Annotated in this window: 47 protein-coding genes, 1 tRNA gene and 2 pseudogenes (1 of these 50 cut by a window edge); 33 read left to right on the top strand and 17 right to left on the bottom strand. The window is 71.2% G+C overall.

Translation table 11 applies throughout. The features are described 5' to 3' along the window. On the top strand, positions 1-695 hold the end of the coding sequence (locus NT132_RS01285) for a GMC family oxidoreductase N-terminal domain-containing protein (protein WP_297783631.1). The gene continues 823 nt to the left of window position 1, outside the view; the window shows 695 of its 1,518 coding nt (coding positions 824-1,518); the start codon falls outside the window, past its left edge; the stop codon is at positions 693-695. On the opposite strand, the gene NT132_RS01280 is transcribed toward NT132_RS01285, so the two are convergent. Continuing rightward, positions 684-1,817, bottom strand: coding sequence for an epoxide hydrolase family protein (locus tag NT132_RS01280; protein WP_297783629.1), 1,134 nt, complete (start codon positions 1,815-1,817; stop codon positions 684-686). The genes NT132_RS01285 and NT132_RS01280 overlap by 12 nt on opposite strands. A 109-nt stretch (positions 1,818-1,926) precedes the next feature. Between NT132_RS01280 and NT132_RS01275 the strand changes: the two genes are divergently transcribed. From NT132_RS01275 to NT132_RS01265, 3 genes are all read left to right on the top strand, one after another. Then, positions 1,927-2,697 (top strand): protein phosphatase 2C domain-containing protein, encoded by a 771-nt coding sequence (locus NT132_RS01275; protein WP_297783626.1) that lies wholly within the window; start codon positions 1,927-1,929, stop codon positions 2,695-2,697. Between the two features lie 94 nt (positions 2,698-2,791). Then, positions 2,792-5,500 (top strand): FtsK/SpoIIIE domain-containing protein, encoded by a 2,709-nt coding sequence (locus NT132_RS01270; RefSeq protein WP_297783623.1) that lies wholly within the window; start codon positions 2,792-2,794, stop codon positions 5,498-5,500. 62 nt (positions 5,501-5,562) lie between these two features. After that, complete coding sequence (locus NT132_RS01265) at positions 5,563-7,260, top strand: long-chain-fatty-acid--CoA ligase (RefSeq protein ID WP_297783620.1); 1,698 nt, start codon at positions 5,563-5,565, stop codon at positions 7,258-7,260. A 12-nt stretch (positions 7,261-7,272) separates the two neighbouring features. Here the strand turns inward: NT132_RS01265 and NT132_RS01260 are convergent, their stop codons facing one another. Then, on the bottom strand, positions 7,273-8,262 hold the full coding sequence (locus NT132_RS01260; RefSeq protein ID WP_297783617.1) for an asparaginase: 990 nt from the start codon (positions 8,260-8,262) through the stop codon (positions 7,273-7,275). Positions 8,263-8,301: 39 nt separating this feature from the next. Here NT132_RS01260 and NT132_RS01255 point away from each other — a divergent pair, with 39 nt between their 5' ends. Next, the gene (locus NT132_RS01255; protein WP_297783614.1) at positions 8,302-8,775 is read left to right on the top strand and encodes an OsmC family protein; all 474 of its coding nucleotides are present in this window, start codon (positions 8,302-8,304) and stop codon (positions 8,773-8,775) included. A 9-nt stretch (positions 8,776-8,784) separates the two neighbouring features. Here NT132_RS01255 and NT132_RS01250 read toward each other — a convergent pair whose 3' ends face one another. Beyond that, entirely contained in the window at positions 8,785-9,612 is an 828-nt protein-coding gene (locus NT132_RS01250; RefSeq protein WP_297783609.1) for a 1-acyl-sn-glycerol-3-phosphate acyltransferase, read from the bottom strand. Positions 9,613-9,686: 74 nt separating this feature from the next. Between NT132_RS01250 and NT132_RS01245 the strand changes: the two genes are divergently transcribed. Both NT132_RS01245 and dxr read left to right on the top strand, forming a co-directional pair. After that, entirely contained in the window at positions 9,687-10,616 is a 930-nt protein-coding gene (locus tag NT132_RS01245) for an FKBP-type peptidyl-prolyl cis-trans isomerase (protein WP_297783606.1), read from the top strand. A gap of 16 nt (positions 10,617-10,632) precedes the next feature. Then, a complete protein-coding gene (gene dxr, locus NT132_RS01240) occupies positions 10,633-11,718 on the top strand; it encodes a 1-deoxy-D-xylulose-5-phosphate reductoisomerase (RefSeq protein WP_297783603.1) in 1,086 nt (361 codons plus the stop codon). A gap of 4 nt (positions 11,719-11,722) precedes the next feature. Here the strand turns inward: dxr and pflA are convergent, their stop codons facing one another. From pflA to NT132_RS01215, 5 genes are all read right to left on the bottom strand, one after another. Further along, positions 11,723-12,625, bottom strand: a complete 903-nt coding sequence (gene pflA, locus NT132_RS01235) for a pyruvate formate-lyase-activating protein (RefSeq protein ID WP_297783600.1) — start codon at positions 12,623-12,625, stop codon at positions 11,723-11,725. A gap of 1 nt (position 12,626) precedes the next feature. Beyond that, positions 12,627-14,906, bottom strand: a complete 2,280-nt coding sequence (pflB, locus tag NT132_RS01230; RefSeq protein WP_297783596.1) for a formate C-acetyltransferase — start codon at positions 14,904-14,906, stop codon at positions 12,627-12,629. 233 nt (positions 14,907-15,139) lie between these two features. Continuing rightward, entirely contained in the window at positions 15,140-16,795 is a 1,656-nt protein-coding gene (locus NT132_RS01225; protein ID WP_297783593.1) for a UDP-N-acetylmuramoyl-L-alanyl-D-glutamate--2,6-diaminopimelate ligase, read from the bottom strand. 84 nt (positions 16,796-16,879) lie between these two features. Then, positions 16,880-17,566 carry a DUF1775 domain-containing protein gene (locus NT132_RS01220; RefSeq protein ID WP_297783590.1) on the bottom strand — a complete coding sequence of 229 codons (687 nt, stop codon included), beginning with the start codon at positions 17,564-17,566 and terminating at the stop codon, positions 16,880-16,882. A gap of 116 nt (positions 17,567-17,682) precedes the next feature. After that, positions 17,683-18,279 carry a hypothetical protein gene (locus NT132_RS01215; protein ID WP_297783588.1) on the bottom strand — a complete coding sequence of 199 codons (597 nt, stop codon included), beginning with the start codon at positions 18,277-18,279 and terminating at the stop codon, positions 17,683-17,685. 56 nt (positions 18,280-18,335) lie between these two features. Between NT132_RS01215 and NT132_RS01210 the strand changes: the two genes are divergently transcribed. After that, positions 18,336-19,745: an RIP metalloprotease gene (locus NT132_RS01210; protein ID WP_297783584.1), complete on the top strand. Its 1,410-nt coding sequence runs from the start codon at positions 18,336-18,338 to the stop codon at positions 19,743-19,745. Between the two features lie 123 nt (positions 19,746-19,868). Here NT132_RS01210 and NT132_RS01205 read toward each other — a convergent pair whose 3' ends face one another. Further along, entirely contained in the window at positions 19,869-21,776 is a 1,908-nt protein-coding gene (locus NT132_RS01205) for a chorismate-binding protein (RefSeq protein WP_297783581.1), read from the bottom strand. 195 nt (positions 21,777-21,971) lie between these two features. Between NT132_RS01205 and ispG the strand changes: the two are divergent. The 4 genes and pseudogenes from ispG (at position 21,972) to NT132_RS01185 (ending at position 27,042) form a co-directional block, all read left to right on the top strand. Beyond that, positions 21,972-23,085: pseudogene (gene ispG / locus NT132_RS01200) on the top strand (flavodoxin-dependent (E)-4-hydroxy-3-methylbut-2-enyl-diphosphate synthase). An 83-nt stretch (positions 23,086-23,168) separates the two neighbouring features. Then, positions 23,169-24,002, top strand: a complete 834-nt coding sequence (locus NT132_RS01195) for an SDR family oxidoreductase (protein WP_297783578.1) — start codon at positions 23,169-23,171, stop codon at positions 24,000-24,002. 54 nt (positions 24,003-24,056) lie between these two features. After that, positions 24,057-25,235 (top strand): benzoate/H(+) symporter BenE family transporter, encoded by a 1,179-nt coding sequence (locus NT132_RS01190; RefSeq protein ID WP_297783575.1) that lies wholly within the window; start codon positions 24,057-24,059, stop codon positions 25,233-25,235. A gap of 52 nt (positions 25,236-25,287) precedes the next feature. Beyond that, positions 25,288-27,042: a proline--tRNA ligase gene (locus NT132_RS01185; protein WP_297783572.1), complete on the top strand. Its 1,755-nt coding sequence runs from the start codon at positions 25,288-25,290 to the stop codon at positions 27,040-27,042. 68 nt (positions 27,043-27,110) lie between these two features. On the opposite strand, the gene NT132_RS01180 is transcribed toward NT132_RS01185, so the two are convergent. Beyond that, complete coding sequence (locus tag NT132_RS01180; protein ID WP_297783569.1) at positions 27,111-27,941, bottom strand: DUF1206 domain-containing protein; 831 nt, start codon at positions 27,939-27,941, stop codon at positions 27,111-27,113. Between the two features lie 93 nt (positions 27,942-28,034). Between NT132_RS01180 and NT132_RS01175 the strand changes: the two genes are divergently transcribed. From NT132_RS01175 to rbfA, 5 genes are all read left to right on the top strand, one after another. Continuing rightward, positions 28,035-29,903, top strand: a complete 1,869-nt coding sequence (locus tag NT132_RS01175) for a lipase family protein (RefSeq protein WP_297783566.1) — start codon at positions 28,035-28,037, stop codon at positions 29,901-29,903. Positions 29,904-30,018: 115 nt separating this feature from the next. Further along, positions 30,019-31,005, top strand: a complete 987-nt coding sequence (nusA, locus tag NT132_RS01170) for a transcription termination factor NusA (RefSeq protein WP_297783543.1) — start codon at positions 30,019-30,021, stop codon at positions 31,003-31,005. A gap of 29 nt (positions 31,006-31,034) precedes the next feature. Beyond that, the gene (locus tag NT132_RS01165) at positions 31,035-31,307 is read left to right on the top strand and encodes a YlxR family protein (RefSeq protein WP_297783540.1); all 273 of its coding nucleotides are present in this window, start codon (positions 31,035-31,037) and stop codon (positions 31,305-31,307) included. Positions 31,308-31,364: 57 nt separating this feature from the next. After that, positions 31,365-34,160 (top strand): translation initiation factor IF-2, encoded by a 2,796-nt coding sequence (infB, locus tag NT132_RS01160; protein WP_297783538.1) that lies wholly within the window; start codon positions 31,365-31,367, stop codon positions 34,158-34,160. A 66-nt stretch (positions 34,161-34,226) separates the two neighbouring features. Further along, positions 34,227-34,661 carry a 30S ribosome-binding factor RbfA gene (gene rbfA / locus NT132_RS01155; RefSeq protein WP_297783535.1) on the top strand — a complete coding sequence of 145 codons (435 nt, stop codon included), beginning with the start codon at positions 34,227-34,229 and terminating at the stop codon, positions 34,659-34,661. A 255-nt stretch (positions 34,662-34,916) separates the two neighbouring features. Here the strand turns inward: rbfA and NT132_RS01150 are convergent, their stop codons facing one another. After that, positions 34,917-36,374, bottom strand: coding sequence for a sugar porter family MFS transporter (locus NT132_RS01150; RefSeq protein ID WP_297783532.1), 1,458 nt, complete (start codon positions 36,372-36,374; stop codon positions 34,917-34,919). Between the two features lie 70 nt (positions 36,375-36,444). Here NT132_RS01150 and rsmA point away from each other — a divergent pair, with 70 nt between their 5' ends. Both rsmA and NT132_RS01140 read left to right on the top strand, forming a co-directional pair. Further along, on the top strand, positions 36,445-37,284 hold the full coding sequence (gene rsmA / locus NT132_RS01145; protein ID WP_297783529.1) for a 16S rRNA (adenine(1518)-N(6)/adenine(1519)-N(6))-dimethyltransferase RsmA: 840 nt from the start codon (positions 36,445-36,447) through the stop codon (positions 37,282-37,284). A 140-nt stretch (positions 37,285-37,424) separates the two neighbouring features. Beyond that, positions 37,425-38,354 (top strand): phosphodiesterase, encoded by a 930-nt coding sequence (locus tag NT132_RS01140; RefSeq protein WP_297783526.1) that lies wholly within the window; start codon positions 37,425-37,427, stop codon positions 38,352-38,354. Here NT132_RS01140 and NT132_RS01135 read toward each other — a convergent pair. Beyond that, on the bottom strand, positions 38,299-39,891 hold the full coding sequence (locus NT132_RS01135) for a stealth conserved region 3 domain-containing protein (protein WP_297783523.1): 1,593 nt from the start codon (positions 39,889-39,891) through the stop codon (positions 38,299-38,301). The two genes, NT132_RS01140 and NT132_RS01135, sit on opposite strands and share 56 nt — an antisense overlap. 109 nt (positions 39,892-40,000) lie before the next feature. On the opposite strand from NT132_RS01135, the gene NT132_RS01130 reads away from it, so the two are divergent. From NT132_RS01130 to NT132_RS01095, 8 genes are all read left to right on the top strand, one after another. Beyond that, positions 40,001-41,068 carry an aldo/keto reductase gene (locus NT132_RS01130; protein ID WP_297783521.1) on the top strand — a complete coding sequence of 356 codons (1,068 nt, stop codon included), beginning with the start codon at positions 40,001-40,003 and terminating at the stop codon, positions 41,066-41,068. Next, a complete protein-coding gene (locus tag NT132_RS01125) occupies positions 41,065-41,997 on the top strand; it encodes a 4-(cytidine 5'-diphospho)-2-C-methyl-D-erythritol kinase (protein ID WP_297783518.1) in 933 nt (310 codons plus the stop codon). The genes NT132_RS01130 and NT132_RS01125 overlap by 4 nt, the downstream gene beginning before the upstream one ends. Before the next feature lie 17 nt (positions 41,998-42,014). Further along, on the top strand, positions 42,015-43,328 hold the full coding sequence (locus NT132_RS01120; RefSeq protein ID WP_297783515.1) for a GNAT family N-acetyltransferase: 1,314 nt from the start codon (positions 42,015-42,017) through the stop codon (positions 43,326-43,328). 74 nt (positions 43,329-43,402) lie between these two features. Further along, positions 43,403-43,705, top strand: a complete 303-nt coding sequence (locus NT132_RS01115; protein ID WP_297783512.1) for a DUF427 domain-containing protein — start codon at positions 43,403-43,405, stop codon at positions 43,703-43,705. 19 nt (positions 43,706-43,724) lie between these two features. Further along, complete coding sequence (locus NT132_RS01110) at positions 43,725-44,546, top strand: ATP-binding cassette domain-containing protein (protein WP_297783509.1); 822 nt, start codon at positions 43,725-43,727, stop codon at positions 44,544-44,546. Position 44,547: 1 nt separating this feature from the next. Continuing rightward, the gene (locus NT132_RS01105; RefSeq protein WP_297783506.1) at positions 44,548-45,231 is read left to right on the top strand and encodes an ABC transporter permease; all 684 of its coding nucleotides are present in this window, start codon (positions 44,548-44,550) and stop codon (positions 45,229-45,231) included. After that, the gene (locus tag NT132_RS01100) at positions 45,228-45,947 is read left to right on the top strand and encodes an ABC transporter permease (protein ID WP_297783503.1); all 720 of its coding nucleotides are present in this window, start codon (positions 45,228-45,230) and stop codon (positions 45,945-45,947) included. The genes NT132_RS01105 and NT132_RS01100 overlap by 4 nt, the downstream gene beginning before the upstream one ends. A gap of 52 nt (positions 45,948-45,999) precedes the next feature. After that, on the top strand, positions 46,000-46,908 hold the full coding sequence (locus NT132_RS01095) for an ABC transporter substrate-binding protein (RefSeq protein WP_297783500.1): 909 nt from the start codon (positions 46,000-46,002) through the stop codon (positions 46,906-46,908). Between the two features lie 30 nt (positions 46,909-46,938). Here NT132_RS01095 and NT132_RS01090 read toward each other — a convergent pair. The 3 genes and pseudogenes from NT132_RS01090 to NT132_RS01080 form a co-directional block, all read right to left on the bottom strand. Next, positions 46,939-48,677 (bottom strand): annotated as a pseudogene (locus NT132_RS01090) (ABC-F family ATP-binding cassette domain-containing protein). A 49-nt stretch (positions 48,678-48,726) separates the two neighbouring features. Further along, the gene (locus tag NT132_RS01085; RefSeq protein ID WP_297783497.1) at positions 48,727-49,248 is read right to left on the bottom strand and encodes a hypothetical protein; all 522 of its coding nucleotides are present in this window, start codon (positions 49,246-49,248) and stop codon (positions 48,727-48,729) included. Further along, on the bottom strand, positions 49,245-49,742 hold the full coding sequence (locus NT132_RS01080; protein WP_297783495.1) for a MarR family transcriptional regulator: 498 nt from the start codon (positions 49,740-49,742) through the stop codon (positions 49,245-49,247). The genes NT132_RS01085 and NT132_RS01080 overlap by 4 nt, the downstream gene beginning before the upstream one ends. 68 nt (positions 49,743-49,810) lie before the next feature. Here NT132_RS01080 and NT132_RS01075 point away from each other — a divergent pair. From NT132_RS01075 to NT132_RS01050, 6 genes are all read left to right on the top strand, one after another. Beyond that, a tRNA-Gln gene (locus NT132_RS01075) sits at positions 49,811-49,882 on the top strand. Position 49,883: 1 nt separating this feature from the next. Then, entirely contained in the window at positions 49,884-51,344 is a 1,461-nt protein-coding gene (gene glmU, locus NT132_RS01070) for a bifunctional UDP-N-acetylglucosamine diphosphorylase/glucosamine-1-phosphate N-acetyltransferase GlmU (protein WP_297783492.1), read from the top strand. After that, on the top strand, positions 51,328-52,362 hold the full coding sequence (locus NT132_RS01065; protein WP_297783488.1) for a ribose-phosphate diphosphokinase: 1,035 nt from the start codon (positions 51,328-51,330) through the stop codon (positions 52,360-52,362). Before glmU ends, NT132_RS01065 begins: the two co-directional genes overlap by 17 nt. Before the next feature lie 134 nt (positions 52,363-52,496). Then, a complete protein-coding gene (locus NT132_RS01060) occupies positions 52,497-52,982 on the top strand; it encodes an FMN-binding protein (protein ID WP_297783485.1) in 486 nt (161 codons plus the stop codon). Beyond that, the gene (locus tag NT132_RS01055) at positions 52,979-53,839 is read left to right on the top strand and encodes an FAD:protein FMN transferase (protein ID WP_297783482.1); all 861 of its coding nucleotides are present in this window, start codon (positions 52,979-52,981) and stop codon (positions 53,837-53,839) included. The genes NT132_RS01060 and NT132_RS01055 overlap by 4 nt, the downstream gene beginning before the upstream one ends. Beyond that, positions 53,836-55,404, top strand: a complete 1,569-nt coding sequence (locus tag NT132_RS01050; protein ID WP_297783478.1) for an FAD-dependent oxidoreductase — start codon at positions 53,836-53,838, stop codon at positions 55,402-55,404. The genes NT132_RS01055 and NT132_RS01050 overlap by 4 nt, the downstream gene beginning before the upstream one ends. Positions 55,405-55,632: 228 nt before the next feature. Here NT132_RS01050 and pgi read toward each other — a convergent pair whose 3' ends face one another. Together pgi and NT132_RS01040 are read right to left on the bottom strand one after the other, a co-directional pair. Further along, positions 55,633-57,312, bottom strand: coding sequence for a glucose-6-phosphate isomerase (gene pgi, locus NT132_RS01045; RefSeq protein WP_297783475.1), 1,680 nt, complete (start codon positions 57,310-57,312; stop codon positions 55,633-55,635). A gap of 69 nt (positions 57,313-57,381) precedes the next feature. Beyond that, the coding region (locus tag NT132_RS01040) for a sensor histidine kinase (protein ID WP_297783472.1) at positions 57,382-57,671 on the bottom strand (290 nt) is incomplete at its 5' end.

Below are 57,671 nucleotides of genomic sequence, written 5' to 3'. Positions count from 1 at the left end.
CCCTCCGCTCCCGCGGCGTTCCCGTGCATGCGGCCGCGCCGCACGTGGGGGCGGGGCTCGCCGACCACCCCGCTGTCGACATCGGCTGGCGCGCACGCCCCGGCATGGTCGCCGCCGATCCTGTCGCCGCGTGGACCGCGGCCTGGAACGCCATGCTGCCCGGGGGCGAGGCCGTGGAACTCCTCCTCGCCATCGCACCGACCACCTCGATCGTCGGAGCGCCGGCGTCCGCGGGCGACGCGCTGGACCTCCGGGTGACCCTGGCGACACCGCGCTCCCGCGGAGCGGTCGAGCTCGGCGGCCGGCCGGCGCTGCGCTACCGCTACCTCGACGATGCCGCGGATGCGGCGGCGCTCGCCGCCGGGGTCGATCTCGCGGCGCGGCTGCTGCGAGGTCCCGCGTTCCGGGGGATCGTGGCCGACGTCGACGACCCGCCCGCCGCACCGGGGGCCCGGGAGGACTGGGTGCGGGAACGGCTCGGGACGTCGCTCCACTCCTGCGGCACTGCGCGCATGGGGCCGCCCGGCCGCGGCGTGGTGGATCCGCACGGCCGCGTCCACGGCGTGGCGGGGCTCCGTGTCGCCGACGCATCGATCCTGCCCACCGTCCCGTCACGGGGCACCGCGCTGACCGCCGTGATGATCGGGGAACGGATGGCGGAGCTCATCGCGGCAGAGGCGGACTCAGCGGGCTGAGGCGGAACCGGTCGGGGCGTCGGTGTCGCTACCCAGGACGGCGTCGACGAAGGCGCGGAGGTCGTCGGCGAACAGCCGCGGTTCCTCCCACGGTCCGAAATGACCGCCCCGCGGCATCACGGCGTAGTGCCGCACGTCGAAGAACCGCTCCGCGTAGACGCGGGGCGCGAGCGCGATGTCGCGCGGGAACAGGGTGAACCCGGTGGGGACCGTCACCCGGTCGGTGTGCGTCGATGGGTGCAGCGCCGCATCCCGGTAGTGCCGGACCGAGGAGGGGCCGGTGCCGGTCGCCCAGGCGATCGTCAGCAGGTCCAGCACCTCGTCACGGGTGAACCCGCCCCAGGGGCCGTCGCCGTCGCTCCAGCTGCGCAGCTTCTCCACGAACCATGCCGCGAGCGCGACGGGCGAGTCCGCCAGGGCATAGGCGAGGGTCTGCGGCTTGGTGCGATGAAGCATGGCGTACGCCCCTTCCGCCGCGAACCAGGTCGCCATCTGATCGGCGTACGCCTTCTCGTCGGGGGCCAGCTCGGCACCGGCGAGCTGATACCGGTGCCACGCCGGCACATCCCCCAGGTGCAGGGCGAGCACCCGGTCCGGGTGCCGGGCGGCGAGGGACTCGGCGATCGTCGAGCCGACGTCCGCGCCGTGCACCACGAACGACGCCATCCCCAGTTCGTCCGCCACGCCGGCGAGGGCGTCCGCGATCCGATCGGGCCCCCACCCGGGGTTCGCCGGGCCGGGGGAGAACCCGAACCCCGGGAGCGACGGGACGACCAGGTCGAACCGGTCCCCGAGCAGCGGCAGCACCTTCTCGAACCGGATGAACGCGTCCGGCCAGCCGTGCAGCAGGAAGAGCGGCGTGGTGCCGGGGGTCCCGGCGCGCAGCACGTGCAGCCGCTCCCCGTCGACGTCGACGAGGATCTGCGGGTGGGCGTTGAGCCGACGCTGCGTGGCGGACCAGTCGTACCCGGTGCGCCAGTGATCGGCGAGCTCCCGGAGTGCGCCCGGCGGCGTGCCCCACGACCAGTCCGTCGTGACGGCATCCGGCCAGCGCGTACGTGCCACTCGGTCATGAAGATCGGCGATCAGGGCGTCATCGACATCGATGAAGAATCGTTCCACGCCGTCAGCGTAGGGGCAGCGGGCGAGGCACCGCTGCCCTCGCACTAGGATGTGAGGACGTCGCGCCGGTCGCGACGGCGACGTTGCAGCCCATCTGGAAGGACACTCAGTGCCCGACACGACGACGCGCGCCCACGATGTGGCCCTGCCGTCCGGTGCACTCGAACTGCGCTGGGCCGCCGCCACGGATGTGGGTCGGCGCCGCGAGGTGAACCAGGATGCGGTTCTGGCCGCCTACCCGCTCTTCGTCGTCGCGGACGGCATGGGCGGTCACATCGGCGGCGAGATCGCCAGCGCCAGCACGGTGACGCGGCTCGAGGCCGTGGTTGACGGCGGCTCCGTCACCCCCAAGACCATCGAGAAGGCGCTGTCCCGCGCCGTCAAAGACATCGCCGCGCATCCCGAGGCGACCGACGACGGCACCGGAACCACGGTCACCGGGGTCTTCCTCGACCTCACCGGGCCCGAGCCGCACTGGGTCACGCTGAACATCGGCGACTCCCGTGTCTATCTGCTTCGCGATGACACGCTCGTGCAGATCACGACCGATCACTCCGTGGTTCAGGAACTCGTCGCCGCCGGCCGGCTCAGCCCGGAAGAGGCCGAGAATCACCCGTACGGCAACGTCATCACCCGCGCGGTCGGGCCCAGCGAGAGCGTCCGCCCGGACTACGTGCGACTTGACGTCGTCGACGGCGACCGGTTCGTGGTGTGCTCCGACGGGCTCACCAAGGAACTCACCGACTACGGCATTCAGCACTTCCTGCGCGAGCACGCCGACCCGGCGGAGGCCGTCGAGGCGATGCTGGATGCGGCCCTCGAGAACGGCGGCCGCGACAACGTCACGGTCATCGTGCTCGACGTCGCGCTCGCGCACTGACACCGTTCCTCCCCAGGCGCTGATCCGCGCGCGGTCGTCCACGCGTTGTGCGGGAGGCCGCCGCCGCCCGCGATGACGGGCTGGGCTGGGACGCATGGGCCCCGCACCGACGTTCTCGCTTCCGCCGTCCGCCCCGTCTCCGATCCGGAACGGGCTCCCGATCCTCGCGCTCCTCGTGCCGGCCGTCGGCGCCGTGATGATGTGGATGCTGACCGGCTCCGCGTTCGCGCTGTGGTTCGCCGCGCTCGGACCGGTCATGGCCGGGGCGTCCCTGCTCGACACGCGGCGCGCAGCGCACCGCGCACACCGCCGGGGTGCGGCGGAGCGGTCGCGGGCGCAGGTCGCCGTGCGGGACGACGTACGCCGCGCACACGACGTGGAGCGGGAAGAGCTCCGCGCCCGCCACCCCGATCTCGCCGGCTTCGCCCTGGCGCCCGGTGAGATCTGGCGGCCGGTCCCCGGCCGGGCAGGGGCGCTCGTGGTGGGACGCGGCGCCGCGACCAGCGCGGTCAGGATCAGCGGCGACGACCCGGACGCCGCGGCCCTCCGAGACCTCGCGGCGACGCTGCCGGATGCGCCGATCGTGGTCCCCGCATCCGCCGGCATCGCCGTCGTCGGACCCTCGCCGTTGGCAGACGGCGTCGCGCGTGGCCTCGTGCTGCAGGCGCTGTGCCAGCATCCCGTCGGAACGCTCACGCTCACCCCGCCGCCCGGGAGCTGGGCGGCCGACGTGCCGCACCGGGCGCCCGCGCCCCGGCGGCTCGTGACCGCTGCACCGATCGAGCCCGACGCGCTCGCCGTCGTGGTCGTCCCGCCCGGGGTGCTGCCGCCGCCCGAATGCGCCGCGGTGCTCACGGTCGCGGGCCTCGACGAGGCGCTGCTCGACCACGACGGCCGCATCAGCGCCGTGCGGGTCGAGGCGGTGTCGGTCTCGCAGGCGCGGGCGATGGCCCTCCTGCTCTCCGATCGCGCGGCGGCCGCCTCCGTGGGCAGGCTGCTGCCCGAGCGCGTTGCGTTCGCCGACCTGCCACGACCGCCGCGACAGGGGCTGGCGGTGACCCTGGGCGCGACGACCGGCGGCCCGTTCCTGCTCGATCTCGTCTCCGACGGACCGCACGCGGTGGTCGCCGGCATCACCGGTGCGGGCAAGAGCGAACTGCTCACCACCTGGGTGACGGCGATGGCCGCCGGCCGCAGCACCGACGAGGTCACGTTCCTCCTCGCCGACTTCAAAGGGGGGACGGCGTTCGACCGGCTGGCGGGACTGCCGCACGTCACCGGCGTCGTCACCGACCTGGACGACCGGGGAGCGCGGCGGGCGATCGAGTCGTTGCGCGCCGAGATCAGGTACCGCGAGGCGACGCTCGCCGCCCGCGGCGCACGGGACGTCTCCGATCCGGCGGCTGGGCTGCCCCGGCTCGTCATCGTCGTCGACGAGTTCGCGGCCCTGCTGCAGCATGCCCCCGAGCTGGCCGCCGTGTTCACGGATGTCGCCGCGCGAGGGCGGGCGCTGGGGATGCACCTGATCCTCGGCACGCAGCGGGCGACCGGCGTCGTGCGGGAGGCGCTGCTCACGAACTGTCCGCTGCGGCTCAGCCTGCGGGTCACGGACGCGGCCGACAGTCGCTTCCTGCTCGGTGGGGACGAGGCGGCGACCGAGCCGGAACGCGGCGTCGCCCACATCCGCACGGCGGATGCGATGCGCGCGACGCGGGTGCGGGTGGCGCTGACGTCGGACGCCGACATCGCCGCGATCCGCGCGGACGCCGTGGGCCACCCGGCACGCTCGCCGTGGCTGCCGCCGCTACCCGACCACCTGCCGGTGGCGGCGCTCGCCGGGCAGGCAGAGGAGCTCGTCCTGGGGCTCGCCGACGAGCCCGCCGCGCAGCGGCAGTCGCCGGTGCTCCTCCCCGCGCGTGACGGCGGTCTCGCGGTCATCGGGGGTCCCGGATCGGGACGGTCCGGCCTGCTGCGGGCACTCGCCGCGCAGGACCCCGGGGCGATGCTCCTGCCGAGCGAACCGGAGCCCGCATGGGATCTGCTGGCGGCCGCCGAGCAGCGTCCCCCCGCCGACGGCGCGCTGCTGGTGTGCGACGACCTGGATGTGCTGCTGACGCGGTACCCGCCGGACTACGCCGCCGCCCTCGTCGAGCGGCTCACCCACCTGGTACGTGCCGGCGGCCTCCGCCCCGTAGTCAGCGTCGGGCGGGTCGCGGGGGCGGCGGCGCGCATCGTGGACCTGTGCGGGCGGCGCGCCCTGTTGCGGCTGCCGACCCGGCTCGACCATGTCGCCGCCGGTGGCGACGCCGCGGCGCACGATCCGCATGCTCCCCGTGGGCGCGGCAGCATCGACGGGGTCACGGTGCAGTTCCTCGACGCGCCGCCCGTCCCGAGCCCGACGGCGCTGCCGGTCGCCGGGTGGCGCCCGGTGCCGGGCGTGAGCGCACTCGTGCTCGCCGGGGCGTCCCGCGCGGCGGCCGTGCGAGCGGCCCTCGCGGCGCAGGGCGTATCGGTCGCGGCCCCGCACGAATCCGACGCAGCACCGGGCGAGACGCGGGTGATCCTGGGGGATGCGGACCAGTGGCAGCGGGCCTGGCAGGTGCTCGCCACCGTCCGCCTGCGCGGTGAACTCGTCATAGACGCGGGCTGCGGGCCGGACTACCGGCTCCTCACCGGTGACCGGACGCTGCCGCCGTACTGTGAGCCCGGGCGCGGCCGGGCCTGGCTGCTCGACGGGGTCGGGCAGGTGCGCCGGGTGCTGCTGCCCGGCGCCGAGGTGCGCGGCGAGCGGCGGCGCGGGTGAGGCGGCGATACCAGAGATCCCGCGCTCATCCCGTGCGCAGGCGGAACGGGCAGGATGGAAGCATGTCGGATCACCCGTATGCGTCCCGTCCGTGGCTCTCGTCCTACGCGCCGGGCGTCGCTCATGAGATCGAGGAACCGTCGCAGACCCTCACCGACATGCTGGAGGCGAGCGTCGCGCGGTACGGCAGGCTCACCGCGCTCGAGTTCTTCGGCGCGACGACGACCTACCGTGAGCTGGGGGAGCAGATCGCCCGCGCGGCCGAGGGGCTGCGACGGCTCGGCGTCCGCCACGGCGACCGGGTCGCGCTCGTGCTGCCCAACTGCCCGCAGCACGTGGTCGCGTTCTACGCCATCCTCCGTCTCGGTGCGATCGTCGTCGAGCACAACCCGCTCTACACCGCCCGGGAGCTGCGCCACCAGTTCGAGGACCACGGTGCCCGCTTCGCCGTGGTCTGGGACAAGATCGCCGACACCGTCGCCGACTTCCCCTCGGACCTGCTGCCTGCGGCCATCGTCAGCGTCGACATGACCGAAGCGATGCCGTTCGGCACCCGAGTGGCGCTGCGGCTGCCGGTGGCCAAGGCGCGCGAGTCGCGGGCAAAGCTCACCGCCACCCCGACGGCGCGCGGCCTGCACACGTGGAAGAGCCTCCTCGATCATCGCCGCATCTCCCGCCGGTCCCCGCGTCCCTCGCTCGATGACATCGCGCTGCTGCAGTACACGAGCGGCACCACCGGCGACCCGAAGGGCGCCATCCTCACCCACGCGAACCTTCGGGCGAACGCGATGCAGGGCCGTGCCTGGGTGCCCGGTCTCGCCGACGGGAAGGAGACGTTCTACGGTGTGCTACCGCTCTTCCACGCCTACGGCATGACGCTCTGCCTCACGTTCGCGATGAGTATCGGCGCGCGGCTCGTGCTGTTCCCCACCTTCGAGCTCGACCTCGTGACCGCCGCCGCCCGTACCAGCCCGCCCACCTTCCTGCCCGCGGTGCCGCCGATCTACGAGGCCCTTGCCCGCGCCGCCTCCCGCGGCACCATCGACCTCTCGACCGTCCGGTTCGCCATCTCCGGGGCGATGAGCCTGCCGGTGGCGACCGTCACGCGCTGGGAGGAGGCGACCGGTGGGCTCCTCGTCGAGGGTTACGGCATGACCGAGACGTCTCCGGTGGCGCTTGGCAACCCCATGGGCCCCACCCGCCGGCCCGGCACCGTCGGCGTCCCCTTCCCCAGCACGGAGATCCGCATCGTCGACCCGGAGAATCCGACGGTCGACCGGGCTCCCGGCGAAGAGGGCGAGCTCCTCATCCGTGGCCCGCAGGTGTTCCGGGGCTACTGGAACCGTTCCGCAGAGACCTCGGCCGCGCTCCTCGAGGGCGGCTGGCTCCGCTCCGGCGACATCGCGACGGTGTCGCCGGACGGCTTCGTGACGATCGTGGACCGGCTGAAGGAGCTCATCATCACCGGCGGGTACAACGTCTCGCCGAGCGAGGTGGAGGGCGTGCTGGAAACGCATCCGGATGTCGCCGCCGCCGCCGTCGTGGCATTGCCCCGGCCGGACGGCAGCGAGACGGTCGCGGCCGCGGTCGTCCTGCGCGAGGGCGCGGGCGTGGATGCGGACGCGCTGCGCGACTACTGCCGGTCACGGCTCGCGGCCTACAAGGTGCCGCGTCGCGTGGTCATCGTCGACGACCTGCCTCGTTCGCTCATCGGCAAGGTGCAGCGTCGCGAGGTGCGTGAGCGGATCCTCCGCGGCTGACGCCCGAGCGGCTCAGATCGTGGCGCGGATGCTGCCCACGGGGGCGCCGCCGCCGAGCACCGTCAGGTGCAGGTCGCCGAGGGTGCGCTCCACGTCGGCCGGGGGGAGGGCACCCGCCTGCTCCAGCAGGCGCAGGGCGATGACGGACACCGCGCGCGTGCTGCCGTCGAGCACCTTCAGGGCCGCGGTCGTTCCGTCCGGGGCGACCATGACCATCACGCCCTCGGCGCCGGTCTTCGCGAAGGCGCCGGTGCGCTCGGTGACGATCGTGTCGGGGCGGCCCGGGCCGGCGACGGTCCACGGCTCCCCGCGCACCGCGGCGAGAAGGGTCGCGCCCAGCCGGTGCAGCGCGAACGGCGACCGCTCCGAGGCCGTTCCCATCCGGTGGAGGGCCCGCGCGAGACCGGCGAGGGTGACCGCATGCACCGGGGCGCCGCATCCGTCGACCGCCGTGGCGGCCGGCTTCTCACCGGTGAGCCGTTCCACGACCTGCACGATGTGCTGCTGCAGCGGGTGGGCTGGGTCGAGGTAGGTCGCGGTGTCCCAGCCGTTCACCCGGCAGGCCAGCAGCATCGCCGCGTGCTTACCCGAGCACTCCATCCGGATGCGGGCCGGCTCGGCGCGGTCGCGCACCAGCTCATCGCGCGTCCCGCGGTCGATCGGCCAGGCGGCGGGGCAGCCGAGGTCGTCCTCGGTGACCTCGGCTGCGGTGAGGATGCTGCGGACGACCTCGACGTGCCGGTCGGTGCCGGTGTGGCTTGCGGTGGCCAGGCCCAGCTGCTCACCCGCGAGTTCGGCGCCGGCGGTCAGGCAGGCGAGCGCCTGCAGCGGCTTCAGGGTGGAGCGGGGGAGGATGAGCGCGCTCGGATCGCCGAGCGTGCGGACGACGGCGCCGTCCGGGGCCAGGACGAGGGCCGACCCGGCGTGCCGGGACTCCACGAATCCATTGCGCTCCACGACCGCGAGCTCGGCGGCGGCGGTCACGGCGAACGTCTGCGGCATCCGCCCAGCCTACCGGCGGCACCGTGTCAGACTGGCGGCATGAGGGGCGAGCATCGCTACGAGCTGACGACTACGTGGACCGGTAATCGCGGCGCCGGCACCCCCGGATACCGCGACTACGACCGGGCGGTCACGGTCGAGATCCCGGGAAAGCCCGACCTGCTGGCGTCCGCGGACAAGCCCTTTCGCGGTGACCCGTCCCGGTGGAACCCGGAGGACATGCTGCTGGCCGCGCTGTCCGAGTGTCACCTGCTGTCGTACCTGCACGCCTGCGTCACTGCGGGCGTCGTCGTCGTGTCCTACCGGGACACCGCCACGGGCCTCCTGCGCGAGGACGGCAGCGGCGGGGGCGCGTTCGTGGAGGCGGTGCTGCATCCGCAGGTCGTCGTCGCCGAGGCCGGGATGGTGGCGGCAGCGGAAGCCGCGCACGCGCAGGCGAACGCGTGGTGCTTCATTGCGAACTCGGTGAACTTCCCGGTGCGCCACGAGGCGACGGTCACCGCCGCAGCCTGATCCGCTCGCTCAGCGGCGCTCGTGCGGGAGGACCTGCTTGATGCGCTCGATCGGACCCTGTGCGGGCACCTCGTTGTAGACGCCGGCGAGTTCCTGCCCCGACAGCGCGTGGATGGCGGCCATGATGTCGTCGGTCGCGAGTCGGCGTGCCTTGCCCGATGTCGCGGGGCCGTGGGGGGTGAGATCCAGCGGCTCGCCGAACTTGATGGTCACGCGCGGGCGCACCCGGGGGAACTTCGCTCCCACCGGCATCGCCTCGTTCGTCCCGAGGAGGCCGACGGGCACGACCGGGGCGCCGGTCTGCAGGGCCAGGAAGGCGACGCCGGTGCGGCCCTTGTAGAGCCTGCCGTCGAGCGACCGGGTGCCCTCCGGGTAGAGGGCGATCGCCTTGCCGGCCTCCAGCATCCGTCGCTGCTGGTCCAGCGCGTCGAGCGCCGCCTGACCGGCGCCGCGCTCGACCGGGTTCGCGCCCAGGGCGCTGAAGAACTCCCGCGCCATCCACCCGGACACCCCCGTGCCCTCGAAATAGCTCGACTTGGCCAGGAACTGCACCGCGCGGGGCGCGGCGAGCGGGATGGCGAACGAGTCGATGAACGATAGGTGGTTGCTGGCGAAGATCACCGGGCCGGTGCGCGGGACGTTCTTCTTGCCCTCGATGTGCGGCAGATAGATCGCGCGGGCGAGCGGGGCGATGACGACGCGGCCCAGGATGTAGGCGAACCCGACATCCGTGACGGGCTTCGCCTCGGCAGCGCGGGCGGTGGGCTCGATGGCATCGGGGCTCTCCGCGGAAGTCACCCCACGAAGATACTCCGGTTCACATGCCCGCCCGCGCATGAGGCTCCCAGCGGGGACAGAAGCGAATGCGGGATGATGGTGTTCTTCCCTGCCCCGATCGAATGAGGTCATCCGTGCGCGTTCGCCCGATCGCCGCCCTGTCCATCGCCGCTGCGGCCGCCTTGCTGCTCGCCGGCTGTTCCGGTGGGGCCACGCCCGACGACACCGCCACGACCGCCACGAGCCTGTGCGACGCCGTCGCCGACTCTGGTACCGCTTCCGACGCCGTCGAGGTCAGCGGCGAGCTCGGACAGATGCCCACCGTCACCTTCACTGCGCCGCTCGAGTTCGACGCCCTCGAGTCGACCGTGATCACGAAGGGGGAGGGCGAGAAGGTCGCCGAGGGCGACTTCGTCGAGTACGCCGTCAGCGCATACGACGCGCAGAGTGGTTCGGCCGCCGGGGGGCAGGAGTTCAACGTCTCCCCGATCATGGCGAACACGGTCCTCGGTGGCGCCTTCGGGTGCGCCCCGATCGGCACCCGCGTTGCCGTGACGCTTCCCGCGACCGACTCGACCACCACCCCGGCGGTGTACGTCATCGACCTGCTCGGCACCGTTCCCGGCGCGGCGTGGGGCGAGGAACAGCCCGCGGTCGACGGCTTCCCCCAGGTGACGCTCGACGATGACGGCGCCCCGACCATCTCCCTGCCCGGAACGGACGCCCCCACCGAGGTGCAGATCGCCACGCTGAAGCAGGGCGATGGTGCCACGGTCGCCTCCGGTGACTGGGTCGCGGTCCAGTACAGCGGCGTGAAGTGGTCCGACGGCACGGTCTTCGACTCCAGCTGGGACCGCGGGTCACCCTCCGCATTCCAGACCACCGGCGTCGTCCCCGGCTTCCAGCAGGCCCTGGAAGGGGCCACGGTCGGCTCGCAGATCCTCGTGGTCATCCCGCCGGAGTTCGGCTACGGCACGGACCCGTCGGCCAGCTCGGGTCTCGGCGGCGAGACCCTCGTCTTCGTGATCGACGTGCTCGACACCCACCCCACTACCTGGCAGTAAGCACCGGAGTCCTCCCATGCGTCGCGTCCTGATCCTCGGATCCACCGGTTCCATCGGCACGCAGGCGCTGGATGTCATCCGCGCCAATCCGGAGCGGTTCACCGTTGTCGGCCTCGCCGCCGGCAGCGACCGCTCCGGGTTGGCGGCGCAGGCGGCCGAGTTCGGGGTCACGCACACCGCGCTCGGTGCCGTCGAGGCGGAGCAGCTGGTGCGCGACGTGGACGCCGACGTCGTCCTCAACGGCATCACCGGATCGGTGGGGCTCGGACCGACCCTCGCCGCGCTGGAGAGCGGGCGGACCCTCGCGCTCGCCAACAAGGAATCCCTCATCGTGGGCGGCGGCCTCGTCACGGCGATCGCCGCTCCGGGACAGATCGTCCCGGTGGATTCGGAGCACTCCGCCATCGCGCAGGCCCTGCGCGCCGGCACCGACGCCGAGGTGCGGCGACTGGTGGTCACCGCATCCGGGGGGCCCTTCCGTGGCCGCACCCGCGCCGAGCTCGCCGACGTCACGCCCTCGCAGGCGCTCGCGCACCCGACCTGGGACATGGGGCGGGTCGTCACCACCAACTCCGCCACGCTGGTCAACAAGGGCCTCGAGGTGATCGAGGCCCACCTGCTGTTCGGCATCCCCTACGACCGGATCGACGTGGTGGTGCACCCGCAGTCGATCGTGCACTCCATGGTGGAGTTCGTCGACGGCTCGACGATCGCGCAGGCCTCGCCGCCCGACATGCGACTGCCGATTTCGCTGGGCCTGGACTGGCCGCACCGGATCGCCGGGGTCGGGGGGCCGCTCGACTGGACCGTCGCGGCATCCTGGACGTTCGAGCCGCTCGACGAGCACGCCTTCCCCGCCGTCCGGCTCGCCAAGCAGGTCGGTGTCGCAGGCCGGACCTATCCCGCCGTGTTCAACGCGGCGAACGAGCAGGCCGTGGACGCGTTCCACGAGGGCAGGCTGGCGTTCACCGGGATCGTCGACACGATCGCCCGGGTCGTGGACGAGCACGACGCGCCGGACGAGCTCACCCGGGAGTCGCTCGCCGACGCCGAGGCGTGGGCGCGCCGTGCCGCGGATGCGATCATCGCGTCGTCGTCCTGACCCCTCAGTAGCTCGTGAGCCCGTGCGCGCGGAACTGCGCGACGACCCGGTTGACGAGAGCGGGTTCCGGCGCCGGGGTGTCCTCGAGCGCGTAGGGGCGCTGCAGGGCGTGCCACTTCTCGCGCCCCATCTGATGGAAGGGGAGCACTTCGACGCGGGTGACGGTTCCCGGGCGGATCGCGTTCCAGCGCGCCACGTGCTCTGCCACGAGGTCGACGTTGGCCGGGTCGTCGGTGAGACCGGGTACGAGCACGAACCGCACCCACACCTCGGGGCCGCGACCGTTCAGGCCGTGGCGGGCCAGCCGCTCGCCGAACGCGAGCGTGGGCTCGAGCGGGCGACCGGTCACGGTGCGGTAGGTCTCGGGGTCACCGGATTTCACGTCCAGCAGCACCAGATCGGTGTTGTCGAGCATCCTCTCGGTCGCATTCCGCCCGAGGTACCCCGAGGTGTCGAGGGCCGTATGCACCCCGAGCTGCTTCGCCTCGGCGAGGATGCGGGCGGCGAATGCGGGCTGCATCAGCACCTCGCCTCCCGACAGGGTCAGGCCGCCCCCCGTCTGCCGGAAGATGGGGATGTAGCGGCGAACCCGATCCAGGACCGCGTCGGCCTCCACCGGTGTGCCGTCGCGCATGCGCAGCGTGTCGGGGTTGTGGCAGTAGAGGCACTGCAGCGGGCACCCGCTGAGGAACACCGTCAGCCGTGTTCCCGGGCCGTCGACGGCGGTGACCAACTCCCACGAGTGCACGGAACCGAGCGTTCCGGCGCGCATGGCCGCGAGTCGATCACCCCGCTCGATCGTCGCGACGGTCAGACCGTCCAGGCCGGCCCCGGGGCGCGCGGTCGCAGCGACCGGTGCCTCGAGAGCGGCCGCGCCCGTCGGCGCCGGGAGGGACGCGACAGCCACGTCACACCCGCTCGTGGAAGGTGCGGGCGAGCACGTCCAGCTGCTGCTCGCGGGTGAGACGGACGAAGTTCACGGCATAGCCCGAGACGCGGATCGTCAGCTGCGGGTAGTTCTCCGGGTGCGCCATGGCGTCCTCGAGCGTCTCCCGCCGCAGCACGTTCACGTTCATGTGATAGCCCTGCGAGACCATGTAGGCGTCGAGGAGGCCGACGAGGTTCGTCGCCTGCTCTTCGGGGGTGCGGCCGAGTCCCGCCGGGACGATGGTGTTCGTCAGCGAGATGCCGTCCTGCGCCTGGTCGTAGGGGAGCTTCGCGACCGACAGCGCCGAGGCCAGCATCCCGTGCGTGTCCCGACCGTTCATGGGGTTGGCACCCGGAGCGAATGGTTCGCCCGCGCGACGGCCGTCGGGGGTGTTGCCGGTGGCCTTGCCGTAGACCACGTTCGACGTGATCGTCAGCACCGACTGCGTCGGGACGGCGCCGCGGTAGGTCGGGTGCCGCCGGAGCTTGGTCATGAACTGCTCTACGAGTTCGGTCGCGATCGCGTCGGCCCGGTCGTCGTCGTTCCCATAGGCGGGGAAGGTGCCGGTCGTCTCGTAGTCGACGACGATGCCGCGTTCGTCGCGGATCGGCACGACCCGCGCGTACTTGATCGCGGACAGCGAGTCGGCGGCGACGGAGAGTCCCGCGATGCCGCAGGCCATCGTCCGCAGCACCTCCTTGTCGTGCAGCGCCATCTCGATGCGCTCGTACGCGTACTTGTCGTGCGACCAGTGGATGCAGTTGAGCGCTTCGACGTACGTGGCGGCCAGCCAGTCCATCGCCCGGTCGAACCGGGCACGAACGTCGTCGTAGTCGAGCGGGCCATCGCCGGTGACGGGGACGGATGCGGGCGCGATCTGGGCGCCGGTGACCTCGTCGCGGCCACCGTTGATGGCGTACAGCAGTGTTTTGGCGAGGTTCACGCGCGCGCCGAAGAACTGCATCTGCTTGCCGACGCGCATCGGCGACACGCAACAGGCGATCGCCGCATCATCGCCCCAGGAGCCGCGGATGAGCTCGTCCGACTCGTACTGCACCGCGGAGGTGGCGATCGAGATGCGTGCGCAGAACTCCTTGAAGCCGCGCGGCAGCCGGTCGCTCCAGAACACCGTCATGTTGGGCTCGGGGGCGGGCCCGAGGTTCGCGAGCGTCTGGAGATACCGGAAGGAGGTGCGGGTGACGAGCGTGCGCCCGTCCTCGCCCATCCCGCCGATCGACTCCGTCACCCAGGTGGGGTCGCCGGAGAACAGTGCGTCGTACTCGGGGGTGCGCAGGAACCGCACGATGCGCAGCTTGATCACGAAATCGTCGATGATCTCCTGCGCCTCGCTCTCCGTGAGCAGGCCCGCGGCGAGGTCCCGCTCGAGGTACACGTCGAGGAAGGTCGAGGTACGGCCGAGCGACATCGCCGCGCCGTTCTGTTCCTTCACCGCGGCGAGGTACCCGAAGTACAGCCACTGCACGGCTTCGCGGGCGGTGGTGGCGGGCTGCGAGATGTCGAGACCGTACGAGGTGCCGAGCTGGCGGAGCTCGGCCAGGGCACGCAACTGCTCGGCGTGCTCCTCTCGCATCCGCACCGTCTCCTCATCGAACGGCGCGGTGTCCAGCGACAGTTTGTCGAGCTTCTTCGCGGCGATGAGCGCGTCGACGCCGTAGAGCGCGACACGTCGGTAGTCGCCGATGATGCGGCCGCGGCCGTAAGCGTCGGGGAGGCCGGTGATGATGTGGGAGCTGCGGGCGGCGCGGACCGACGGCGGGTACACGTCGAAGACGCCCTGGTTATGCGTCTTGCGGTACCGCGTGAACACGGTCTTGAGTGTCTGATCGATCTCGTAGCCGTAGGTGTCGAGGGCGCCTTCCACCATGCGCCACCCGCCGTTCGGCATGATGGCGCGCTTGAGCGGAGCATCCGTCTGCAATCCGACGATGATCTCTTCGTCCCGGGCGATCCAGCCCGGCGCGTGGGCGGTGATACCGGCGGGCGTGTGGGGGTCCACGTCGTACACCCCGCGCTCTCGCTCGGCGGGGAACATCGCGCACAGCCGCTCCCACATCCGGGTGGTGCGCGGGGTCGGGCCCGCGAGGAACTCCGCGTCCCCCTCATAGGGGTGGTAGTTGCGCTGGATGAAGTCGCGCACCTCGATGCGGTCCTGCCAGGGACCTGCGACGAATCCCTCCCAGCCACGCGGGAGAGCGTCAGCGGTGTCGGTGGTGCCGGGGGCGGGGGTGATGATGCTCATCGTTTTCGCTTCCTTATCCGTGAGGATTCGGTCGCGTCGGATCAACGGATCTCAACGATGGGGTCCGGCCCGGCGGGCCGCTGATCCACACGGTACGCCGGTCACACGCCCGCGGCCGGTGCGCGCATCACCGTGCACAACGATTCGCCCCCGCAGGCGGGCGACGTTGTGGCCGTCCACAAAACGGCGGGATGCGGGTCGCGGCACGCGCGGGAGAACCGCTTTCGCCGGGCTCAGCGTGAGGGGCGGGTGGGGTCCGAGTCGGGGGTGCTGTCCTCGGGGTACGGCACGGCCCAGTGCGGCTCCGGCACCGGCCAGCCGGCGTCGCGCAGGGCGCGGCGGGCCAGCTCGCGGGCCGAGTACGGAGTGCGCACCCCCCTGATGTCGCGGTAATCCTGGTGGCCGGGGCCGGCCCACAGGATCGCATCGCCGTCGCCGACGAGCGCGACGGCCTCGCGGATGGCGCGCTCGGGCGGCGAGAACTCGTGGATCTCCGCATCCGGTCGTGCGCGGCGTGCGCCCTCGATGAGGGTCGCCCGGATGCTGTCCGGATCCTCTTTACGGGGGTGGTGATCGGTGATGATGAGGATGTCGCTGCCCAGGGCCGCGGTGCGGCCCATGTCGTGTCGTTTGGTGGTGTCGCGGTCGCCGTCGGCGCCGAACAGCATGAGGACGGTGCCGGGGGTGACCCGGCGGACGGCGGCGAGGGTCTTCTCGAAGGCGTCGGGGGAGTGCCCGAAGTCGACGTAGACCGCGGGGCCGCGGTCGCCCGAGACCCGTTCGGTGCGCCCCGGCAGGTACGCCGCGATGCGGCCGCCGTCGAGGGCCGCGACGATGCGGTCCCAGGCGAAGCCGGCCTCGAACAGCATCACGATCGCCAGCCCCGCGTTGGCGGCCATGTGCCGGCCGATCACCGGCACGGTCGTCACGAGGCGCCCCGCGGGCCCGGACAGGGCGAACTGGGTGCCGTTCTGGCGTTCCTCGAGGATCTCCACGGTCCACGCGGCATCCGCGGCGATGGCCGCATCCGCCGCGATCGCCGGGGTGGCGATGGTCGTGAACGGCACCTCGCAGCGGGCGACGGCTTCGGCGCCCGCGACCGAGTCGAGGCAGATGACGGCGCGACGGGACCGGTCGGGACGCAGCAGCGGCAGCTTCGCCTCGAGGTACTCCTGCATGTCGGCGTAGTCGTCGAGGTGGTCGTGGCTGAGGTTCGTGAACGCGGCCACGTCGAACACGATGCCGTCGACCCGGTGACGGCTGAGCGCCTGCGCGCTCACCTCCACCGCCACGGCCTCGACGCCGCGTTCGCGCATGAGCGCGAGCAGAGCGTGGAACTCGCTCGCCTCGGGGGTGGTCAGTCGCGACACGATGATCTGCCCGGCGATGTGGCGTTCCGCCGTCGAGGAGAGGCCGGTGACGACGCCGAGCTGCCCCAGCATCCCCTCCAGCAGGTGCGAGACGCTCGTCTTGCCGTTGGTTCCGGTGGTGCCGAACAGCAGCGGCAGGTCGTCGTCGGGGCCGGTGCCGTACACCCACGCGGACAGCGCGCCGAGGTGCGCCCGCGGGTCGGGGGTGACGAGGACGGGGAGTCCGGATGCGGCGGCACGCTCGGCGCCGGCGTCGTCGGTGATGATGGCCACAGCGCCCGCGGCGGCAGCCTGCGGAGCGAACTCCACGCCGTGCCGGTTGACCCCCTGCAGCGCGACGAACGCCTCACCCGGGCGCAGGTCGGACGTGGCGAGGGTGATGCCGGTCAGCCACACGTCATCGACGTCGCCGATGACCCGCGCGCTCGACAGGTCGGCGAGGGCGCGCAGGCTCCGTCGGGGCGGGTTCTCCGGGCGGAGGACCGGAGGCAGGGAGGCGGGGCGTTCAGGCGTCGACATGGGCTTCCATTCAATCAGACGGCGCGCACGGCCGCCCGGCCCGCGCCGCGACGGCGGGGCGTCACGGCGGGGCCGGGCGGTCTGTCAGCTCCGGCTGCGACGGAGTGCGACGACGGCGGCGACGAGCCCCGCGGCGCCGAGGGCGAGACCGCCCGCGCCGAGCCACACGCCCGCGGTCGCCGAAACGTCCGCGCCGTCCTCGGACGCGTCGGCATCCGTCGGGGCGGTCGCGGTGTGACCGTGTTCCTCACCGGCCGCCGCGCCCACCGTGACGGTCGGGGCCGGGGCATCGAGTGTCTCCGCATCCGCCCCCTTTGCCGCGACCTCGGTCCATGCCGTCTGCCCGGTCACGCAGGTCTGCACCACGGGGAAGACGAGCGTCTGCCCGGCGGCGTCGGCGGCGTAGGTGACGCCGAGGTCGAGGGCCGCACGGATACCGGAGGGAACCGGTTCGTCCGCGGTGTAGGTGATGTTCTGCACCATGCCGTCGCCGCCCTCCCGGGTCACGGCGATCTGCCACCCCGGAGTGAGCGTGGGCGCGACGGCGGCGATCCCCGCCGGGATGTCGATCGACATGGCCGTGGTGGGGGAGTCCTCACAGCCATGACTGAAGGCGACGGTCAGCACGCCGTGCCCGCCCGCGGTGGCATCGGTGTCGGGGGTCACCGTGACATGGGCGCTCGCCGCGAGCGGCGCGGCGAGGACGAGGGCGGCGGTAACGATGCCGGCGGCGGTGGCGCCGGCGAGGAGACGGGGACGGATGACGGACATGATGATCTCTCTTCTGGTCCGGATGCGCGCATGCGCATCGGGGTGCGCGCACGCGCACGGAACCGTCGCGCGCAGAGGCGACGGCGAGGGACCGCGAGACCAGGAGGGTCGCGCGGTCAGACGGTGAGAAGAGACGGGGGACCGCGGCGGCGGACCGAACGCGTCCACGGCGCGCGGGGTACGCGGATGCGGGCCCGCGGTGCCGCGAGACGGACCCCGGTCCCGGCGGGACGGGGGAGCGTGCGGGCGCGTCGTGCCGCGGTGCGAATCCCGGCGGTGATCGCGCGCAGGGCCCGTCCACCGAAGCCGAGGAGAACGAAGGCGGCGAGTGCGGCGACCGCGTGGGCGGTCAGCATCCCGGCACTCGGGAGCGCCAGTGATCCGGCAGGCCCGAGCGTGAGTGTGCCGTGGACGTGCCCCCCGAGGGCCGGCGCGGTACCTGACTCGGAGAGCGCGAAGAGGGTGTGGAGCGCCGCCTGCGACACGAGTGCTCCGGCGGCGACGCCGAGGAGTCGCATCCGCGGCCCGGCGAGGAGGACGGCGACCGGCCACGCCAGGAGCGTAGCGGCGAGCACGACCCCCGGTGCGGGCGGAGTACCGCCGCCATAGGTGTGCGACACGGCGGCCAGGAGCGCCCCGATCCCAGTGGCGGCGCCGGCCCGCGCGACGCGATCACGACGCGCGGTCGTGGCGCGGGCGTCGCGGGTTCGCATGCGATAACCCTAACGGCGCTCGGCTGGTTCAAAGCCACCGCCGCTAGCGTGGGATCGTGACCGTTCTCGCCTTCGTCGTCGGCATCGTCGTGCTCGTGCTCGGGCTCGCTGCCTCGATCGCGCTGCACGAGCTCGGCCATCTGATCCCCGCCAAGAAGTTCGGCGTGCGGGTGGGGCAGTACATGATCGGCTTCGGCCCGACGCTCTTCTCGCGCCGCAAGGGCGAGACGCAGTACGGCGTGAAGGCGATCCCGCTCGGCGGCTACATCTCCATGGCCGGCATGTACCCGCCCTCGGCGGCCGAGGCCGTGCCGGTCGGTGCGCCGGCGGACGCCGTGAGCACCGACCTCGCATCCGGGGGCGCCGAGGCGGCATCCGGGAGCGCCGAGGCCGGCGTCGCCCGCCCCGCGCCGCGCACGGCGGGCCGCTTCTTCTCTGTCATGGTGCAGGACGCCCGCACCGCCAACGACGAGACCCTCATCGGGGCGGACGAGGATCGCGTGTTCTACCGGCTGCCGGTGTGGAAGCGCGTCGTCATCATGCTGGGGGGCCCGGTCATGAACCTGCTCCTCGCGATCGTCCTGTTCACGATCCTTCTCAGCGGCATCGGCCTGCAAACGGCGACGACCACGATCGCCTCGCTCAGCGACTGCGTCCCCGCCTCCGCCACCACCGACGACTGCACCCCGGGCACCACCCCGGCCGCCGCGGCGGGCCTCGAAGCAGGCGACGAGATCGTCTCGATCGACGGCACCCCGGTGGCCACCTTCGCCGACGCCTCCGCCCTCATCCAGGACGCCGCGGGCGAGCAGCTGAGCGTCGTCGTCCGCCGTGACGGCACGGAGCAGACCCTCGCGGTGACCCCGGTGGCGATCCCGGCGGGCGTCCTCGACGCGAACGGTGACCCGGTCACGGATGCCGACGGCACCGTGTCTTCGACCGAGGTCGGCTTCATCGGGATCCGCCCCACCAGCGCCTATGTCCGCCAGCCGATCTGGGCCGGCCCGACCACCGCGTTCGAGAACGTCGGCGCGGTCGCCGGGATCATGTGGCAGCTGCCGGTGAAGGTCTACGACACCGCGGTGTCGCTGTTCACCGGATCCGAGCGCGATCCCAACGGCCCCCTGAGCGTCGTGGGGGCGAGCGTCATCGCGGGGGAGGCCGCCGCATCCGACGCCCCGGTCCTCAACCGGGTGTCGTTCATCATCGGGCTGCTCGGCTCGCTGAACATCGCGCTGTTCGTGTTCAACCTCATCCCGCTGCTGCCGCTCGACGGCGGCCACGTGGTGGTGGCGCTCTGGGACGGTGCGAAGCGCGTCTGGGCGAAGGTGTTCCGCCGGCCGCCGCCGAAGCGGGTCGACGCCACCAAGCTCGTGCCACTGACCTTTGTCGTGGTGATCGCGCTCGTCGTGATGGGCGGCGTCCTCATCCTTGCCGACCTGGTGAACCCGATCTCTCTGTTCTGACGCGCGTCCTCCCGCGCGCCGAGACCACATCTGTTCGCCGAGACCACATCCGATCCGATGTGGTTTCGCGGAACGGATGTGGTCTCGCGCGCTCAGGCGACGCGGGCCTCGGTTTCGTGCGGGTCAGCTGCCGAAGGGAATCATGCCCTGGGCGACCAGGCGCTCCAGCGTCGTCATACCGTCGCGCGACAGGATCGACTCGAGGTGCCCCTGCACCGAGGCGAAGCCCACGCCGCGGAGCGCGTACACGTCGCCCGTCTCCGGGTCCGCGGCGATCTCGGCGGGGCCGACGTGCGTGGTTCCGGCGGGCACCCGTGCGGTGAACGTGTTGTAGAACCCGATGGATGCGGGTTCGCCGAACACGTCGACGGTCTTCTGCAGGCCCTGATGCGGCCGGTCGAGCGAGGCGAGGCCGATACCGAGCCGGTTCGCGAGCACCTGGTGGCTGAGGCAGACGGCGAGGAGCGGCCGCCCGGACTCCAGCCGGCGGCCCACGACCTCCCGCATCCGTGCCATCCGTGCGCTGTCCGGATCGCGCGGGTCGCCGGGGCCGGGGCCGGAGACGACGAGATCCGCGGCGTCCACGACCTCCGGGGTCGCCTGCGCCCACGGCACCACCTCGACGGCGAGCCCGAGGTGGCGCAGCTGATGCGCGAGCATCGTGGTGAACCGGTCCTCGGCGTCCACGACGACAGCGGTGTGCCCGGCGAACGGGCCCTCGCCGGTGACGTCCTGCGGGTTCAGCCAGAACGCGGCAAGCCGGCTGTTGCGCGAGGCGAGCAGGGCCGCGATGCCGGGGTCTTCCGCCAGTGGGCGCGGCTCGGGCGCGGGCTCGTCCGGATCGGCGTCCGTTGCGGGCGCCTCGTCGCGCGGCACGGCGCCGATGGCGCCGAGGACCCCCGCGGCCTTGCCGTGGGTCTCGCTGACTTCGCCCGCCGGGTCGGAGTGACGCACCAGCGTCGCGCCCACCGGGACGCGCAGCATCCCGTCGACGAGGTACGCGGTGCGGATGAGGATGGGCGCGTCGAGATCGTGCCCGGCGCCGTGCGCTGCCGGCGTGAACAGGGCCGCGACGCCCGAGTAGTAGCCGCGCGGGGTCTGCTCGTGCCGGGTGATGACGGTGCACGCGTTCTGCATGGGGGAGCCGGTCACCGTGGGGGCGAACATCGTCTCGCGCAGGATGTCGCGCGGGTCGAGCGTGGAGTGTCCCTCCAGCTCGTACTCCGTGTGGGTGAGTCGGGACATCTCCTTGAGGTGCGGTCCGGTGATGCGGCCGCCGTCGCTGCAGACGGCGCTCATCATCTTCAGCTCCTCGTCGACCACCATGAACAGCTCCTCGGTCTCCTTGGTGGATTCGAGGAACGCCGACAGGGTCTCAGGCGTCGCGCCGCCCGCCGGGTGGCGGAAGGTACCGGAGATCGGATTCATCGTGACGACCCCGCCGTGGGCGCGGACATGTGCCTCGGGGCTGGCGCCGACCGCGACGTGGCCCTCGGTGACGACCGCGAACGTCCAGTAGGCGCCCTTCTCGTGCTCGAGCAGGGCCCGGAACCAGGTGAGCGCCGCGGTGCGCGGGTCGGCGTCGACGGATGCGGTGAAGTCGCGGCGGATGACGAAGTTGGCGCCTTCGCCGCTGCCGATCTCGTCCGCGATGACGGTGCGGACGATCCGGGCGTAGTCGTCGTCTGCGACATCGAAACCGGCGTCGCCGAGCGGGATCTGGGCGGTCGGCAGCGCCTCGATCACCTCGGCCCGAGAGAAGCGCCGGTGCTCCTCGACGACGAGGCAGCGCAGCGGCGCGGCGTCGTCATGGCAGGCGAAGCCGCGCTCGGTCACCTGACGGAACGGCACGAGGGCGAGCACCTCGCGATCCCGACCATCGGAATCCGTCAGCGGGATCTCGGCGAGCAGGTCGACGTCGACGACACGTCCGGTGAGCACCTCGACCCAGCCCGGCTCCCGGGCGATCAACGCGAACGGCTCGCGCGCAGAAGCGAGAGCAGTGAGGACGGCCGAGGCGGTTCCGGTCATGGCAGATCTTTCGTCGTGGGAGCGGCCGCCTGACGCAGAAGACCGCCCCGGAAGGCGGTCGTGTCGCACGCGCACACCGCCTCAGGCGGTGAGCCACCAAGAGCGGTTCGCGAGCATGGGCCGAAATTACCACACCCCGGGGCGCGCTCCGACGCCTCGGGCCTCGCTCAGGTGGCGCGGCGTAGGCTAATGGACGTGCCAGCAGTCAATCTCGGGATGCCCCTCGTCCCCGCGACCCTCGCCCCCCGCCGTAAGAGCCGGCAGATCCGCGTGGGCAAGGTCCTCGTCGGCGGCGATGCCCCGGTCAGCGTCCAGTCCATGGCGACCACCAAGACCACCGACATCAACGCGACGCTGCAGCAGATCGCCGAGCTCACCGCCGCCGGCTGCGAGATCGTGCGCGTCGCCGTGCCCAGTCAGGACGACGCGGATGTGCTGCACATCATCGCGAAGAAGAGCCAGATCCCGGTCATCGCCGACATCCACTTCCAGCCGAAGTACGTGTTCCAGGCGATCGATGCCGGGTGCGCTGCCGTGCGGGTGAACCCCGGCAACATCCGTCAGTTCGACGACAAGGTCGGCGAGATCGCGAAGGCCGCCAAGGACGCGGGGGTGTCGCTGCGCATCGGGGTGAACGCGGGCTCGCTCGACCGGCGTCTCTGAGAGCGCCGTGTGGGAGGCGTCGCTGTTCGAGGAGCACGACTTCCACGACTTCAAGATCTCGGTGAAGCACAACGACCCCGTCATCATGGTGCAGGCCTACCGCCTGCTCGCCGAACGGGGCGATTGGCCGCTGCATCTCGGCGTGACCGAGGCGGGTCCCGCCTTCCAGGGCACCATCAAGTCTGCGACGGCGTTCGGCATCCTCCTCTCCGAGGGCATCGGCGACACCATCCGGGTCTCCCTCTCCGCGCCTCCCGCAGAGGAGGTCAAGGTCGGCCTGCAGATCCTGCAGTCGCTGAACCTCCGCGAGCGCCGTCTCGAGATCGTGTCGTGCCCCTCGTGCGGCCGCGCCCAGGTCGACGTGTACTCCCTCGCCGACAGTGTCACTGAGGGTCTCAAGGACATGACCGTGCCGCTGCGCGTCGCCGTCATGGGCTGCGTCGTCAACGGTCCCGGCGAGGCGCGTGAGGCCGACCTGGGAGTCGCGAGCGGAAACGGCAAGGGCCAGATCTTCGTGAAGGGCGAGGTCGTGAAGACCGTGCCCGAGGCCGAGATCGTGCAGACCCTCATCGAAGAGGCGAACCGCATCGCCGCCGAGATGGGCCCGGATGCGGCCATCGGCACCGCACAGGTCATCACGGCCTGATATTCCCGGCCGGGAGTAAACCCCCGCATCCGGTGGCAGACTCATCCTGTCGTGACGCGTTCGCGCCGCGCGGGAAGGGAATCATGTCTGTTCTGGTGGTCGTCGGAGTCGGCGGCATGGGCGAGGCCATCGCGCGTCGCAGCGGGTCAGGGCGCACGGTCGTGCTCGCCGATTTCAACGAGGCGACGCTGGAGCGGGTGGCCGCGAGCCTGCGCGGTGACGGCTTCGACGTACACACGAAGGTGACCGACGTGTCGGATGCGGCCGCGGTCGCCGCCCTTGCGGAGTTCGCCGCGAGCCTCGGGCCCGTGACCGCCGTCGCCCACACCGCGGGGCTCTCCCCGACGCAGGCGCCCACCGGTGCCATCCTGCGTGTCGACCTGCTCGGCGTCGCGGTGAGCCTGGATGAGTTCGCCAAGGTCATCGCCCCCGGCGGCGCCGGCGTCGTGATCGCGAGCATGGCCGGATCGTTCGGCATCGGACACTTCCCGGCCGAGATGGAGGGCGCGCTGGCGCTCACCCCCAGCGACCAGCTGCTGTCGCTGCCGTTCCTGCAGGAGGCCGCGGTGCCGAACCCCGGCGCCGCCTACAGCATCGCCAAGCGCGGCAACCAGGTGCGGGTGCAGGCGGCGAGCAAGGCCTGGGGTGCACGCGGGGCGCGCATCAACAGCATCAGCCCGGGTGTCATCTCGACGCCGATGGGTCAGGAGGAGCTCGCGGGTGAGTCCGGCGCCGGGATGCGGGTCATGGTCGAGGGATCCGGCACCGGTCGCCTCGGCACCCCGAACGACATCGCCAACGCCACCGCGTTCCTGCTGAGCGACGAGGCGTCGTTCGTCACCGGCACCGACCTGCTTGTCGACGGCGGCACGGTCGCCGGCGTCCGCTCCGGTTTCATCGCACTGCCGCAGGGCTGAGTCCCCGCGGGGCCTCGCATCGTCGGGGCCGCGTGGTGCGCTAGCGTGGCGGCGGTGACCGCTCAGACGCCTCCCGCCGCCGCGCGGCCCGTCGTCGCCGGCATCGTCACGGCACTCGTCGGCTTCTCGAGCTCCTTCGCGGTCGTGCTCACCGGTCTCACCGCGGTCGGCGCGACGGCGGGGCAGGCGGCCAGCGGCCTGCTCGCGCTGTGCGTCGCGATGGGCGGCGCCTGCATCGTGCTGTCGCTGCGGTACCGGATGCCGATCACCGCGGCCTGGTCCACTCCCGGGGCGGCGCTCCTCGCGGCGACCGGGACGATCGAGGGCGGCTGGCCCGCCGCGGTCGGCGCGTTCCTGCTGGTCGGCGGGCTCGTCATCGTCACCGGGCTCTGGCCGCAGCTCGGGTCGCTCATCGCCCGCATCCCACCCTCCCGCGCGCAGGCGATGCTCGCCGGTGTACTGCTGCCGCTGTGCCTGGCACCGGTCACCGGCCTCGTTTTGAACCCGTGGGGCGTCGTGCCGGTCGTGCTCACGTGGCTCGTGTTCGCCCGTTTCGCACCGCGGTGGGCGGTGCCGCTCGCGTTCGTCGCCGCGACCGTCGTCGTCGTGGGGGGTCTCATCGCCGAAGGCGCCTCAGTCGATCCCACGCTGCTCCTCCCGCACCTGGAACTCACCGCGCCGATCCTCACGCCGGGCGCCGTGGTCGGCATCGCGCTGCCGCTGTACATCGTCACCATGGCCTCGCAGAACGTCCCCGGTGTCGCGATCATGCGCAGCTTCGGTTACCGCGTGCCGTGGCGGCCCGCCATGGTCATCACCGGCATCGGAACGGCCCTCGCCGCCCCCGCGGGAGGGCACGCGGTGAACCTGGCCGCCATCAGTGCCGCGCTCGCCGCCGGACCGGACGCGGGACCCGACACTGCGCGGCGGTGGACGGCGGGAGTGTCGACCGGAGTGTCGTACCTGGTGCTCGGGGCGGCCGCATCCGTCTTCGCCGCGCTGGTCGTGCTCGCGCCCGAGGGCGTCATCCCCGCCGTTGCGGGCCTGGCCCTGTTCGCGGCGTTCGGCTCCGCGGTGCAGCAGGCCATCGACGACCCGGGGGAGCGGATCCCCGCGGTCGTCACCTTCCTCGTCGCTGCCTCCGGTGTCGCGATGCTGGGTGTGAGCGCCGCGTTCTGGGCACTGGTCGCGGGCCTCGTCGTCCGGCTCGTGCTGCACGCCGGGCGCCGCTGAGCCGCATCCGGCCCGCGGGCCCCACCCCTCCCAGCGCCTAGACTCGATACTCGTGGTCACACGTCTCTCGCACTTCTTCCTCCGCACGCTCCGCGAAGACCCCTCGGATGCCGAGGTCACCAGCCATCGGCTGCTGGTGCGCGCCGGGTACATCCGGCGTCAGGCGCCCGGCATCTTCGCCTGGCTGCCGCTGGGGCTGCGGGTCAAGCGCAAGATCGAGGACATCATCCGCGACGAGATGACCGCCGCCGGTGCGCAGGAGGTGCACTTCCCCGCCCTCATGCCGCGTGAGCCCTACGAGGCGACCGGCCGGTGGGAGGAGTACGGCAACGGCATCTTCCGGTTGAAGGACCGCAAGGACGCCGACTACCTGCTCGCGCCCACCCACGAAGAGGCGTTCACGCTCCTCGTGAAGGACCTGTACTCGTCGTACAAAGACCTGCCGCTGTCGATCTACCAGATCCAGGACAAGTACCGCGATGAGGCACGGCCGCGCGCCGGCCTCCTGCGCGGGCGCGAGTTCACCATGAAGGATGCGTACTCCTTCGACTACACGGATGCGGGTCTCGACGCGTCATACATGGCGCAGCGCGACGCATACGAGCGGATCTTCCAGCGCCTCGGCCTCGAGTACGTCATCGTGCAGGCGGATGCCGGCGCCATGGGCGGGTCGCGGAGCGAGGAGTTCCTCCACCCCACCGCGGTGGGCGAGGACACCTTCGTGCGCTCGGCCGGCGGCTACGCCGCGAACGTGGAGGCCTTCACGACCCTGGCTCCCGAGCCGATCCCGTTCGAGGGGCTCCCGGACCCGGTGATCTTCGACTCGCCGAACACCCCGACGATCGACACGCTCGTCGCGCACAGCAACGCCGTGCTCGACGGTGATTACACCGCCGCGGACACCCTGAAGAACGTCGTGCTCGCCCTCACGCACCTCGACGGTACCCGCGAGCTCGTGGTCATCGGCCTGCCCGGCGACCGCGATGTCGATGACAAGCGCGTCGAGGTCGTCTTCGCCCCCGCATCCGTCGAGCCCGCCACCGAGGCGGACTTCGCGAAGCACCCGCTGCTGGTCAAGGGCTACATCGGGCCCTGGTCGGAGCAGGGTGCCTTGCTCGGCGAGGAGTCCGCCACCGGCATCCGATACCTCCTCGACCCCCGCGTCGTCGATGGCACCCGCTGGATCACCGGCGCCAATATCGACCAGAAGCACGTCCACTCACTCGTCGCCGGCCGCGACTTCGCCGGTGACGGTTTCGTCGAGGTCGCGACCGTCCGCGACGGCGACCCGGCCCCCGACGGTTCCGGGCCGGTGAGCCTTGACCGCGGCATGGAGATCGGCCACGTGTTCCAGCTGGGCCGCAAGTATGCGGAGGCGCTCGGGCTCAAGGTCCTCGATGAGAACGGCAAGCTCGTCACCGTGACCATGGGCTCCTACGGCATCGGCGTCACCCGCATCCTCGCCATCATCGCCGAGCTCAACAACGACGATAGGGGCCTCATCTGGCCCGCATCCGTCGCCCCGTTCGACGTGCATGTGGTCGCGACCGGACGGGATGCGGCCGCCTTCGAGCTCGCCGCGTCGCTGTCCGACGAGCTCGACACCGCTGGCTTCGACGTGCTCTACGACGACCGCCCGAAGGTGTCTCCCGGCGTGAAGTTCGGCGACGCCGAACTGATCGGCGTGCCGCGCATCGTCATCGTGGGTCGCGGCGCCGCCGACGGCCAGGTGGAGTTGTGGGACCGGCGCACCGGCGACCGCGAGGTCGTGCCGGCCGCCGAGGCCGTCACCCGCTTGCGCGCCTGACGTCGCGAACCGACACGACTCCTCAGTATCGGGCGGCTGGCCGGCGGTTCTGAGGAGTCGTCGCCTGCTCAGCGCGAGGAGGATCGCCGCATGGGGCGGTCGAGCCGGGCATAGCGCGTCCGCGCCATGCAGAAGACGCCGTAGGCGACCAGGCCCGCACCGACCACTCCGACCAGAAGCGGTCCGAGCAGCATGCCGCGAAGGGCATGGACGCCGCCGTCGAGGCCGCCTGCCGCGTCGGCGTCGACCGTGATCGCCGCGACGATCAGCAGGATGCCGACGACGACGAGTGAGACGCCCTTCGCCACGTACCCGACGATGCCGAGGATGGTGACGGCGCGCCCGACCGCGTCGTCCGGGATCGTCATGACCTTGCGGAACCCGCGCCGCACCCCGATCGCGATGAACGAGATCCCGGCGATGCCGACGCCGAGTCCCACGGCACCCAGCAGCCACGGGCCGGCGGGCAGCGAGAGGAGCCCGCGGCTGGCGTCCTGCGCGGTCTGCTCGCCCTGCGGTCGCGCGCCCAGGGCGACGGATGCGGACAGGACACCGAGCACGAGGAAGGCGAGGGCCTGCCCGCCTTCGGACAGCCGCATGCCCCAGGTCGCTGCGCGCCCGTCGCCGCGCACCAGCGCCGCGGACGAGCCGTGCCATAGCCCGAGCGCCAGCAGGCACACGGCCAGGATCCACAGCAGCGCGAAGCCGAGCGGCGCCTCCGCGATGGCGCGGAAGGCGCCCGAGTGGTCCGACTCGCCGTCGCCACCGGCGGCGACGGCGAGGACGATCGCTCCCATCAGCACATGCACGACCCCGTTGGCGGCGTAGCCGGCGCGGGCGAGCACGCGTGCCACCGGCTGCCGACGCGCATCACGCAGGGCATCGGTGGCGGAGGACATGCCCTCGACCCTAGGGCGCACGCGGTCCCGGTCGGCGCGACTTGACATCGCCCCGAATCGGCCGACATGTCGGAGCACCTTTATCCTGACTCGATGACGTCGACGCGCCCGCACGCACCCCGACGGATGCGGTGGAGCGCACTTCCGGGCCTCCTCGAGAAGGCGCCGCCGCGCGTGCTCGTGCTGGTCGGGGTCCTGATCGCCGCGCTGGGACTGCTCATCGTGGTGCGCCCGCTCGCCTCCCTGGTCCTGCTCGGCGTCTACGTCGGGCTGAGCGCGATCGTCGCGGGCGTGGTGGAACTCATCTCCCGACGCGGCACGCCCGGCTGGTGGACGAGGATCTTCGGCATCGCCTGGATCGTGGGCGGTATCGCGGTGCTGATCTGGTTCGGCCGGAACGTCGAACTGCTCCCTGTCGCACTGTCGGTCCTGCTGATCATCGGCGGCCTCGCCTCGCTCGGCGACGCCGTGGTCCGCGGTTCGGTGAGCGTGCGGGTGCTGACCGCCGTCTGGGGCGGTGCGCAGGTCGCGTTCGGCGTGCTGTCGCGCACCTGGCCCGATGTCACCCTCCTGCTCGTCGCGGTCGTCTTCGGGGTGCGCACGGCAGTCTTCGGTCTCACGCTGCTCGCGCGCGGTGCCCGCCTCGCCCGCGCCGCCCGTGCCCTCCGCAGGGGCCAGACGATCCGCGACCGCCGGCCCCCCTCCCGTGCCGCGCGCATCTGGGCCGCCGTGGGCCGGTACGCCGTGTCGCTGCTCCTCGTGGGGCTCGTTGCGGGCAGCTGGGGCCTCAACCAGTGGCTCGCCGGCGGTGCGCCCGTCATCGATGGTTTCTACTCACCGCCCGCCGACCTGCCGAGCGGCCACGGTCGGCTGATCCGCACCGGCGACTACGCCGGACGGTCACCGGCGAACGGGGACGTCTCCCGCATCCTCTACACGACTCAGGATGCCAACGGCCGGCCCGCGCTCGCGAGCGCCATGGTGATCACCCCCATCGAGAGCGAGCCGGGACCGCATCCGGTGATCGTGTGGGAGCACGGGACGACCGGCGTCGCCCGTGGATGCGCACCGAGCCTGGCGGACGGCACGGCGACGAAGTGGGCGATCCCGGCACTTGAGCAGGTGCTCGCGGAGGGCTGGGTCGTCGTCGCCCCCGACTACAGCGGTCAGGGTGCGCCCGGCGTGTTCCCGTACCTCATCGGAGAGGGGGAGGGGCGCTCCTCGGTGGATGCGGTGCTGGCCGCAGGCGAGATCGACACCGATCTGGTGCTCTCGCCCCGGACCGTGGTGTGGGGCCATTCGCAGGGCGGCCACGCGGCGCTGTTCACGACGCAGGTGGCACCGGAGTACGCACCCGGGCTCGACATCCGCGGCACTGCGGCGATCTCTCCGGCGGCCGACCCGCGGGCCCTCGCCGATATCCTCACCGCCGGTGCCCAGGACAACGCGCTGCTGACGATCATGATGGCGTTCGTGCTCGTGCCGTACTCCGAGACCTACGACGACATCGACCTCGGCCAGTACGTCAGCTCGGCGGCGGAGCCCATCATCCGTGAGATGACTCAACGCTGCCTCAGCGAGCCGGGCGTGGTCATCTCCGCGCTGACCGCGCTCGGTCTCAGCGAGGATCAGCCCATCGACACTGGTGACCTGACCACAGGTGCAATGGGGCGCCGCCTCGCCGAGAACACCGCGAGCGGCCCGTGGGGAACCCCGATCCTCGTCGCGTGGGGTGCGCAGGACGAGGTGCTGCCACCCTCCACGCAGGAGGATCTCGTGGAGCGGCTGTGCGCCGCGGGGGAGCGGGTGCGCTGGCAGGTGCTGGCGCCCAACCATCACCAGGACATCCTGCAGCCGCCGTCGCAGCTGCTGCCGATGCTGATGCGCTGGACCCGGACGCTGATGACCGACGACCCCACCCCGCTGCAGCTGTCCTACCCGCTGGACGACTGCACGCGGTGACGATCGCGGGCGTGTCCGCGGAGCCGGTGACCTCCTCCCGGTCCGCTGCCATCGGGTAACGTAGGAGGGATGTTGGCGCAGGGCGCCGGCGAGAATTGAAAAGGGAGGCCCCACCGTGGACATCGATCTCGGACTGCTGCGCACCGTCGAGCGTGAGAAGGAGATCCCCTTCGAGGAGCTCGTGAGCATCATCGAGCAGGCCATCCTCACCGCATACGCCAAGCACACCTCCCCGGACGGCGAACTGCCTCAGGGTGCGCGCGCTGTGCTCGACCGCAAGACCGGTCACGTCGCCGTGTTCGTCCCCCTCCGTGACGACGAAGGGATCGTCATCGGCGAGGAGGAGAGCACCCCCGAAGACTTCGGCCGCATCGCCGCGTTCGCCGCGAAGCAGGTTATCAGCCAGCGTCTGCGCGACATCGCCGACGATGCGGTGCTGGGGGAGTTCCGCGGCAAGGAGGGCGACATCGTCGCCGGCGTCATCCAGCAGGGCCCGAACCCGCGTATGGTGCACGTCGACCTCGGCTCGGTGGAGGCGATCCTCCCACCCGAGGAACAGGTTGCCGGCGAGGAGTACAAGCACGGCTCCCGCATCCGTGTCTACGTCACCTCCGTCTCCAAGGGCAGCAAGGGTCCGTCCATCACCGTCTCTCGCACCCACCCGGGTCTCGTCCGGAAGCTGTTCGCGCTCGAGGTCCCGGAGATCGCGTCCGGTGTTGTCGAGATCGTGGCGCTCGCCCGCGAGGCCGGCCACCGCACCAAGATGGCCGTTCGGACCGAGGACCCCGCCGTGAACGCCAAGGGTGCGTGCATCGGCGAGCTCGGGCGCCGCGTCCGTGCGGTCACCGAGGAGCTCAGCGGCGAGAAGATCGACATCGTCGACTTCGACCCGGAACTCGCCGCGTTCGTCGCCAACGCGCTCTCGCCCGCCAAGGTGACGTCGAGCTTCATTCTGGATGCCAAGATCAAGGCTGTGCGGGCGCTCGTGCCCGACTACCAGCTGTCCCTCGCCATCGGCAAGGAGGGCCAGAACGCCCGCCTCGCGGCGAAGCTCACCGGTGCGAAGATCGACATCCAGCCCGATTCGATCCTGGAGAGCTGAGCGCGGCGTCGCAGCCGCCGAGGTGTAACATGGGACCCGTACGAACGTGTGTCGGTTGTCGCACGCGTGCTTCCCGCTCCGCTCTCCTGAGAGTGGTCGCGCGGGGTTCCGAACTCGTCCTGGACGAGCGGGCCTCGCTTCCCGGGAGGGGCGCATGGGTCCATCCGGTGCCAGAGTGCCTGGATGCCGCGCTGCGGCGTCGCGCTTTCGTACGGGCATTGCATGTGTCGGCTCCGCTTGACACGCAGACCATCGAGAAACGGCTGAATGGCTATGGATACAAAGTGAACGGCTCGAAATGAGACCCGTCCGCGACTAACGGTCTGCCCTGTCTGGGGTAGGCCTCAGACAGGAGAATTGTGGCAAAACCACGCGTGCACGAAATCGCTTCCGAGCTCGGCGTCGACAGCAAGGTCGCCCTCGCGAAGCTGAAGGAGCTCGGCGAATTCGTCAAGAGCCCTTCGTCGACCATCGAACCTCCGGTGGCTCGTAAGCTTCGCGCTGCCCTGGAGGCAGAAGGCACCGCCAAGCCGGCCGAGAAGGCCCCCTCGGCTGCGTCGGCTCCGCGCCCCGCCGGCCGCCCGGGACCTGCGCGTCCCGCCGCGCCCGCCCCGGCGCCGGCCCCCGCTCCCGCACCCGCGGCTGCGACCCCCGCTCCCGCCGCCCCGGCCCCCGCGGCCCCGGCAGCGCCCGCCGCTGCCGCTCCGGCGGCCCCCGCGGCGCCGGCTCCTGCGGCTCCCGCCGCAGAGGCTCCGGCCGACGGTGGCACCGCGGCTCCCGCAGCCCCCACCCCGGGCGGCGCGAACCCGGCACCGCCGCGTCCCGGTGGCGCACCGCGTCCCGGTAACAACCCCTTCGCCAGCGCGCAGGGCATGGGGCAGCGCCCCGCCGGGCCTCGTCCCGGCAACAATCCCTTCGCCAGCGCCCAGGGCATGGGGCAGCGCCCCAGCCCGACGCCCGGCAACATCCCCCGTCCGCAGGCTCCGCGTCCGGGTGCCCCGCGTCCCGGTGCCCCGCGTCCCGGTGGTGCTGGTCGCCCCGGTGGCGGCGGTCGTCCGGGTGCGCCGTTCCAGCAGCGTCCGGGCGGTCCCGGTCGTCCCGGCGGTGCCGGTGGCTTCGGCGCCGCACGTCCGGGTGCTCCGGCCGGTGGCGGTTTCGCCGGTCGTCCCGGCGGTGGTGGCGGCCGCGGTCGCGGTCCCGGCGGTGGCACCGCAGGTGCCTTCGGTAAGGGTGGCGGCAAGTCCAAGCAGCGGAAGTCCCGTCGGGCGAAGCGGCAAGAATTCGAGATGCGGTCGGCGCCCGTCGTCGGCGGCGTCAACGTCCAGAAGGGCAACGGCGAGATCATTCGCCTCCGCCGTGGCGCGTCCATCGCGGACTTCGCCGACAAGCTCGAGGCGATCCGTGGCTACACGGTGCAGCCCGGCACGCTCGTGACCATCCTGTTCAACCTGGGCGAGATGGCCACCGCGACCGAGTCGCTCGACGAGGCGACCTTCGAGGTCCTGGGTGCCGAGCTGGGTTACAAGATCCAGATGGTCTCGCCCGAGGACGAGGACAAGGAGCTCCTCGAGGGCTTCGGTCTCGACCTCGACGCAGAACTCGAGGCCGAGAGCGAAGACGACCTGGAGATCCGCCCGCCGGTCGTCACCGTCATGGGTCACGTCGACCACGGTAAGACCCGACTGCTCGACGCGATCCGTCAGACCAATGTGGTCGCCGGTGAAGCGGGTGGCATCACCCAGCACATCGGTGCCTACCAGGTGTGGACCGAGCACGAGGGCATCGAGCGCGCGATCACCTTCATCGACACCCCGGGCCACGAGGCGTTCACCGCCATGCGTGCGCGCGGTGCGCAGGTGACCGACCTCGCGATCCTCGTGGTCGCCGCCGACGACGGCATCATGCCGCAGACGGTGGAGGCGCTGAACCACGCGCAGGCGGCCGGCGTGCCGGTTGTCGTGGCCGTGAACAAGATCGACAAGCCCGACGCCAACCCGTCCAAGGTGCGCCAGCAGCTCACCGAGTACGGCCTCGTCGCCGAGGAGTACGGCGGAGACGTCATCTTCGTCGACGTGTCGGCTCGCGACGGCATCGGCATCCAGGAACTCCTGGACGCCGTGCTGCTCACCGCCGACGCCGGTCTCGACCTCACCGCGAACCCCAACAAGGCGGCGCGCGGTGTGGCGATCGAAGCGAAGCTCGACAAGGGCCGCGGTTCGGTGGCGACGGTGCTCATCCAGTCCGGAACGCTCCATGTGGGCGACGCGATCGTCGCGGGCACGGCCTACGGCCGCGTGCGCGCCATGATCGACGAGAACGGGGATGCGGTCGAGTACGCGTCGCCGTCCCGTCCGGTGCAGGTGCAGGGTCTGAACTCGGTCCCGCGTGCCGGTGACGTGTTCATCGTCACCGACGAAGACCGCATGGCCCGCCAGATCGCGGAGAAGCGTGAAGCCGCCGAGCGCAACGCCCAGCTGGCCAAGGCCCGCAAGCGCATCTCGCTCGAGGACTTCACCCGTGCACTCGAAGAGGGCAAGGTCGAGTCGCTCAACCTCATCATCAAGGGTGACGTGTCCGGTGCCGTCGAGGCGCTGGAGGAGTCGCTCCTCAAGATCGAGGTCGACGATTCGGTGCAGCTGCGCATCATCCACCGCGGTGTCGGTGCGGTGACCGAGTCGGATGTGAACCTGGCGACGATCGACAACGCGATCGTCATCGGCTTCAACGTCCGCCCCGACGCGAAGGCGCGCGAGCGTGCCTCCCGTGAGGGCGTCGACATCCGGTTCTACTCCGTCATCTACAACGCGATCGACGATGTGGAGCAGTCGCTGAAGGGCCTGCTGAAGCCGGAATACGAGGAGGTGCAGTCGGGGGTCGCGGAGATCCGCGAGGTCTTCCGTTCCTCCAAGTTCGGCAACATCGCCGGTGTCATCGTGCGCAGCGGAACCATCACCCGCAACGCCAAGGCCCGCGTCATCCGCGAGGGCATCGTCATCGCCGATGGCCTAGCCATCGAGTCGCTGCGTCGCTTCAAGGACGACGTCACCGAGGTCCGTACCGACTTCGAGGCCGGTATCGGTCTCGGGAAGTACAACGACATCCGTATCGGTGACGAGATCGAGACGACCGAGCTCATCGAGAAGCCGCGCGGCTGATCGACACGACACGACGATGAGGGGCGCCTTCGGGCGTCCCTCATCCGTGGATAGAAGGAGAGAACCATGGCGAGCGAACGACAGGCACGTCTGGCCGACCGCATCCGGGTACTGATCGCGGAGCGGCTCGAGAAGGGGCTGCGCGACCCGCGGCTGGGTTTCGTCACGATCACCGATGTGCGTGTGACGGGTGACCTGCAGCACGCGTCGGTGTTCTACACCGTGCTCGGATCCGAGCAGGAGCGCGCGGACACCGCGGAGGCGCTGCGCGCCGCCACCGGACTGCTGCGGAGCGAAGTCGGGCGGCAGCTCAGCACCCGCCTCACCCCGACCCTCGAGTTCATCCTCGACGGGATCCCGGAGAACGCGGGCCACATCGAGCACCTGCTGCGTGAGGCGCGCGAGCGCGACGAGCAGGTCGCAGGCCTTGCGGCGTCGGCCACGTACGCCGGGGACGCCGACCCGTACGTCGCCCCGCGCGACGTCGACGCCGAGGACTGACCCGCACCCGACCGCAGCCGGCGCCATCCTTCGGGGTGGCGCCGGCTGCGTCGTTCCCGCCGCACCCGTTGTCGCCGCATCCGCCCCCGTGCGTGTGCACGGCACAACGGCGGAGATCGTGCCCGTGGGGCGCGGATTCCTGGTGCCTGGGCGCTGAGTCGCGAGAATGTCCGCCGTTGTGTCCGCCCGCGCGGCCCCGGAAACGTCGAACCGGCCCGCCCCCTGGGGGACGAGCCGGCTCGGTACGGATGCGGGTCAGGCCTTCTGCTTCTTCGGCTTCTGCACGAAGAGCGTCTCGGTCTTCTCCAGTTCCATCCCCTTGGTCTCCGGGATCTTCCAGATGACGTAGAAGAACGACAGCAGCGCGAACGCGGCATACATGCCGTAGGTCAGCGGGAGCGACCAGCTCGACATCACCGGGAACGACATCGTGATGAGGAAGTTCGCGATCCACTGCGCGGCCGCGGCGACACCGAGCGCCTTGCCCCGGATGCGGCTGGGGAAGATCTCGCCCAGCAGCACCCATACCAGCGGGCCCCAGGATGCGGCGAAGCCCACGACGAACAGGTTCGCAGCGACGAGCGCCACGGGACCCCAGACGCCCGGGAGCGAGACATCGGTGCCGGAGCCCTCGGCGAAGCTGAAGGCCAGCGCCATGGCACCCAGGGACAGGGTCATGAGCGCCGAACCGGTCAGCAGGATGGGCTTGCGGCCCACCCGGTCGACCAACCAGATGGCGACGAGGGTCATCACGACGTTCGTCATGCTGGTGATGACGGTGATCAGCAGCGAGTCGCTCTCGTCGAACCCGACGGCCTTCCACAGGCTCGTGGAGTAGTAGAAGATCACGTTGATGCCGACGAACTGCTGGAACACCGACAGGATGATGCCGACCCACACGATCGGCTGAAGGCCCAGCGCCTTGCCGCGCAGCGACGCGCTGCGGTTCTTGCGATCCTCGTCGATCGCCGCGTTGAGGTCGTTCATGGTCTGGTCGAGATCGACCGCGGGGACGAGACGGGCGAAGATCTTCCGCGCATCCTCCTGCCGGCCCTTCGCGAGGAGATAGCGCGGCGACTCCGGCATCGTGAACGACAGGATGATGTACACGGCCGACGGGATGACGCCCACGAGGAACATCCAGCGCCACGCCGCCATGCCCAGCCACAGCGTCTCGGACGCGCCGCCTGCGGTGTTCGCGAGGAGCGCGTCCGACAGGAGCGCCCCGAAGATCCCGAGCGTGATCGCCAGCTGCTGCAGCGACGCGAGGCTGCCGCGGATCTGCCGCGGTGCGATCTCGGCGATGTAGGCCGGCGCGACGACCGACGCGATACCGATACCGAGGCCGCTGAGGATGCGCCAGACGAACAGGTCCGGGATGCTGAAGGTCAGCGCCGTGCCGATCGAAGACACGAAGAACAACACGCCGCCGAGGAGCATGACCCGCAGGCGACCCCACTTGTCCGACAGCGTGCCCGCCAGCAGCGCACCGACCGCACAGCCGAGGAGGGCGACGGCCACCACGAGGCCGGTGAGGAACGGGCTGGTGTCGAAGGTGCCCTCGATGGAATCGACCGCGCCGTTGATAACGGAGGAGTCGAAACCGAAGAGGAAACCGCCGACCGCCGCTGCGATCGAGAGGGCGATGGCCCGTCTGCCGAAGGGACTGGAGATCTTGAAGGCCCCGGTGGGAAGTGCGTCGCTACTGGTCACGAACGACGAGCCTAAACCCCTCTCGTCGCCGCGTCGGGGGATTGACGCCGCCGCGATTACAGTAGGGAGCATGACCGTGCACCTGCTCGGCGCGGCCGAGATCCGCGCGCTCGCCGCCGAACTGGACGTCACGCCGACCAAGAAACTCGGTCAGAATTTCGTCGTCGATGCCAACACGGTGCGCAAGATCGTCCAGGTCGGCGCCGTCGGCCCGACCGACCGCGTGGTCGAGATCGGACCGGGGCTGGGTTCCCTCACCCTCGCCGTCCTCGAGACCGGCGCGCGCGTCGTCGCGGTCGAGATCGACCACCGTCTGGCGGCGCGGCTGGCGCAGACCGCCGCCGCGCACGGGGTGCCCGAGGGAGCCCTCACGGTGATCGACGCGGATGCGTTGCAGGTGACGGAGCTGCCGGGCGAACCGAGCGTCCTCATCGCGAACCTGCCGTACAACGTGTCGGTGCCGGTGCTGCTGCACTTCATGGAGACCTTCCCCCACCTGCAGCGCGGTGTCGTCATGGTGCAGGCCGAGGTGGGGGAGCGGCTCGCCGCCCCGCCCGGCTCGAAGGTGTACGGCGCGCCGAGCGTCAAGGCCGCCTGGTACGGCACCTGGCGGCTGGCGGGGACCGTGTCGCGGCAGGTGTTCTGGCCGGTGCCTGGCGTCGACAGCGTGCTCGTCGGATTCCACCGGGATGCGGTGGCCCGAGGCACCGAGGAGGAGCGTCGACGCACCTTCCGGCTGGTGGATGCGGCCTTCGGGCAGCGCCGCAAGATGCTCCGGCAGTCGCTGTCCGCCGAGCTCGGTGGAACGTCCGCCGCCGCATCCGTGGTGCTCGAGGCGGCCGGTGTCGCGCCGACCGAGCGGGGCGAACAGCTCACCGTCGACGACTTCCTGCGGATCGCCCGCGCCTGAGTCCCGAGCGGTCTTGCGGCCGATGTCACGCGATGTTGCGCGTCCGTTCACCGTCTGTGCGAAACATGCCGGTAACATAATGCCGTCCACCGTCCGGTTCCCGGGCATCTCGCCTCACGGTGGGCTGGGAGACCCGACCCATGCGAAAAGCGGAATACCCCGCGGCCGAACGTGTGCTGCTCCATCTCAGTGACACGCACCTGCGCGCTCCGGGGCCGAAGCTGTTCGACCTCGTCGACGGGCGGCGTCACCTGGCCGAAGCCCTCGCCGGGATCGAGGCGTCCGGCATCCGGCCGGACGGCATCGTCTTCACCGGCGACCTCGTCGACCTCGGCGAGCGTGACGCGTATGCGGCGCTCCGGGAGCTGGTGGAGCCGTTCGCCGCGCGGGTGGGCGCACCGGTGTTCTGGGTCATGGGCAACCATGACGACCGTGCCGCGTTCCGCGACACGCTGATCGACGACGGCGCCGCGGACCGCTGGGCGCCCATCGACCGGGTCGACGAGCTCGACGGCCTCCGGCTCATCACGCTCGACTCCACCGTCCCCGGCGAGCACTACGGCGACCTGCGGCAGGAGCAGCTGGACTGGCTCGCCGCGGAGCTGGCGACCCCCGCGCCGCTCGGCACGATCCTCGCGATGCACCACCCGCCGGTGCCGAGCGTGCTGCCGCTCGCCGCGAGTGTGGAGCTCCGCGACCAGCGCCGTCTTGCCGAGGTGCTGCAGGGCAGCGACGTGCGCGCCATCATCGCCGGGCACCTGCACTACTCCACGTTCGCAACGTTTGCCGGCATCCCGGTGTCCGTCGCCTCATCGACCTGCTACGCCCAGGACCTCACCGTCCCTGTCGGCGGGACGCGACCGCAGGACGGCGCGCGCTCGTTCAACCTCGTCCACGTCTTCGACGACACCGTGGTGCACTCGGTCGTGGCCGTCGAGACGCCCCGCCCGCTCGAGTACATCGACGCGGCCGAAGCGCAGCGACGTCTGGCGGCCGCGGGTGTGGATCAGGACATCAGGAGCGAGCGCCGGATCGCGCCGCCGACTGAGCCGCTGACGGTGCTGCGCTGAGCGCTGCGGTGCTCTCCCACGGTGCTCGCACCGGGAACATCCGCTCCAGCAGCTGCGTGACCACCCGCACCCGGACCTCTTCCGGGACCTCGGACTCGCCGCCGTCGTTGAGGCAGAACATGTCGACATCGCCACGGGTGACGAGCCGCTCGGTCCGCCGCAGCGACTCCGCCATCGTGGTCTGGTAATACCGCGTCCGCGGGTTGGTGGTGGAAACTGCTCGCCCGGTGAACAGCGCGTAGTAGTGATACAGGCTGTTGGTCACCGAGATATCGGTGGCGGAGCGGAAGCGCGAGGCGGCGGTCCGGCGGAAGTCCTCGGCGAATTCCTGCTCCAGCTCGGCCATGACGCTCTTGCGGAGCGGAGTCGCACAGTGCTCCAGATCGCGGACGATGGTTCGGCCGAACCGCTCCCGCAGCAGCCCGCGGTTCACGCGCAGCCCGTTGTCGTGTCCGCTGCGGTGAGCGCGCGTCGGACCGGTGCCGATCCGCACGTCGCACTCCACGAACTTCGACACCCCGGCGGGTGAGAAGAACAGCTCCGGTTCCACCGGACGGCCGAAGAACATGTCGTCGTTCGAATAGAGGAAGTGCTCTGCGAGCCCGGGGATGCGGTGCAGCTGTGCCTCGACGGCGTGCGAGTTGTGCGTCGGCAGCACCGCCGGGTCGGCGAAGAACTCTTCGCTGCGCACCACGGTCACGCGAGGGTGGTCGGTTAGCCACGCCGGTGCAGGGGAGTCGGTCGCGATGAAGATCCGTCGCACCCACGGCGCGTACATGTGAACGCTCCGCAGCGCGTAGCGCAACTCGTCCACGTGCCGGAAACGGGCGGGGCCGTCGTCGCCCTCGCCCACCACGTACTCCGCCATCTGCGCGGCACGCTGCCGCTGGAAGTCGTTCGACGATCCGTCGACCCAGGAGAAGACGAGATCGATCTCGTCGGTCACCTCGGCCGGATGCGGATCGAACATGCCCGCAATGGTCTGCCAGGTGCGGCCGTAGCGCGTGGTCTCCGCCCACTCGAGATCTGCGGTGGGGATGACCCGCCGGGTCAGCGCGTTTTCGGCGGGTGCCTCCACGCTCTCCTCGCCGATGCGCCAGAACTCCAGCCGGATGCCCGTCGACGCGCCGTAACGCAGGCCCCCGGGCCCGGTGATGCGCGGCCGGAACAGCCGGATGCTGCCGGTCCCGGCGCCACGGTCCACGGCGTCCGGCAGCGGTACCGCGGCGGAACCCTTCGGCTTCGCGTACACCGGCTCGCGCTCTGCCAAGGCCAGGAGAGCTTCCCGGGCCCGAGGCCGGTCGGTCACGTCGACCACCAGGGCGGGCTCGCGCAGACCGTGACGGATCAGCAGCAGTTCGATCCCCGCATCCTCGAGCGTCTGCGCGATCAGCAACAGATCGGCCGTGCGCGCATCCTCGGGGGAGAGTCCCTCGTGTCGCAGGTGCAGGACACCCTGTTCCAGAAGGACATCCTCGCGGGCAAGAAGGGAGGTCCAGGGGTGGGGATGCGCCGGAACGGCCGCCAAAGTCGCCATGTGTCTCGTTTCCTCGGTTTTGCCGATCCCCTCAGAATACGTCCGCTGTGTGTCAACAGCGTTTCCGCGGGGTGTGTGTGTACCCGTGGGCGCGGATAGGCTGCTCTGCGTGACCGACCAGCACCGTTTCCGCCCGGACATCCCTGACGTGCACCGCCCCTACGTCGCCGCTCCCGAGCGCAACGGGGCGATGAGCTACCGGAAGGTGGGCGCGTCGGGCCTCTACCTGCCGATGATCTCTCTCGGCCTGTGGTGGAACTTCGGCGACAACGTGCCGTTCGACCGGCAGCGGTCGGTGCTGCGCCACGCGTTCGACCGCGGCATCACGCACTTCGACCTCGCGAACAACTACGGGCCGCCCTATGGCTCCGCCGAGACGAACTTCGGCCGCGTCCTGCGGGAAGACCTGCGTCCGTACCGGGACGAGCTGATCATCTCGTCCAAGGCCGGGTGGGACATGTGGCCGGGGCCGTACGGCGACCTGGGGTCGCGCAAGTACATCCTGGCGAGCGCCGATCAGTCGCTGCAGCGGATGGGGCTGGACTACGTCGACGTCTTCTACTCGCACCGGGTCGACCCGGTGACCCCCATTGAGGAGACCATCGGGGCGCTGGACACGCTGGTGCGTCAGGGTAAGGCGCTGTACGTCGGGATCTCGTCGTACAGCGCGGAGCGCACCGTCGTCGCCTCTGCGGTGGCGCGGAGCCTCGGTACCCCGCTCGTCATCCACCAGCCCGCATATTCGATCCTCAACCGCTGGGTCGAGGACGGCCTGACGGGCGCCCTCCGCCAAGAGGAGATGGGCGCGATCGCCTTCACCCCGCTGGCGCAGGGCTTGCTGACCGGCCGGTATCTCGGCGACGGCCGGGGTCAGCGTTCGCAGCACCGTGATTCGCTGCCGGACAAGCCGCTCTCCCACTCCACCATCGCGGCGCTCCGAAGCCTCAACACGATCGCCAAGGAGCGCGGTCAGACGCTCGCCCAGATGGCGATCCAGTGGGTGTTGCGCGATCCGATCGTGGCGTCCGCACTCATCGGCGCCTCCAGCACGGAGCAGCTGGACGAGAACATCGCCGCGCTCGACGGCCCCGCCTTCGACACGGAGGAACTGGAGCGCATCGATGCCATCTCCGCGGGCATCGACGTCGACCTCTGGGCGGTGTCCTCGAGACTGTGAACGCCACCACCGACATCCGCCGGGTGCACGTGCGCGCCCCCGGGAAGATCAACGTGTTCTTCGAAGTCGGGGAGGTGCAGGACGACGGGTACCACGACGTCGCCTCCGCGTATCAGGCGGTGTCAGCGGTCGAGGACGTGTGGGCCACTCCCGCCGACGACATGTCGATCGCGATCACCGGCACCGTCGACATCTCCGGAGTGCCGAGCGACGACCGCAACCTCGCGATCCGCGCGGCACGCCTCCTCGCCCACGAGACCGGTTTCCGCGGCGGCGTGCACCTGGACATCCGCAAGGGCGTGCCGGTCGCCGGCGGCATGGGCGGCGGGTCCGCGGATGCGGCGGCCGCGCTGGTCGCGTGCGATGCCCTGTGGGGGACCGGGCTCGGTTCCCACGACCTGCAAGTGCTCGGCGCACGACTCGGCGCGGACGTCCCGTTCGCGCTCATGGGCGGGACCGCGATCGGCATGGGCCGCGGTGACGAGCTGAGCCCTGCGCTCGCCCGCGGACGCTTCGACTGGGTCATCGTCACGAGCGATCGAGGGCTGTCGACCCCCGAGGTGTATGCCGCGCTCGATGCCCACCGGCGTCGTCACGCCGTCGACATCGCCCCGCCCGCGCATCGCCCCGTCGTCGACACCGACGTGCTGCACGCGCTGCGTGCGGGAGATGCGGGGATGCTGGCGGCCTGTGCCCGCAACGACCTGCAGCCGGCGACGCTCGCCCTCCGCCCGGACCTCGTGGCCGTGCTCGACGAGGGGGAGCGGGCCGGGGCGCTGACGGGACTCGTGTCCGGGTCAGGCCCCTCGCTCGCCTTCCTCGCCTCAGACGCGGAATCGGCCATCGAGCTGCAGGTGCTGCTCAGCGCCGCCGGACACACCGCGCTCCACGTCCACGGCCCCGTCGCGGGCGCCCGCATCATCGACTGACCCGGAAGGGGCCCGCCATGGCCGACACCCTCGCCGCACGTCATCACGACGCCGCTGTCGACCCGGAATCCGCCGCCCGACTCGCCGGCACCGGCCTCGGCCTGAGCGTGATCGCGAATGACGGCGACGACTTCGCTGGCTGGCACGACGCGGTGCGCCGAGGCTTCCTCGACACCACCGCCACGCCGGCTCAGCGCGATGCGACCCGGGACGCGTGGCGGAGCCGGCGCCTCCTCGGAGTGCGGGACCCGAGTGGACCTGTCCCGCAGTGGCCGGTGGGGACGTTCTCGTCCTGGATCGGCATGCTGTCGGTCCCCGGCGGCGAGGTACCCTCCTGCGCCATCAGCTCGGTCACCGTCGCCCCCACCCACCGGCGGCGCGGCATCGCCCGCGCCATGATGGAGGGGGAGCTCCGCGTCGCCGCCTCGCTCGGCGTGCCCGTCGCGTCGCTCACCGCGAGCGAGGCGCCGCTGTACGGCCGGTACGGCTTCGCCGCCGCGGCATCCGTAGCCGAGGTCGACATCGACATCAAGCGCACCGGCTGGGCGGGCCCCACCCCCGCGGGCCGGGTCGACTTCATCACCCGGGAAGGCTGGCGAGCGGTGGTCCCCGAGGTCTTCGAGCGCGTCCGCGTCGCCCGTGGCGGTGAGTTCTCGATGCCCGACGGTCACTGGGACCGCTTCGCCGGCACGCGGGCCGACGCCGAGCATCCGGAGCGCCTCCGCGCCGTCCAGGTCACCGATCCGTCGGGCGTCGTTCGAGGCGCCGCCCTGTACACGGTCACCGAGAACGAGGCGGACTTCACCAAGTCCCGGGTGGATGTGCAGTCCCTCATCACCGACGGCGACGACGCCTATGCCGCGCTGTGGCGTTTCTTCGTGGAGCTGGACCTCGTGCAGATCGTGCACGCCGCTGAGCTGTCGATCGACGAGCCGCTGCTGTGGATGCTGACCGATCGGCGCGCCGCCACCGTCACGGTCTACGACCACCACTACGTGCGGATCCTGGATGTGCCCGCGGCCCTCCAGGCGCGTCGGTACCGCCGCTCCGGCCGCATCCTGCTGGTGATCACGGATCCGCTCGGCATCGCCGAGGGACGCTTCGTCATGACCGTCGATGACGACGGCACGGCCGTGGTCGTCCCCGCGGGGGCACGCGCCACCGCGACGATCACGGTGGAGGCCGGGATCGCCGAGCTGTCGGCGCTGCTGCTCGGACAGGTTTCGGCGCGCGTCCTGGCGGCCGCCGGGCGGATCCGCGCGACCGATGCCGCGGCGTTCGACGACGTGTTCCGATGGGACCCGCCGGCCAGGCTGAGCTACTGGTACTGAGGCTCCCCCCGCATACTCCGTCTTGTGGCGCAATATCGGCCCCGGTGTCCGGTGCCGCGGGTAGGGTCGGGCTCATGAGAGCACGACTGGGTGACACCGTCCTCGCCGAAGCCCCCGAGAGCGACCTCGTCCGCATCGAGGGCAACTGGTACTTCCCGCCGGCGAGCGTCGCGTCCGGCGTCCTGACCGACAGCCCGACGCCCTATACCTGTCCGTGGAAGGGCGTGTGCCAGTACTACACGGTCACCGCCGACGGGCAGGAGCTGCCCGACCGGGCGTGGAGCTATCCGGAGCCCTACCCCACCGCCATCGAGCGCGTCGGGAAGGACTTCTCCGGCTACGTCGCCTTCTGGAAAGAAGTCGAGGTCGGCGACTGACCGGGCCCCGTAGACGGCGATGATCGAGTTCACGAGCGTCACCAAGAGATTCCCCGACGGCACCACCGCGGTCGACGACTTCAGTCTCGTCATCCCCGCGCATCGCACCACGGTGCTTGTCGGGTCCTCCGGATGCGGCAAGACCACCCTGCTGCGAATGATCAACCGCATGGTGGAACCCACCGACGGTCGCATCGAGATCGACGGCGAGGACGTATCCACGGGATCCCCGGTGGCTCTCCGGCGCCGCATCGGGTACGTCATGCAGAACGGCGGGCTGCTGCCGCACGTGACGGTGGCCGACAATGTCGCCACCGTCCCGCGCCTGAACGGACAGACGCGGCGCGCCGCACGCGACCGCGCGCTCGAGCTCCTCGACGTCGTGGGCCTGGACCGTGCCCTCGCCGACCGGTATCCCGCGCAGCTGTCCGGCGGACAGCAGCAGCGGGTGGGGGTCGCCCGCGCCCTCGCCGCGGAGCCCAACATCCTGCTCATGGACGAGCCGTTCGGCGCCGTCGACCCCATCGTGCGTGCCGAGCTGCAGCGGGAGGTCATCCGCCTCCAGCGAGAGCTCGACAAGACCGTCGTGTTCGTCACCCATGACGTCGATGAGGCGTTCCTCCTCGGCGACCAGGTGGTCATCCTCGCCGCCGGCGCGCGGAAGCTGCAGGTCGGCACGCCGAGCGAGATCATCGAACACCCCGCCGACGACTTCGTCTCCGCCTTCATCGGGGCCGAGCGGGGCCGCCGGGCCCTGCACATCAAGCACACCCCGAACGGCGACGTACTCGTCGACGGCGATGGCCGCACGCAGGGTGCGCTGGTCGCGGACGGCGGCTGAGATGACCTGGGTGCTGGCGAATCTCGGGCAGATCGGCGATCTGCTGCTCGTGCATCTGCGTCAGAGCGTGATCGCGATTGTGCTCGGGTTCCTGCTGTCCCTACCGCTCGGCTGGGTCGCGTGGCGATACCGGCTGCTGCGCGGCTGGGTGATCACCGTCACCGGCCTGCTGTACACGATCCCGTCGCTCGCGCTGCTGACGATCATGCCGGGGCTCGTGGGCTACCGCGTCACGAGCGAGACGAACCTCGTGGTGGCTCTCACGATCTACGCCGTGGCCATCATGGTGCGCGCCGTCACCGACGGGCTCGACTCCGTCGACCCCGCGGTGCGGCAGTCGGCCACCGCCATGGGGTACGGCGCCGCCCGGCGGTTCTGGGCCGTCGACCTGCCGCTGTCGGGACCCGTCGTGCTCGCGGGCCTCCGGGTCACCGCCGTCAGCACCATCTCGCTCGCCACCGTCGGGATCCTGGTGGGCATCACCAACCTCGGGTATCTGTTCACCAACGGACTGCAGCGCCGGATCGTGCCGGAGGTGCTCGCGGGGGTCATCGCCGTCGTCGTCGTCGCCCTCGCCGTCGACCTGCTGCTGATGCTCCTCGGCCGGTGGCTCATGCCCTGGACGCGGGCGGTCTCCACGCGGACCGCGCGACGGGTCGCGCTGCAACCGGTGAGGGCAGCATGAACCTCATCGTCGAAGCGCTCACCTGGTTGTTCGCCCCCACGCAGTGGCAGGGGAAGGACTCGCTCGCGCTCCTTCTCGGCCAGCAGTTGCTGTTCACCGTCGTCTCGGTTGCCATCGCCGCGATCGTCGCGGTCCCGGTCGGCTGGGCGATCGGCCACACCGGCCGCGGCCGCGAGGTCGCCGTCGCGATCGCCGGCGTCGCCCGCGCCGTTCCATCCTTCGGCCTGCTCGTGCTGCTCGTGCTCCTGCTCGGCGTGCTGCACAAGCCCGAGGCGGCCGTCATCTCCTTCGTGCTGCTCGCCATCCCGTCCCTCCTTGCCGGCGCCTACTCCGGCTTCGAGGCGATCGACCGGCAGGTCATCGATGCCGCGCGCGCCATGGGCATGACCGAGCGTCAGATCCTGTGGCGGGTCGAGGTGCCCCTCGGGCTCCCACTGCTGCTCGGGGGCCTGCGCGCCGCCGTCCTGCAGGTCGTCGCGACCGTCACGATCGCGGCCTACATCGGTCTCGGTGGGCTTGGCTTGCCGATCATCACCGGACTCAGTCTGCGCCGATACGACGAGGTTCTCGGCGGCGCAATTCTCGTCGCTGCCCTCGCCCTCGTCCTCGACGGCCTGCTCGCCCTCGCCCAGCGGGCCGCCGTGCCCACCGGCCTCCGCGCGGGCCTCGCCGACCGCGGTACCGCCCGCCGCCGCGCCGTCCCGGCGCCCGCCTGACCCACCATCCCATCGCCCACCCTGCATCACAGCCCCACCAGAGAGGAACATCATGTTCACCGCACGACGCACCCGCGCCGGCCTCGCCGCCGCCGCGCTGTTCAGCACGGCGATCGCCCTGACCGCTTGCGGTTCCAGCGACCCGCTGGACACCCCGTCCGAGAGCTCCGCCGACGGCACCATTGTCATCGGTTCCCAGGCGTACTACTCGAACGAGATCATCGCCGAGATCTACGCCCAGGCACTGGAAGATGCCGGCTTCACCGTGGAGCGCCAGTTCAACATCGGCCAGCGCGACGCCTACCTGCCCGAGCTGGAGAGCGGCGCCATCACGCTGTTCCCGGAGTACTCCGGCAACCTGCTGCAGTACTTCGAGCCGGACACCGAGGCGCGTTCGCCGGAGGACGTGTACGCCGCACTCGCCGACGCGCTGCCGGATAACCTCACGGTGCTCGACCAGGCGACCGCGAGCGATCAGGACTCGTACACCGTGACGAAGGCTTTCGCCGACGAGTACAGCCTGGCGTCCATCGAAGACCTGGCGAACGTCACGGTCCCGCTCACCCTCGGCGGCCCGCCGGAGCTGGAGGAGCGTCCCTACGGCCCGACCGGCCTGAAGGACACCTACGGCATCGATGTGGCGTTCTCCGCCACCGGTGACACGACGGTCGAAGACCTTGTCGCGGGCACCGTCAACGTGGCGAACGTGTTCACCGCGGACCCCCGCATCCAGACCGACGACCTCGTCGTGCTGGAGGACCCGAAGTCGCTGTTCCTCGCCTCCAACGTGGTGCCGCTTGTGAACGCCGACGTGGCCGACGACATCGCCGACGTCATCAACGCGATCAGCGCGAAGCTCACGCCGGAGGGCCTGGTCGCGCTCAACGTGCAGAGCACGGTCGACGAGGAGTCGACGCCGGACATCGCGAAGAACTGGCTGACGGAGAACGGACTGCTCTAGCAGTCACCATTCCGACGGGGCCCTCGACGTTCAGTCGTCGAGGGCCTCGGTCAGTTCCAGCCAGCGCTCTTCGAGGGTCGCGACCTCATCGGTCAGTGCGTCCCGGCGGCGTTGCAGCTCCTGCAGCACCGCGTAGTCGTCGTGGGCGCCCGCGAGATCCCGGTCAACGGCGGCGATGTCGGTGGTGATCTTCGCCAGCCGGCGATCGATGGCGGAGACCTCCTTCTGTGCGGCGCGGCGCTCGGCGCCCCGACGCCGTCACGGCGCAGCCGCAGGTATTCGTCCACGCCGCCCGGCAGATGCCGCAGCCGCCCGTCGAGGATCGCGTATTGCTGATCGGTGACCCGCTCCATGAAGTACCGGTCGTGGGACACGACGATCAGCGTCCCCGCCCACGAGTCCAGCAGATCCTCGAGCGCCGCCAGCATGTCGGTGTCGAGATCGTTTGTCGGCTCATCGAGGATCAGCACGTTCGGCTGGTCGAGCAGGATGAGCAGCAGCTGCAGGCGGCGCTCCTGGCCGCCCGAGAGGTCCTTGACCGGGGTGGACAGCTGGTCGCTCGCAAAGCCCAGGCGCTCCAGCAGCTGACCGGGCGTGAGGTCCTGCGCCTTGGAACCGGCGCCGAGGGTGTAGCTGGTCCGAAGACCCGAGACGACCACCCGGACCGGGTCGTTCATGTGCTGGTCGAGTTCGTCCATGCGCTGGCTGAGGATCGCGACCTTCACGGTCTTGCCGCGCTTCACCCGCCCGGCGGTGGGTTCGAGGGTGCCGGCGATGAGGCTCAGCAGAGTCGATTTGCCGGCGCCGTTGACGCCCAGGATCCCGGTGCGCTCGCCCGGCGCGATCCGCCATTCGATCGGATGCAGCACCTCTCGCCCGTCGTAGGACACCGCCGCATCCAGCAGATCCACCACGTCCTTGCCAAGGCGGGCGACCGCGAGGGACTGCAGCGATACCGGGTCGCGGATCTCGGGCACGTCGGCGATCAGCTCGTTCGCCGCATCGATGCGGAAGCGCGGTTTCGAGGTGCGTGCCGGCGCGCCGCGGCGGAGCCAGGCGAGTTCCTTGCGGGCGAGGTTCTGCCGGCGCGCCTCGATGGACGCTGCCTGCCGGTCGCGCTCGACGCGCTGCAGGATGTACGCGGCATAGCCGCCCTCGAACGGGTCGACCACCCGGTCGTGCACCTCCCAGGTGACGGTGCACACCTCGTCCAGAAACCACCGATCGTGGGTGACCACGAGGAGGCCGCCGGAACTGGGGCTCCACCGCTGCTTCAGGTGCGCGGCGAGCCACGCGATAGCCTCGACATCGAGGTGGTTGGTCGGTTCGTCCAGGGCGATGATGTCCCAGTCCCCGGTGAGGAGCCGGGCCAGCGCCACGCGGCGACGCTGACCGCCCGACAGCGACGAGAGCGGTGCATCCCACGGCAGGTCGGTGACGAGCCCTGCCAGCACGTCCCGCACCTTCGGGTCGCCGGCCCACTCGTACTCCGGGGTGTCGCCCACGATGGCGTGCCCCACGGTGTCGTCGTCCGACAGCGTGTCGGCCTGGTCGAGCACGCCCATCCGGACGCCGCCGCGGACCGTGACCTTGCCCGAGTCCGGTTCTTGGCGCCCGGCGAGCATGGCGAGCAGGCTCGACTTCCCGTCGCCGTTGCGTCCGACGATGCCGATGCGGTCGCCTTCGTTCACCCCCAGTGAAATGGAGTCGAAGACGACTTTGGTGGGGAATTCGAGGTGCAGGGCGTCGGCCCCGAGGAGATGTGCCATCGGGTCCAGGCTACGGGGTCCGTGCCGGGTGGCCGCCGTGTGCCGGGGGTCAGTGGAACGCGTACTCCAGGATGGCGACGAATCCGCCGAGCAGCGCGGTGGCGAGCGCACCCACCACCCGCGCCCAGCGCGGGGCCCCGGTGCGGGAGTACGCGATCCAGCCGAGGAAACCCAGCACGACCGTCGACACGATGAGCGCCCACCCGGATGCGTCCTCGGCGTCCTGCCCGCAAAGCCCCGCGATTACCATCGCCGCGGTCGGCGGGACCGCGGCGTAGAGCATGCCGGAGGAGTGGGTGAGGGCGTACCGGGTGGCCGTGCCGAGCGGATGCCGGCCGTGGTCGGAGAGGGTCTGCGCGAACACGTGGGCGATGAAGAAGACCGCCAGGGTGACGAGCGAGCCCCAGACCGTGCTGGCGACGTCGTCGTCGTGGTCGCTCGTGATCATGAGCAGGGCGGTGTACACGATGAGGCCGTAGATGGCGGCCGGGGTCCGGAACCGCACATCGAACCAGTCATGCCAGCGCTGGCGGGGCGCGGGGGACGCGGCGGAGGTCTCGGTCATGCTCATGCGTCGAATCCCAGTGAGAGTTTGCGCAGCAGTGCGGCGAGCCGGTCCCGGTCGCTCCGGGCGAGGCTGTCCAGCAGCACTGCCTCCGCGTCGACGAGGCGGGTGATGGCGGCGTCCACCCGGATGCGGCCGTCTTCGGTCAGCGTCACCAGGACGCTCCGGCCGTCGGCCGGGTCGTCCTCCCGGCGGACCAGACGGCGGCCCACGAGGCGGTCGATGCGGTTGGTCATGGTGCCGCTGGAGACCAGGGTCTGCTGCAGCAGCTGCTTGGGGCTGAGCTGGAATGGCTCGCCAGCGCGACGGAGCGCGGAGAGCACGTCCCACTCCCACGGTTCCAGGTCGCTGCGGGTGAACGCCTCCCGCCGCGCACGATCCAGGTGCCGAGACAGCCGGTCGACGCGTGAAAGCACCTCCATGGGAGAGAACTCGAGGTCGGGGCGCTGCGCGCGCCAGGCGCCGACGATGCGGTCCACCTCGTCCGTCTCATGCGCCATGGGTCCATTATCCCGGGCGGCGACCGCCGCGGGGGGATGGCAGACTGGAGCGGCGCCGAATGGCGCGGTCCGCCGTGGTGTAATGGCAGCACGACAGCCTTTGGAGCTGTGAGGTCTAGGTTCGAATCCTGGCGGCGGAGCATGTCCGATCACACCGACACAGACCTCGCCGTCATCGTCCTCGCCGCGGGGCAAGGGACGCGAATGCGCTCCCGGCTCCCGAAGGTGCTCCATCCGATCGGGGGAACACCGCTCCTCGGGCACGTGCTGCACACGGCCGCCGCTCTCGCTCCGGCGCGGGTCGTCGTCGTCGTCCGCCACGACCGGGATGCGGTTGCCGCAGCCGTCGCGGAGCTCGCTCCCGACGCGACCATCGTCGACCAGGACGAGATCCCCGGCACCGGCCGCGCGGTGCAGCAGGCGCTTGACGCGCTCGCCGGCTTCGACGGCGACGTTCTCGTCCTCAGCGGCGACGTGCCCCTCATCGAGCGGGACACACTGGCCGGGCTCCTCGACGCACACCGCGGGCGCGCCGCATCCGTCACGGTCCTCAGCTCCCACGTTGCCGACCCGGCCGGCTACGGGCGGGTGCTTCGGGACGCCTCTGGAGACGTGGAGCGCATCGTCGAGCAGAAGGATGCGACCGACCACGAGCGGCAGGTCGCCGAGATCAACTCCGGCGTGTACGCGTTCCGGGCGGCCTCGCTCGCGGTGCATCTGGCCGCGGTGACCCGTGACAATGCGCAGCAGGAGATGTACCTGACCGACGTGATCGGTCTGGCACGCCGGGCCGGCGAGCGGGTCGCCGCCGCTGTCGCGCCCGATGCGACCGCGGCGCTCGGCGTGAACGACCGGGTGCAGCTCGCCGAGGCGGCGCGGCTCCTGAACGAGCGCATCGTCCGGCGGTGGCAGCGCGCCGGCGTGACCATCCAGGATCCGGCGACCACCTGGATCGACGCGGCTGTGACGCTCGCCGAAGACGTCACGGTGCTGCCGAACACACAGCTCCTCCGGGCCACCGTCGTCGAGCGGGGCGCGACGATCGGACCCGACACCACCCTCAGCGACTGTGAGGTGGGGGAGGATGCGGTCATCCGTCGCGCGGACGCCACCCTCGCGGTCATCGGCGCGCGCGCCCAGGTCGGTCCCTTCGCCTATCTGCGACCCGGCACCGTGCTCGGCGCGGGCGGCAAGATCGGCACCTACGTGGAGACGAAGAACTCCCGCATCGGCGAGGGCAGCAAGGTGCCGCACCTGTCGTACATCGGTGATACCGACATCGGTGTGAACGTGAACCTCGGTGCCGGCGCCATCACCGCCAACTACGACGACATCGACAAGCACCGCACCGTGATCGGTGACGAGGTGCACTCCGGCTCGCACAACGTCTTCGTCGCGCCCGTTAGGATCGGTGATGGCGCGAAGACCGGCGCCGGCGCGGTGGTCCGCAAGGACGTTCCGCCCGGTGCGCTGGCTCTGACCGTCGCCCCTCAGCGCAATGTCGAGGGGTGGGTCGAGAAGAACAGGCCGGGTACCGGCGCCGCCGCAGCGGCGGAACGAGCCCGGTCGGCACAGGAATCGGGCGATGGCACGCAAGGATAAGAAAGTCGATCTCGACCGTGAGCGTGGAATCGCGCCGGGGCTGGTCGCCAAGACCAAGAAGCGGCTCGTCGTCGCGGCAGGGCGTTCCCATCTGGCCCTCGCCGGTGAGGTAGCGACCGCGCTCGGCACCCAGTTGGTGCCCACGGAATACCGCACCTCCGCCTCGGGCGAGATCCTCACCCGGTTCGAAGTGTCGATCCGCGGCTGCGACGTGTTCCTCATCCAGTCGTTCGGCCCGCCGGTCAACGAATGGCTGATGGAGCTGCTCATCATGCTCGACGCTGCTAAGCGCGCGTCGGCGAAGCGCATCACCGTCGTCGCGCCGTACTACCCGTACTCCCGGCAGGACAAGAAGGGTCGCGGGCGTGAGCCCATCAGTGCCCGCCTGGTGTCCGACTTGCTGCGCACCGCGGGCGCCGACCGTGTCATGAGCGTCGACCTGCACGCGGCGCAGATCCAGGGCTTCTTCGACGGCCCCGTGGACCACCTGTTCGCCAAGCCGGTGCTCATGGAGCACTTCCAGCGCACCCTCAGCCCGGAGGACCGGGACAAGCTGACGGTCGTCTCACCCGACACCGGCCGCGTCCGGGTCGCCGACCAGTGGTCGGACAGCCTGGGTGCGCCGCTCGCGATCATCCACAAGCGGCGCGACCCGAATGTCGCGAACCAGGTCACCGTGAACGAGATCGTCGGTCGCGTCGAGGGCCGGGTCTGCCTCCTCGTGGACGACATGATCGACACCGGCGGGACCATCGTGAAGGCCGCGCAGGCGCTGAAGGCGAGCGGCGCCGAGCGCGTCATCGTCGCTGCCACGCATGCGGTCTTCAGCGACCCGGCCGTCGAGCGCCTGCAGGATGCGGCGGTAGACCAGGTCGTGGTGACCGACACCATCCCGCTGCCGGCGGAGAAGATCTTCCCCGGCCTCACGGTGCTGCCGATCGCACCGCTGCTGGCACGGGCGATCCGCGAGGTGTTCGAGGATGGCTCGGTCACGAGCATGTTCGACGGCGCCGCCTGAGCACCACAGCGCGGTCTCATAGGCCGTTCTCAGACCTCTCCGCGAGCATGGTCCATGTCGCCGCATACAGCGGTCGATATCGCGGGATGCGGCGTTCGCCGGACCCCGCGCCAACTCCGCACGAGAGGACCGGTATGCCCCGCTCGATCGCCGCACCCCGCCCCGTCCGCGTCGCTGCCGCTGCGGCCGGCGCACTCGGCATCCTCACCCTCGCCGCCTGCGCCCCGGCCGAGGCCGAACCCACGGATCAGACCAGCTCGTCCGCCACGGCTGACACCTCCACCCCGGCCGGTTCCGACGCCGGCAGCACCACGGGGGACAGCACCTATGCCGACGGCACCTACACCGCGGAAGGCACGTACCAGACGCCGGAGACGGTCGAGCAGATCACCGTCACCCTCACGCTCGCGAGCGACGTCATCACCGACGTCGAGGTGACCGGTGACCCGCAGGCGCGGGAGACCGAGCAGTACCAGTCGCAGTTCATCGGCGGCATCGCGGATGTCGTGGTCGGCAAGGACATCGATGAGATCTCCGTCAGCCGGGTGGCCGGGTCGTCCCTGACCAGCGGCGGCTTCAACAAAGCCGTCGAGGAGATCAAGGCCGACGCGGCGTCATGACCGCCGCCCGCTGGGCGTTCGACGCGATCGGGACCCGGTGGGAGATCGAGAGCGCGGAGCCGCTGGGCGCCGACCTCCGGGACGACGTGACGGCGCTCATCGACGGTTTCGACCGGGAGTGGTCGCGGTTCCGTGACGATTCCGCGGTGACCAGGCTCGGCGTCGCGGGAGGCGCCGTGCCCGCACCCGCGGACGCGGTCGCCCTCCTCGGGATCTACCGGGAGCTGGATGCGGCGACCGGCGGCGCGGTGAACCCGCTCATCGGTGCGGCGCTCGCCCGCCGCGGCTACGACGCCCGCGTCACCCGGGTCGACCACGGCGCGGAGCCCGCGCCCGCCGACTGGACCCGCATCCTCACCGTCGACGAGGATCTGTTGCGCCTGACCGGACCCGCCGTGATCGATGTCGGCGCGGCGGGTAAGGGACGGCTGGTGGACCGGGTGGCCGGGCTCATCGCCGCCCGCGTGACGGGTGACGTCGTCGTGGACGCGAGCGGGGACCTTGTGGTGCGCGGCGGGCCGGTGCGGGTCGGCCTCGAGCACCCGTACGACCCGCGGCGCGCGATCGGCGCGTGGGAGATCGCCGACGGCGCGCTGTGCGCGTCAGCCGTGAACCGTCGCGCGTGGGGGGAGAGCCTGCACCACGTGCTGGACGCCCGCACCGGCGAGCCGGTCCGCACGATTGCCGCGACGTGGGCGAGGGGGGCCGACGCGCTGCACGCGGATGCGACCGCGACCGCGCTGTTCTTCGACGGCGGTCCGGAACTGGCGTACCGGTGGGGCGTCGAGTGGGCCAGGATGACAACGGACGGCCGGGTGGAGTGGTCACCGGGCGGCAAGGAGGGGTTGTTCCTATGATCGCGTCGCTCACCGCCGCACTGAACCGCGGACTGGTCCTCCTCGGCCGCATCTCAATGTACCGGATGGTCCTGCTCGCGCTCGCCGTGCTGGCGGCCATCGCGCTCGTACTGTCGCTGTTCGGCCTGGTCCTGCCGACCCCGGGGGAGCTCCTCGCCACCGCCGCGGTCCTCGCGGTCGTGTGCAGCGCGGTCGACGCCGTTGCCCAACGGATGCTGCGCTTGCCGTGGCGGATCGAGTCGTCGCTCATTACCGCAGGGATCCTGCTGTTCGTGCTGCGGCCCTCGCTCGAGCCGGCGGGCCTCGGCGGTATCGCGATCGCCGCGGCGGCCGCATCCGTCTCGAAGTACCTGCTGGTCTGGCGCGGACGTCACGTGTTCAACCCGGCCGCGGTTGGTGCGACCGTGCTCACCGTGTTCGCCGGATTCGCTCCGCTGGAGTGGAACCTGGGCGGCTCGGCCTGGTGGGTGGGGTCCCCGGTGCTGTTCGCACCGGTGCTGCTGCTCGGCCTCGCGGTGCTCTGGCGCACCGAGCGGCTGGGGGTGGCTGCGCTGTTCTTCGTCGTCGCGGTCGTCGTCGGCGTGCTCCGCGTCGTTGTGCAGTACGGGCAGCTGGGACTCGAGCTGCCGTTCGGGGAGGTGCTCTCCGCCACCCTGTGGTCGTCGCCGTTCCTGTTCCTCGCGGCCTTCATGCTTTCCGAGCCGCTGACGCTGCCGCCCCGCCGGTGGCAGCAGCTCGTCGTCGCGGTCGTCGTCGGTCTGCTTGCCGGCTGGCCGCTGCCGCTTGGACCGATCACGCTCGGCCAGGAGCGGGCGCTCCTCATCGGCAACCTCGTGGCGTTCGCGTTCTGCCTGCGCGCATCGGTCCGGCTGACGCTCGAGAGCCGCAACGACCCGGCCCCGACCGTGCGAGAACTGACGTTCCGCGCCAGTCGCCCGCTGACGTTCCGCGCCGGGCAGTATCTGGAGCTCGAGGTGTCGCACCGGCGCCCGGATATCCGCGGCACCCGGCGGGAGTTCAGCATCCTGTCCGCGCCGGAGGACCTGCCGACCGTCAGGGTGGCGTACCGCGACAACGGCGGTCCGCAGTCGAGCTTCAAGCGCGCGCTCGCCGCGGCCGCGCCGGGGGACCGGCTCGCGATCACCGGGGTATGGGGCGACTTCGTCCTCCCCGCGGACCCCGCGCGCCCGGTGCTGATGGTGGCCGCCGGGATCGGCGTCACCCCGTTCGTCTCGCAACTCCGGCACCTCGCCGCGACGGGCGACCGGCGCGACGTCGTGCTCGTGTACGTGGTCCCGGATGCGGCAGACATGCCGTTCCGCGCCGACCTCGCTGCATCCGGGGTGCCGGTGGTGGTGTTCTCCCGCACGGATCCCGGGGAGCTGCCGCCGGGGTGGACGTGGACCGGCGGCGTGAGGCTGGATGCGCAATCGCTGGCGGCCGCGGTGCCCGACCTCGCCGAGCGCCACGCGTACATCTCCGGCCCGCCCGGGCTCATCGCGGATCTCGCTCCCGCGCTGTCCCGCGCGCGGGGTCTCACGACCGACGCCTTCGCCGGCTACTGACCCCGCGGACCTTCCCGTCGCTCCGCTTCGTGCTCGGTGGTTCGTTCATGTGCGCGGTCGCGGTCGTGTCTGTGTCTCGCGTTCGGGTGGCACTCGCGGCGGCTTCGGGTTCCCGCATCCCGCCGTGCTGCCACTCGAAGCGCACGCGTCCGAACCCGTCTCGCGGTCAGAGCGGTTTGAGCGCGAGAGCGCCAGAGCGTCAGAGTGCCCGAGCGCCAGGCCCGCGGGCTACGCGCGGTGCTCGCGGTAATAGGCGAGGAGCGCGCGGGTCGACGGGTCCTGCGCGGCCAGGGCATCCTCGTCGCCCTCGATCGCGGGGGCAATCTGCAGCGCGAGCTGCTTGCCGAGTTCCACGCCCCACTGGTCGAAGCTGTTGATGCCCCAGATCGTGCCCTGCGTGAACGTGATGTGCTCGTACAGGGCGATGAGCTGCCCCAGCACCGCCGGCGTCAGCGCGGGCGCGAAGATCGACGTCGTCGGCCGGTTGCCGCCGAACGTGCGCGCCGCGACGAGCGGGCCGGTGGTGCCCTCCGCCTCGACCTCGGATGCGGTCTTGCCGAACGCCAGCGCCTTGGTCTGGGCGAGGAAGTTGGCCAGGAACAGCCCGTGCACGTCACGGTCGCCGTCCCGCAGCGGGTACGCCGGGTTCGCGAAGGCGATGAAGTCCGCCGGGATCAGGCGCGTGCCCTGGTGGATGAGTTGGTAGAACGCGTGCTGGCCGTTGGTACCCGGCTCGCCCCAGAACACCTCTCCGGTGTCGGTGGTGACGGGGGAGCCGTCCCAGCGGACCGACTTGCCGTTCGATTCCATCGTCAGCTGCTGCAGGTACGCCGGGAAGCGGTGCAGCAGCTGCGCGTACGGCAGCACGGTGTGCGACTGCGCACCGAGGAAGTTCGTGTACCAGATGTTCAGGAGGCCCATGAGGACGGGGACGTTCCGTTCCAGCGGGGTCGTCGCCACGTGCACATCGACGGCGTGGAATCCGGCGAGGAGCTCACGGAACGCATCGGGTCCGAGCGTGATCGCGAGCGACAGGCCGATCGCGGAGTCGACCGAGTATCGGCCGCCCACCCAGTCCCAGAAGCCGAAGGCGTTGTCGGTGTCGATCCCGAAGGCCGCGACCTTGTCGAGCGCGGTGGAGACAGCGACGAAGTGGTGTGCGACCGCATCCGTCCGCGCGTCGTCGTCGTCGGCGATGGCGCCGGATGCGGTGAGCCCCTGCCACAGCCAGTCCCGGGCGAGCCGGGCGTTGGTGAGGGTCTCAAGCGTCGTGAAGGTTTTCGACGCCACGACGAACAGGGTGGTCTCCGGGTCGAGGCCGGCGGTCTTCTGGGCGATGTCGGTCGGGTCGATGTTCGAGACGAAGCGCGCCTCGATGCCCGCATCCGCGTAGGGCTTCAGCGCTTCGTAGACCATGACGGGGCCGAGGTCGGAGCCGCCGATGCCGATGTTGACGACGTGGGTGACGCGCCTGCCGGTGACGCCGGTCCCCTCGCCCGAGCGGACGCGCTCGGCGAACGCGGAGAGGCGGTCCAGCACCTCCTGCACGTCGGTGTCGATGTGCTGGCCGTCGACCTCGAGGGCGGGGGTGGCACCCGCGGGGCGCCGGAGGGCCGTGTGCAGGACCGCGCGATCCTCGCTGGTGTTCAGGTGCACTCCGGCGAGCATCTGTGCGAAGCGCTCGGCGACGCCGGTCTCCTCCGCCAGCCGGACGAGGGAGGCGAGGATGTCGTCCGTCACGAGGTTCTTCGACAGGTCGACGTGGAGGTCGGCGAGAGGCAGGCTCAGGCGCTCGGCGCGGTCGGCATCCGCGGCGAACCACCCGCGCAGGTCGGGGGTGAATCCGGAGCGGTGGGCGTCGAGCTCGGCCCAGGCGGACGTGGTGGTGGCATCGATGGGACTGGTCACGAGTCCACGCTAGCGCCGCGCGCGGCCGGCGGCATCCGCGGCCGTCGCCACCCTGTCGTCGGCGGGGAATCAGGATGCGGGGGCGGCGGGAGGATCGGCGGGCTTGGCGGGAAGACGCACCGTGAAGGTGGTGTCGCCGGGGCGCGAGTCCACGCTGATGTCGCCGGCGTGCGCCTCCACGATCGCACGGGCGATGGAGAGCCCGAGGCCGGTGCCGCCGGTGTTCCGGGCGCGGGAACGGTCGCCGCGGGAGAATCGTTCGAACAGCTCCCGCGCGACCTCGGGGTCGACGCCCGGTCCGTCGTCGTGCACGCGGAGGACCGCCTGGCCGTCCTCCCGATCGACCGAGAGGGTGACCG

Origin of the sequence: Microbacterium sp., assembly GCF_026393345.1 — a bacterium.
In the GTDB taxonomy this organism is placed as follows: Bacteria; Actinomycetota; Actinomycetes; order Actinomycetales; family Microbacteriaceae; genus Microbacterium.
The sequence above is the reverse complement of the archived record's forward strand: the minus strand, read 5'-3'. Positions and strand labels throughout refer to the sequence as shown.

Excerpts from the sequence above, each read along its gene's own strand:
- NT132_RS01055 (WP_297783482.1), top strand. The coding sequence starts at position 52,979 with ATGACCGCCGCCCGCTGGGCGTTCGACGCGATCGGGACCCGGTGGGAG.
- NT132_RS01080 (WP_297783495.1), bottom strand. The coding sequence starts at position 49,742 with ATGGCGCATGAGACGGACGAGGTGGACCGCATCGTCGGCGCCTGGCGC.
- NT132_RS01100 (WP_297783503.1), top strand. The coding sequence starts at position 45,228 with ATGAACCTCATCGTCGAAGCGCTCACCTGGTTGTTCGCCCCCACGCAG.
- dxr (WP_297783603.1), top strand. The coding sequence starts at position 10,633 with ATGCGTCGCGTCCTGATCCTCGGATCCACCGGTTCCATCGGCACGCAG.
- glmU (WP_297783492.1), top strand. The coding sequence starts at position 49,884 with ATGTCCGATCACACCGACACAGACCTCGCCGTCATCGTCCTCGCCGCG.
- NT132_RS01110 (WP_297783509.1), top strand. The coding sequence starts at position 43,725 with ATGATCGAGTTCACGAGCGTCACCAAGAGATTCCCCGACGGCACCACC.
- NT132_RS01220 (WP_297783590.1), bottom strand. The coding sequence starts at position 17,566 with ATGTCCGTCATCCGTCCCCGTCTCCTCGCCGGCGCCACCGCCGCCGGC.
- NT132_RS01260 (WP_297783617.1), bottom strand. The coding sequence starts at position 8,262 with ATGCCGCAGACGTTCGCCGTGACCGCCGCCGCCGAGCTCGCGGTCGTG.
- NT132_RS01175 (WP_297783566.1), top strand. The coding sequence starts at position 28,035 with ATGACGTCGACGCGCCCGCACGCACCCCGACGGATGCGGTGGAGCGCA.
- NT132_RS01270 (WP_297783623.1), top strand. The coding sequence starts at position 2,792 with ATGGGCCCCGCACCGACGTTCTCGCTTCCGCCGTCCGCCCCGTCTCCG.
- NT132_RS01120 (WP_297783515.1), top strand. The coding sequence starts at position 42,015 with ATGGCCGACACCCTCGCCGCACGTCATCACGACGCCGCTGTCGACCCG.
- NT132_RS01215 (WP_297783588.1), bottom strand. The coding sequence starts at position 18,279 with ATGCGAACCCGCGACGCCCGCGCCACGACCGCGCGTCGTGATCGCGTC.
- NT132_RS01085 (WP_297783497.1), bottom strand. The coding sequence starts at position 49,248 with ATGAGCATGACCGAGACCTCCGCCGCGTCCCCCGCGCCCCGCCAGCGC.
- rbfA (WP_297783535.1), top strand. The coding sequence starts at position 34,227 with ATGGCGAGCGAACGACAGGCACGTCTGGCCGACCGCATCCGGGTACTG.
- NT132_RS01255 (WP_297783614.1), top strand. The coding sequence starts at position 8,302 with ATGAGGGGCGAGCATCGCTACGAGCTGACGACTACGTGGACCGGTAAT.
- NT132_RS01165 (WP_297783540.1), top strand. The coding sequence starts at position 31,035 with ATGGGACCCGTACGAACGTGTGTCGGTTGTCGCACGCGTGCTTCCCGC.
- NT132_RS01195 (WP_297783578.1), top strand. The coding sequence starts at position 23,169 with ATGTCTGTTCTGGTGGTCGTCGGAGTCGGCGGCATGGGCGAGGCCATC.
- NT132_RS01180 (WP_297783569.1), bottom strand. The coding sequence starts at position 27,941 with ATGTCCTCCGCCACCGATGCCCTGCGTGATGCGCGTCGGCAGCCGGTG.
- NT132_RS01065 (WP_297783488.1), top strand. The coding sequence starts at position 51,328 with ATGGCACGCAAGGATAAGAAAGTCGATCTCGACCGTGAGCGTGGAATC.
- NT132_RS01205 (WP_297783581.1), bottom strand. The coding sequence starts at position 21,776 with ATGACCGGAACCGCCTCGGCCGTCCTCACTGCTCTCGCTTCTGCGCGC.
- NT132_RS01140 (WP_297783526.1), top strand. The coding sequence starts at position 37,425 with ATGCGAAAAGCGGAATACCCCGCGGCCGAACGTGTGCTGCTCCATCTC.
- rsmA (WP_297783529.1), top strand. The coding sequence starts at position 36,445 with ATGACCGTGCACCTGCTCGGCGCGGCCGAGATCCGCGCGCTCGCCGCC.
- pflB (WP_297783596.1), bottom strand. The coding sequence starts at position 14,906 with ATGAGCATCATCACCCCCGCCCCCGGCACCACCGACACCGCTGACGCT.
- NT132_RS01265 (WP_297783620.1), top strand. The coding sequence starts at position 5,563 with ATGTCGGATCACCCGTATGCGTCCCGTCCGTGGCTCTCGTCCTACGCG.
- NT132_RS01105 (WP_297783506.1), top strand. The coding sequence starts at position 44,548 with ATGACCTGGGTGCTGGCGAATCTCGGGCAGATCGGCGATCTGCTGCTC.
- NT132_RS01095 (WP_297783500.1), top strand. The coding sequence starts at position 46,000 with ATGTTCACCGCACGACGCACCCGCGCCGGCCTCGCCGCCGCCGCGCTG.
- NT132_RS01060 (WP_297783485.1), top strand. The coding sequence starts at position 52,497 with ATGCCCCGCTCGATCGCCGCACCCCGCCCCGTCCGCGTCGCTGCCGCT.
- NT132_RS01115 (WP_297783512.1), top strand. The coding sequence starts at position 43,403 with ATGAGAGCACGACTGGGTGACACCGTCCTCGCCGAAGCCCCCGAGAGC.
- NT132_RS01050 (WP_297783478.1), top strand. The coding sequence starts at position 53,836 with ATGATCGCGTCGCTCACCGCCGCACTGAACCGCGGACTGGTCCTCCTC.
- NT132_RS01225 (WP_297783593.1), bottom strand. The coding sequence starts at position 16,795 with ATGTCGACGCCTGAACGCCCCGCCTCCCTGCCTCCGGTCCTCCGCCCG.
- NT132_RS01135 (WP_297783523.1), bottom strand. The coding sequence starts at position 39,891 with ATGGCGACTTTGGCGGCCGTTCCGGCGCATCCCCACCCCTGGACCTCC.
- NT132_RS01250 (WP_297783609.1), bottom strand. The coding sequence starts at position 9,612 with ATGCGCGGGCGGGCATGTGAACCGGAGTATCTTCGTGGGGTGACTTCC.